The organism is Methylobacterium sp. ARG-1 (assembly GCF_001262595.1).
GTDB lineage: Bacteria > Pseudomonadota > Alphaproteobacteria > Rhizobiales > Beijerinckiaceae > Methylobacterium > Methylobacterium brachiatum.
In genome coordinates, this window is the sequence record NZ_LHCD01000036.1 from 1 (window position 1) to 55,307 (window position 55,307).

Annotated in this window: 55 protein-coding genes and 1 pseudogene; 17 read left to right on the forward strand and 39 right to left on the reverse strand. The window is 69.3% G+C overall.

The window, feature by feature from the left end:
- The 9 genes from AKJ13_RS24605 to AKJ13_RS24645 all read right to left on the reverse strand — a co-directional run.
- The coding region (locus AKJ13_RS24605; protein ID WP_050735737.1) for an MBL fold metallo-hydrolase at positions 1-822 on the reverse strand (822 nt) is incomplete at its 3' end.
- The gene (locus AKJ13_RS24610; RefSeq protein WP_012455891.1) at positions 819-1,496 is read right to left on the reverse strand and encodes a cytochrome c; all 678 of its coding nucleotides are present in this window, start codon (positions 1,494-1,496) and stop codon (positions 819-821) included. The genes AKJ13_RS24605 and AKJ13_RS24610, both read right to left, overlap by 4 nt.
- On the reverse strand, positions 1,480-2,772 hold the full coding sequence (soxC, locus tag AKJ13_RS24615) for a sulfite dehydrogenase (RefSeq protein WP_003597857.1): 1,293 nt from the start codon (positions 2,770-2,772) through the stop codon (positions 1,480-1,482). The genes AKJ13_RS24610 and soxC overlap by 17 nt, the downstream gene beginning before the upstream one ends.
- Positions 2,773-2,825: 53 nt before the next feature.
- Positions 2,826-4,505 (reverse strand): thiosulfohydrolase SoxB, encoded by a 1,680-nt coding sequence (gene soxB, locus AKJ13_RS24620; protein ID WP_003597858.1) that lies wholly within the window; start codon positions 4,503-4,505, stop codon positions 2,826-2,828.
- A gap of 15 nt (positions 4,506-4,520) precedes the next feature.
- Positions 4,521-5,387 (reverse strand): sulfur oxidation c-type cytochrome SoxA, encoded by an 867-nt coding sequence (gene soxA / locus AKJ13_RS24625; protein ID WP_003597860.1) that lies wholly within the window; start codon positions 5,385-5,387, stop codon positions 4,521-4,523.
- A 58-nt stretch (positions 5,388-5,445) separates the two neighbouring features.
- The gene (soxZ, locus tag AKJ13_RS24630) at positions 5,446-5,775 is read right to left on the reverse strand and encodes a thiosulfate oxidation carrier complex protein SoxZ (protein ID WP_003597861.1); all 330 of its coding nucleotides are present in this window, start codon (positions 5,773-5,775) and stop codon (positions 5,446-5,448) included.
- 39 nt (positions 5,776-5,814) lie between these two features.
- Positions 5,815-6,285 (reverse strand): thiosulfate oxidation carrier protein SoxY, encoded by a 471-nt coding sequence (gene soxY / locus AKJ13_RS24635; RefSeq protein WP_003597863.1) that lies wholly within the window; start codon positions 6,283-6,285, stop codon positions 5,815-5,817.
- Between the two features lie 27 nt (positions 6,286-6,312).
- The gene (gene soxX / locus AKJ13_RS24640) at positions 6,313-6,789 is read right to left on the reverse strand and encodes a sulfur oxidation c-type cytochrome SoxX (protein ID WP_003597865.1); all 477 of its coding nucleotides are present in this window, start codon (positions 6,787-6,789) and stop codon (positions 6,313-6,315) included.
- 167 nt (positions 6,790-6,956) lie between these two features.
- The gene (locus tag AKJ13_RS24645) at positions 6,957-7,532 is read right to left on the reverse strand and encodes a thioredoxin family protein (RefSeq protein WP_003597867.1); all 576 of its coding nucleotides are present in this window, start codon (positions 7,530-7,532) and stop codon (positions 6,957-6,959) included.
- A gap of 311 nt (positions 7,533-7,843) precedes the next feature.
- Here AKJ13_RS24645 and AKJ13_RS24650 point away from each other — a divergent pair, with 311 nt between their 5' ends.
- Both AKJ13_RS24650 and AKJ13_RS24655 read left to right on the forward strand, forming a co-directional pair.
- A complete protein-coding gene (locus tag AKJ13_RS24650; RefSeq protein ID WP_012455890.1) occupies positions 7,844-8,131 on the forward strand; it encodes a SoxS protein in 288 nt (95 codons plus the stop codon).
- 33 nt (positions 8,132-8,164) lie between these two features.
- On the forward strand, positions 8,165-8,521 hold the full coding sequence (locus AKJ13_RS24655; protein WP_026105494.1) for a metalloregulator ArsR/SmtB family transcription factor: 357 nt from the start codon (positions 8,165-8,167) through the stop codon (positions 8,519-8,521).
- Positions 8,522-8,534: 13 nt separating this feature from the next.
- On the opposite strand, the gene AKJ13_RS24660 is transcribed toward AKJ13_RS24655, so the two are convergent.
- The 11 genes from AKJ13_RS24660 to dsbD form a co-directional block, all read right to left on the reverse strand.
- Positions 8,535-9,578, reverse strand: coding sequence for a YeeE/YedE family protein (locus AKJ13_RS24660; protein WP_012455889.1), 1,044 nt, complete (start codon positions 9,576-9,578; stop codon positions 8,535-8,537).
- A gap of 33 nt (positions 9,579-9,611) precedes the next feature.
- Positions 9,612-10,334 (reverse strand): sigma-70 family RNA polymerase sigma factor, encoded by a 723-nt coding sequence (locus tag AKJ13_RS24665; RefSeq protein ID WP_003597872.1) that lies wholly within the window; start codon positions 10,332-10,334, stop codon positions 9,612-9,614.
- Between the two features lie 94 nt (positions 10,335-10,428).
- Positions 10,429-10,815 carry a rhodanese-like domain-containing protein gene (locus AKJ13_RS24670; protein WP_003597873.1) on the reverse strand — a complete coding sequence of 129 codons (387 nt, stop codon included), beginning with the start codon at positions 10,813-10,815 and terminating at the stop codon, positions 10,429-10,431.
- Between the two features lie 11 nt (positions 10,816-10,826).
- Positions 10,827-11,738: an MBL fold metallo-hydrolase gene (locus tag AKJ13_RS24675; protein WP_003597874.1), complete on the reverse strand. Its 912-nt coding sequence runs from the start codon at positions 11,736-11,738 to the stop codon at positions 10,827-10,829.
- 21 nt (positions 11,739-11,759) lie between these two features.
- Positions 11,760-12,569 (reverse strand): sulfite exporter TauE/SafE family protein, encoded by an 810-nt coding sequence (locus AKJ13_RS24680; protein WP_003597009.1) that lies wholly within the window; start codon positions 12,567-12,569, stop codon positions 11,760-11,762.
- Positions 12,566-13,012 carry a YeeE/YedE family protein gene (locus tag AKJ13_RS24685; protein WP_003597007.1) on the reverse strand — a complete coding sequence of 149 codons (447 nt, stop codon included), beginning with the start codon at positions 13,010-13,012 and terminating at the stop codon, positions 12,566-12,568. The genes AKJ13_RS24680 and AKJ13_RS24685 overlap by 4 nt, the downstream gene beginning before the upstream one ends.
- A 3-nt stretch (positions 13,013-13,015) precedes the next feature.
- Positions 13,016-13,441 (reverse strand): YeeE/YedE family protein, encoded by a 426-nt coding sequence (locus AKJ13_RS24690; protein ID WP_003597005.1) that lies wholly within the window; start codon positions 13,439-13,441, stop codon positions 13,016-13,018.
- A 253-nt stretch (positions 13,442-13,694) separates the two neighbouring features.
- A complete protein-coding gene (locus AKJ13_RS24695) occupies positions 13,695-14,156 on the reverse strand; it encodes a DsrE family protein (RefSeq protein WP_003597002.1) in 462 nt (153 codons plus the stop codon).
- A complete protein-coding gene (locus tag AKJ13_RS24700; RefSeq protein WP_003597001.1) occupies positions 14,143-14,991 on the reverse strand; it encodes a L,D-transpeptidase in 849 nt (282 codons plus the stop codon). The genes AKJ13_RS24695 and AKJ13_RS24700 overlap by 14 nt, the downstream gene beginning before the upstream one ends.
- The gene (locus AKJ13_RS24705) at positions 14,991-15,626 is read right to left on the reverse strand and encodes a DsbA family protein (RefSeq protein ID WP_003596999.1); all 636 of its coding nucleotides are present in this window, start codon (positions 15,624-15,626) and stop codon (positions 14,991-14,993) included. Before AKJ13_RS24705 ends, AKJ13_RS24700 begins: the two co-directional genes overlap by 1 nt.
- A gap of 39 nt (positions 15,627-15,665) precedes the next feature.
- Complete coding sequence (dsbD, locus tag AKJ13_RS24710) at positions 15,666-17,411, reverse strand: protein-disulfide reductase DsbD (protein ID WP_003596998.1); 1,746 nt, start codon at positions 17,409-17,411, stop codon at positions 15,666-15,668.
- Between the two features lie 102 nt (positions 17,412-17,513).
- Here dsbD and AKJ13_RS24715 point away from each other — a divergent pair, with 102 nt between their 5' ends.
- Together AKJ13_RS24715 and AKJ13_RS24720 are read left to right on the forward strand one after the other, a co-directional pair.
- Positions 17,514-18,176 (forward strand): response regulator, encoded by a 663-nt coding sequence (locus AKJ13_RS24715; protein WP_003596996.1) that lies wholly within the window; start codon positions 17,514-17,516, stop codon positions 18,174-18,176.
- Complete coding sequence (locus tag AKJ13_RS24720) at positions 18,173-19,489, forward strand: ATP-binding protein (RefSeq protein WP_003596994.1); 1,317 nt, start codon at positions 18,173-18,175, stop codon at positions 19,487-19,489. Before AKJ13_RS24715 ends, AKJ13_RS24720 begins: the two co-directional genes overlap by 4 nt.
- A 6-nt stretch (positions 19,490-19,495) precedes the next feature.
- Here the strand turns inward: AKJ13_RS24720 and AKJ13_RS24725 are convergent, their stop codons facing one another.
- Entirely contained in the window at positions 19,496-19,819 is a 324-nt protein-coding gene (locus AKJ13_RS24725) for a metalloregulator ArsR/SmtB family transcription factor (RefSeq protein WP_003596992.1), read from the reverse strand.
- A 1,309-nt stretch (positions 19,820-21,128) separates the two neighbouring features.
- Between AKJ13_RS24725 and AKJ13_RS24730 the strand changes: the two genes are divergently transcribed.
- From AKJ13_RS24730 to AKJ13_RS24760, 7 genes are all read left to right on the forward strand, one after another.
- Complete coding sequence (locus AKJ13_RS24730; protein ID WP_244471721.1) at positions 21,129-21,509, forward strand: hypothetical protein; 381 nt, start codon at positions 21,129-21,131, stop codon at positions 21,507-21,509.
- A gap of 484 nt (positions 21,510-21,993) precedes the next feature.
- Positions 21,994-22,686, forward strand: a complete 693-nt coding sequence (locus AKJ13_RS24735) for a sigma factor-like helix-turn-helix DNA-binding protein (protein WP_238230997.1) — start codon at positions 21,994-21,996, stop codon at positions 22,684-22,686.
- Positions 22,683-23,315 (forward strand): hypothetical protein, encoded by a 633-nt coding sequence (locus tag AKJ13_RS24740; protein WP_003596989.1) that lies wholly within the window; start codon positions 22,683-22,685, stop codon positions 23,313-23,315. The genes AKJ13_RS24735 and AKJ13_RS24740 overlap by 4 nt, the downstream gene beginning before the upstream one ends.
- The gene (locus tag AKJ13_RS24745) at positions 23,302-26,733 is read left to right on the forward strand and encodes an ATP-dependent helicase (RefSeq protein WP_003596988.1); all 3,432 of its coding nucleotides are present in this window, start codon (positions 23,302-23,304) and stop codon (positions 26,731-26,733) included. Before AKJ13_RS24740 ends, AKJ13_RS24745 begins: the two co-directional genes overlap by 14 nt.
- A 145-nt stretch (positions 26,734-26,878) precedes the next feature.
- Entirely contained in the window at positions 26,879-27,592 is a 714-nt protein-coding gene (locus AKJ13_RS24750) for a multiubiquitin domain-containing protein (RefSeq protein ID WP_003596987.1), read from the forward strand.
- Position 27,593: 1 nt separating this feature from the next.
- Positions 27,594-28,988: a ThiF family adenylyltransferase gene (locus tag AKJ13_RS24755; protein ID WP_003596986.1), complete on the forward strand. Its 1,395-nt coding sequence runs from the start codon at positions 27,594-27,596 to the stop codon at positions 28,986-28,988.
- Positions 28,988-29,326: a DUF6527 family protein gene (locus tag AKJ13_RS24760; RefSeq protein ID WP_003596985.1), complete on the forward strand. Its 339-nt coding sequence runs from the start codon at positions 28,988-28,990 to the stop codon at positions 29,324-29,326. Before AKJ13_RS24755 ends, AKJ13_RS24760 begins: the two co-directional genes overlap by 1 nt.
- Positions 29,327-29,701: 375 nt before the next feature.
- Here AKJ13_RS24760 and AKJ13_RS24765 read toward each other — a convergent pair whose 3' ends face one another.
- The 8 genes from AKJ13_RS24765 to AKJ13_RS24800 form a co-directional block, all read right to left on the reverse strand.
- Complete coding sequence (locus tag AKJ13_RS24765) at positions 29,702-30,181, reverse strand: hypothetical protein (protein ID WP_003596984.1); 480 nt, start codon at positions 30,179-30,181, stop codon at positions 29,702-29,704.
- A 227-nt stretch (positions 30,182-30,408) separates the two neighbouring features.
- Positions 30,409-32,808 carry a heavy metal translocating P-type ATPase gene (locus tag AKJ13_RS24770; protein WP_003596983.1) on the reverse strand — a complete coding sequence of 800 codons (2,400 nt, stop codon included), beginning with the start codon at positions 32,806-32,808 and terminating at the stop codon, positions 30,409-30,411.
- Positions 32,809-32,956: 148 nt separating this feature from the next.
- The gene (locus AKJ13_RS24775) at positions 32,957-33,334 is read right to left on the reverse strand and encodes a DUF305 domain-containing protein (RefSeq protein ID WP_003596982.1); all 378 of its coding nucleotides are present in this window, start codon (positions 33,332-33,334) and stop codon (positions 32,957-32,959) included.
- 91 nt (positions 33,335-33,425) lie between these two features.
- On the reverse strand, positions 33,426-33,668 hold the full coding sequence (locus AKJ13_RS24780) for a hypothetical protein (protein ID WP_003596981.1): 243 nt from the start codon (positions 33,666-33,668) through the stop codon (positions 33,426-33,428).
- A 159-nt stretch (positions 33,669-33,827) separates the two neighbouring features.
- The gene (locus tag AKJ13_RS24785) at positions 33,828-34,193 is read right to left on the reverse strand and encodes a hypothetical protein (RefSeq protein ID WP_003596978.1); all 366 of its coding nucleotides are present in this window, start codon (positions 34,191-34,193) and stop codon (positions 33,828-33,830) included.
- Between the two features lie 18 nt (positions 34,194-34,211).
- A complete protein-coding gene (locus AKJ13_RS24790; protein ID WP_003596977.1) occupies positions 34,212-37,361 on the reverse strand; it encodes an efflux RND transporter permease subunit in 3,150 nt (1,049 codons plus the stop codon).
- A 12-nt stretch (positions 37,362-37,373) separates the two neighbouring features.
- On the reverse strand, positions 37,374-39,113 hold the full coding sequence (locus tag AKJ13_RS24795; RefSeq protein WP_012455885.1) for an efflux RND transporter periplasmic adaptor subunit: 1,740 nt from the start codon (positions 39,111-39,113) through the stop codon (positions 37,374-37,376).
- A gap of 85 nt (positions 39,114-39,198) precedes the next feature.
- A complete protein-coding gene (locus AKJ13_RS24800) occupies positions 39,199-39,669 on the reverse strand; it encodes a hypothetical protein (protein ID WP_050735735.1) in 471 nt (156 codons plus the stop codon).
- An 867-nt stretch (positions 39,670-40,536) separates the two neighbouring features.
- Here AKJ13_RS24800 and AKJ13_RS24810 point away from each other — a divergent pair.
- Together AKJ13_RS24810 and AKJ13_RS31615 are read left to right on the forward strand one after the other, a co-directional pair.
- Positions 40,537-41,901, forward strand: a complete 1,365-nt coding sequence (locus AKJ13_RS24810; protein ID WP_003596971.1) for an efflux RND transporter periplasmic adaptor subunit — start codon at positions 40,537-40,539, stop codon at positions 41,899-41,901.
- A gap of 12 nt (positions 41,902-41,913) precedes the next feature.
- Positions 41,914-42,477: pseudogene (locus AKJ13_RS31615) on the forward strand (efflux RND transporter permease subunit); the annotation flags it as partial.
- On the opposite strand, the gene AKJ13_RS24815 reads toward AKJ13_RS31615, so the two are convergent.
- Entirely contained in the window at positions 42,402-42,584 is a 183-nt protein-coding gene (locus AKJ13_RS24815; protein ID WP_017484334.1) for a hypothetical protein, read from the reverse strand. The pseudogene AKJ13_RS31615 and the gene AKJ13_RS24815 sit on opposite strands and share 76 nt — an antisense overlap.
- A 35-nt stretch (positions 42,585-42,619) precedes the next feature.
- Between AKJ13_RS24815 and AKJ13_RS24820 the strand changes: the two genes are divergently transcribed.
- Positions 42,620-42,832, forward strand: coding sequence for an efflux RND transporter permease subunit (locus AKJ13_RS24820; protein WP_158022301.1), 213 nt, complete (start codon positions 42,620-42,622; stop codon positions 42,830-42,832).
- A gap of 90 nt (positions 42,833-42,922) precedes the next feature.
- A complete protein-coding gene (locus tag AKJ13_RS24825; protein WP_003596966.1) occupies positions 42,923-43,246 on the forward strand; it encodes a YnfA family protein in 324 nt (107 codons plus the stop codon).
- A 127-nt stretch (positions 43,247-43,373) separates the two neighbouring features.
- Here the strand turns inward: AKJ13_RS24825 and AKJ13_RS24830 are convergent, their stop codons facing one another.
- The 4 genes from AKJ13_RS24830 to AKJ13_RS24845 all read right to left on the reverse strand — a co-directional run bounded on the left by AKJ13_RS24830 (position 43,374) and on the right by AKJ13_RS24845 (position 47,996).
- Positions 43,374-44,096 carry a cytochrome c biogenesis protein CcdA gene (locus AKJ13_RS24830; protein ID WP_003596964.1) on the reverse strand — a complete coding sequence of 241 codons (723 nt, stop codon included), beginning with the start codon at positions 44,094-44,096 and terminating at the stop codon, positions 43,374-43,376.
- 36 nt (positions 44,097-44,132) lie between these two features.
- Positions 44,133-45,200, reverse strand: a complete 1,068-nt coding sequence (locus AKJ13_RS24835; RefSeq protein ID WP_017484336.1) for a murein L,D-transpeptidase family protein — start codon at positions 45,198-45,200, stop codon at positions 44,133-44,135.
- Between the two features lie 88 nt (positions 45,201-45,288).
- Positions 45,289-45,801 (reverse strand): signal peptidase II, encoded by a 513-nt coding sequence (gene lspA / locus AKJ13_RS24840; protein ID WP_012455883.1) that lies wholly within the window; start codon positions 45,799-45,801, stop codon positions 45,289-45,291.
- Entirely contained in the window at positions 45,801-47,996 is a 2,196-nt protein-coding gene (locus AKJ13_RS24845) for a heavy metal translocating P-type ATPase (protein WP_012455882.1), read from the reverse strand. The genes lspA and AKJ13_RS24845 overlap by 1 nt, the downstream gene beginning before the upstream one ends.
- A 100-nt stretch (positions 47,997-48,096) precedes the next feature.
- On the opposite strand from AKJ13_RS24845, the gene AKJ13_RS24850 reads away from it, so the two are divergent.
- Positions 48,097-48,498: a helix-turn-helix domain-containing protein gene (locus AKJ13_RS24850; protein WP_003602894.1), complete on the forward strand. Its 402-nt coding sequence runs from the start codon at positions 48,097-48,099 to the stop codon at positions 48,496-48,498.
- An 18-nt stretch (positions 48,499-48,516) separates the two neighbouring features.
- On the opposite strand, the gene AKJ13_RS24855 is transcribed toward AKJ13_RS24850, so the two are convergent.
- Positions 48,517-48,705: a hypothetical protein gene (locus AKJ13_RS24855; protein ID WP_231343946.1), complete on the reverse strand. Its 189-nt coding sequence runs from the start codon at positions 48,703-48,705 to the stop codon at positions 48,517-48,519.
- A gap of 272 nt (positions 48,706-48,977) precedes the next feature.
- Here AKJ13_RS24855 and AKJ13_RS24860 point away from each other — a divergent pair, with 272 nt between their 5' ends.
- The gene (locus AKJ13_RS24860; protein ID WP_003602898.1) at positions 48,978-49,718 is read left to right on the forward strand and encodes an NYN domain-containing protein; all 741 of its coding nucleotides are present in this window, start codon (positions 48,978-48,980) and stop codon (positions 49,716-49,718) included.
- A 13-nt stretch (positions 49,719-49,731) separates the two neighbouring features.
- On the opposite strand, the gene AKJ13_RS24865 is transcribed toward AKJ13_RS24860, so the two are convergent.
- From AKJ13_RS24865 to AKJ13_RS24880, 4 genes are read right to left on the reverse strand one after another with little or no spacing between them, the layout of a single operon-like run.
- Positions 49,732-50,208, reverse strand: coding sequence for a DUF411 domain-containing protein (locus tag AKJ13_RS24865; protein ID WP_026105495.1), 477 nt, complete (start codon positions 50,206-50,208; stop codon positions 49,732-49,734).
- Positions 50,209-50,227: 19 nt separating this feature from the next.
- Positions 50,228-53,401, reverse strand: coding sequence for a CusA/CzcA family heavy metal efflux RND transporter (locus AKJ13_RS24870; RefSeq protein WP_003602902.1), 3,174 nt, complete (start codon positions 53,399-53,401; stop codon positions 50,228-50,230).
- A complete protein-coding gene (locus tag AKJ13_RS24875; RefSeq protein WP_003602903.1) occupies positions 53,398-54,882 on the reverse strand; it encodes an efflux RND transporter periplasmic adaptor subunit in 1,485 nt (494 codons plus the stop codon). The genes AKJ13_RS24870 and AKJ13_RS24875 overlap by 4 nt, the downstream gene beginning before the upstream one ends.
- The gene (locus AKJ13_RS24880) at positions 54,879-55,274 is read right to left on the reverse strand and encodes a FixH family protein (RefSeq protein WP_003602904.1); all 396 of its coding nucleotides are present in this window, start codon (positions 55,272-55,274) and stop codon (positions 54,879-54,881) included. The genes AKJ13_RS24875 and AKJ13_RS24880 overlap by 4 nt, the downstream gene beginning before the upstream one ends.
- Positions 55,275-55,307: the final 33 nt, after the last annotated feature.

The following is a 55,307-nucleotide window of genomic DNA, read 5'->3' on the forward strand; positions in this document are numbered from 1 at the left end:
CGCCGCGAGGTCACGGTCGAGATCGCTTCCGAAGGCCCAGGCGGGGCGGCGGAACGACACAACCGCGTGGCTCAAGGCATCCCCGCCGATCAGTACCTGCTCCCGACCGGCTTCGACAAGGACGGAGGCGTGACCGGGCGTATGCCCCGGCGTCGCGACGTAGGTGAGGCCGGGAGCGATGCTTTCGCCGGGCTTACGGCGCTCCACCTTCGCCTCAAGGCGTCGCAGGGTCCGTCGCGAGCCTACGGAGAGGCCCTTAAGCCAATCCGGTACGCGGGTCTCGACATCCTCGCGGGTCCAGAAATCCCATTCCGCGGCCGGCACGACGTAGCGGGCATTGGGAAACCGTTCGCTGTCGTCGAAATCATCGACCGCGCCCCAGAGATGATCGGGATGGGCGTGCGTGAACACCACCTGGGTGATCGCCTCACGTGAGATGTTCCGGCTCTCCAGCGTCTCGCCGAGCTTGCCGGCCGTGGGCTGGAACGAGTTGCCCGAGCCGGCATCGATCAGAATGACTTCCGAGCCGATCCGAACGAGGCTCGGGTTCGTCGGAATCGGGGTGGCCTCCGCGGGCTGACCCTCGGCCTTAAAGACGGCTTCAACTTCCGCGCGCGGCGTGTCGGGCAGCATGAAGGCGAGGGAGGAGGACAGCGTGCCGTCGCTCGCCGTCTCCACGGAGGCGGCGCCGACCCTGAGCGCCGCTGTCTGGTTCGCCGAAGCGCGGCGGACGGGCCACGCGCCCGCGAAGCCCGCTGCGAGGCCACCCAAGAACAACCGCCTGTCGCAGCGCGTTCCCGCGGAGTTGGGACGGCTCGTCATTGGACCGGCGGGGCCTTCTTCGCGGGTTCGGCAGCCTTGTCTGGCGTCACGTCGAGGATGCGAGCGCGGCTCGTGATGGACGCTTCCTTCGGCAGGCAGTTCGTCATGCAGGGCTTGGCCGTCCAGAACTCCTTCTCCGCCGTCTCGCGGTCGTCCATGAAGAAGTTTTTCTCGTTAGGCAGGCGGATGCTGGCGAGGTTCTTCTCGTTCAGCTCGAAGTCCTGATCCTTCAGAATGTCGTTGAGATAGAGGAGATAGGCGGTGACCGAGTATGTCTCGTCCGGCGTGAGGGTCTGTGCCGCGCCGAACGGCATTGCCCGGTGAATGAAATCGAAGACGGTCGAGGCGTAGGGCCAGTAGGACCCGATGGTCTTAACCGGACTGTCGGACTTCAACGTGCCGGACCCACCGGCGAGCTCCGGCCACCGTCCCGCGCCCTCGCCGAACTCGCCATGGCAGCTGGCGCAGCGCTCCTGGAAGACCGTCTCGCCGAGCGCCGCGGTTCCCTTGCCGACAGGAAGCCCCTGGCCGTCCGGCCGCACGTCAATGTCCCAGCCCTTGATCTCCTCCGGCGTCGCGACGCGGCCGATGTTCAGACGCTCCGCCGCCACCGGCGTGGCCGCGAGGAGGACGGTCGCAAGGGCGGCCGAAAGACGGTTACGCGACCTCGACATTCTCGATCTCCCCGCTGGGCAGCACGTGCCAGGTCTGGATGCCGTTGTTGTGGTAGATCGAGTTCAGGCCGCGGTGTTGGCGCAGGGCCGCCTTGGTCGGCTGGACGTAGCCGGTCTCGTCCATGGCGCGGGACTGGATCAGCAGCGGATCGCCGTTCCAGTCGAACTCATAATAGAAACGCGTCAGCGCCTTATCGAGGACCGGCCCGTCGAGCCGCGCGGCCCGCCAGTTGCGGCCGCCATCGAGCGAGACGTCCACGCCCTTGATCGCGCCCCGCCCCGACCACGCCAAGCCCGAAAGCACGGTGAAGCCCTTACCGTGGATGGGCGCCTGCGGACTCGGATTGGTGATGACGGACTTCGCGTCCATGGCCCAGGTGAAGCGCCGCGCCTGACCGTCCGGCATGAGTGCCGTGTACTTCGACGTCTCCTCGCGGGTGTGCCAGGGCTCGTCGCCGACCTTGATCCGGCGCAGCCACTTCACCCACATGTTGCCTTGCCATCCCGGCAGGACGAGGCGGAGCGGATAGCCGTGCTCGGGATAGAGCGCCTCTCCGTTCATGGCGTAGGCGACGATGGCGTCGTCGAACGCTTTCTCGATCGGCACGGAGCGGGTCATCGCCGCGGCGTCGGCGCCCTCCGGCAACAGCCACTTGGCGTTGGTCTTGAGACCGGCTTCTTCGAGCAAGCGCTTGAGCGGGACGCCCGTGTACATGACGCAGTGGATCATGCCGTGGGTGAACTGACAGCCGTTGAGCTGCGCGCCCTTCCACTCCATGCCGGAATTGGCCGCGCATTCGAGGAACGCGATCCGGTTGACGCGGGGGAAGCGCTTGATGTCCTCCAGCGTCAGCATCAGCGGCTTCTCGACGAGGCCGTGGATCATCAACCGATGCTCGGACGGATCGATCTCGGCGATGCCGCCATGGTGGCGCTCGAAGCCCAGGCCGTTCGGGGTGATGATTCCCTCCAGCTGGTGCAGCGGCGTGAAGCTGACCGAACTCTGGCGCGAGGCGGTCAGCCATTCGACGTCGCGGCGGATCACGTCCACCTCGAACTTCGACGGGCGGCCGTAGGGCCGGCTGACGACACCCTCACCGAGCGACTGCGACCATTCCGGTACGCTCGGCGGAAGGTTCTTCGCGTCCGGCGCGGCGGCTGCGCGGCCCGCAAAAGCCCCCGTGCCGACCGCTCCGCCGAGGGCGAGGCCGGTGCGCAGGAAGGATCTTCGAGAGGTTGGCCCGGACGGATCGGGGCGCGGCTTCGGTTCAGACATCGGCCTCTCCGAACTGTTTCAAGTATAGCAATGTGTGAATATATTGGAGACGACTAGGCGCCACGGACGGTGACCTGCGCGGGCGTCGGGTTCACCGTTCCCTTGGCCTTGATGTGCGAGGAGACGACGTCCCAGATCGGCGGGCCGTCGGTGCCCTCGTTGACGCTCGCCCATCCTGCCACGGTGTAGCTGGTGCCAGCCTCGATGGGTTTGCCGGTGCGCAGGAGGGTGAGGTCTGAGATGCGGCTGCCGGCCGGGCGAGCGACGTCGATGGCGTAGGACACGCCGCCCACCCGCACCATGTCGCCACCTTGCTGGTAGTACGGATCGGCGTTGAAGAGGTTGTCGGCCACGTCCTCCAGCACCTCCTTCAGCCGGGCGCCGGTCATCGGCATCCGATAAGCCGCCGGGTAGGTGATGGCGGTGGCGTTGTAGACGTCCTCGCGGGTTATCGACTGGCCGGGCAGGAGGGTCGTGCCCCAGCGGAAGCCGGGCGAGAGGGCAATCTCAGCCTCTCGCTCGGACAGGAGCGCATCGCAGATCATGTCGTCGAGCGTGCCGTTGAAGTTGCCCCGCCGGTAGAGCAGGGCCTCGGTCCGGCCGAGTTCCTCCTTCAGCATCGCCTCGTGGGGCGCACGGATCGACCGGATCTTGGCCGCCATCGTCTTCTCTGGGGCGATGATATCGGAGAAGATCGGGATGAGCTTCGAACGGTAGCCCTTCACGGCCCCGTCCCGCACGTCGAGGTCGACGCGGGTGAGGAACTTGCCGTGGCTGCCCGAGGCGATGAGTAGGGTGTTGCCGACCTTTACCGCCTGAGGCAGCGCGTCGTGCGTGTGTCCGGTGAGTACGACGTCGATTCCCTTCACCCGCGAGGCGAGCTTGCGGTCCACGTCGAAGCCGTTGTGGGAGAGCAGCACGACGAGGTCGGCGCCCTCCTTCCGGGCCTTGTCGACGCTCGCTTGCACGTCCTCCTCGCGGATGCCGAAGGACCAGCCGGGGATCATCCAGCGAGGGTTGGCGATGGGCGTGTAGGGAAAGGCCTGCCCGATCACCGCGACCTTCGCGCCGCCGCGCTCGAACATCTTCGTGGCCTCGAAGGCCGGCTCGTTCCATTCGGCGTCGCGAACGTTCTGGCCCAGGAACGGGCAGCCGAGCCCGTCCACGATCTCCTTAACCCGTTCGGTGCCGAGGGTGAACTCCCAGTGGCCCGTCATGGCGTCGGGCTTCAGCAGCGCCATGCAGTCGACCATGTCCTGGCCCTTGCTCACCATCGAGGTGTAGCTGTTCTGCCAAGTGTCGCCGCCGTCCAGGAACAGCACCTTGTCGCCTCGCTCGGCGCGGATCGCGTCGAGCACCGTGGCGATCCGGTCGAGGCCGCCCATCCGGCCATAGCTGCGGGCCAGCGCGACGTAGTCCTCCGGCGTGAGCGCATAGGCCAGCGGCGAGCCGCCGGGGATGCCGTAGAGGTCGAGGTAGGCGCGTCCGGTGACGTGGGGGACCTGACCGCGCGCCTCGCCCATCCCGAGGTTGGTCGAGGGCTCGCGGAACAGCACGGGCCGCAACTGCGCGTGGATGTCGGTGAGATGGACCAGGGTGACGTTGCCCATCGGCTCGAAGGCCAGGAGGTCGTCCTGGGTCAGGCGCTGCTGGGCGAAGGCGCGGGTCCAGCCCGTCGGCACCAGGGCCGCGGTGGCGGCGGCGATCTGCAGGAAGTCGCGGCGTGAGGTCATGGCAGGATCAGGCCCTCAGTTGCGCACGGCGGGCGTCTCGACCGGAAGGCCGAGGCCGCGCCACGCGACGTAGGTCTCCAGGGCGAGGAACTCGTCGGAGAGCGGCTTGAACGGCGTGGCCCGGACGTCCTGCATGCAACCTTCCATGCGCTCGTGGAGCGGCACCAGCCGCTGGTCGCGCAGGCGGTAGACGGGGAATCCGTTGCTCTGCCCCTGGCTGAGGAAGTCGGCCCGGAGATACTTGCCGTGGTTCTTCTCGTGGCAGCTCGCGCAAGCGAGATCGAGTTGGCCGTTCCGCTGGTAGTAGAGCGATTGTCCTCGCTCGAACCAGGGCGTCATGGGCCCGTCCACCTTCACGGCGACCGGCATCCCGCGGGACTGGTTACGGACGTAGGTGGTCATGGCCGTAAGTTCGGACGAGCCGAAGGCCCAGGGCTCGGCTTTCAGGGCGCCGCTGCGGCAGATGTTGATCCGCTGCTCCAGATTGACCGGCTTGCCGAGCTTCTCGTTCCACTTCGGATAGGCCGCCGCGACGCCCTTCATCGAGGTCGATGCCTCGTTGTGGCAGCTCGCACAGGACTTTCCCGCCGCGCCATCGACCTTCGACCAGAGTTCCTCTCCCTGCTCCACGGCGAGGAAGCCCGGATTGTTGAAGTCGTCGGCCTGCATGTCCTGCGTTTCCTTGGAGCGGAAATACAGGCCGGAGACAACTTCATCAAACGGGGAATTCGGGTTCTGGACCTTGAGGCCGTGCGCCTGCCAGGCCGGACGCTCGGACCCTTCCTTAGCGGCGGGCGCGGAGGGCATGTCCTGCGCATGGGGTGCGACGGCCAGCGCGACGAGCGCGAGCGCGGTGACGGCAAAGGGAATGGGGCGGACCATTGCGAGGGCTCCGGCGCGGCGGGGGAGGCGCTCCGGGGCAATCGGCCCCGGGCGCGCGTCAGGCGACCTTGATCTGCTCGGTGGCCTGGGTCTTCGACCCGTCGTCATCGATCCAAGTGAAGGTCAGCGTGCCGGTTTCCTCGGGTCTGATCTTGAACTGGAAGTAGGGGTTGGCGGAGACCGCGCTCTCTATGTCGGCGCTGAAGATCGTCTTGCCATTCAGGTCGCAGGTGAACTTATTCAGGATCTTGCGCGGGATCGTCTTCCCGTCCTTGTCCTTGCGCTGGCCGGATTCCATCGTGTGTGAGACGAGCGTCTTCACCTCGATGATGTCTCCCTTTGCGACATCCTTCTTGTCCAGTTTGATCCGCGGCTTCACGTCGGCCATGTGGTCCTCCCGTCCTCGTTCGATGCTGTTGCGTGTGGGTTAGCCGCCGCAGCCGCCGATGGTGACCTTCACCTGGCGGACGTCGCTGAAGACCGAGCCGTCGTTCATGCGGGCGACCGCGATGACGTTCTGCGTCTCGGCAAGACGGATGCGCGTGTTCGCCTCGGCGACGCTCGACGGCGTGAAGTGGAAGCTGATGACGCCGGGGTTCGGATTGCCCTCGGCAACGATCATCACCTCCTCGACATAGCTCTCCGGCGTCATCGGCACGTCGACGCTCACCGTCATCGGTACGGTGTTGCCGTTCTCGGCGATCTCGGGGAGTTCGAGCTTGACCTTGCCCCTCACGGGCTCCTTGCCGCGGGTGAAGGCCTTGATGGCCTCATCGGTCGCAGGCTTCGCGGCCAGGGCCGGTCCAGCGCGGAAGGCGAAGGCGGTTGCCACGACGGCTCCGGTGCCGAAGGCCAGGGCTTGGCGGCGGTTCAATGCGGGGATCTTGGCAGAGGTCATGGGAAGCGGCTCCTTCAGCCCGCGAGATCACTTCAGGGTCGTGAGGTAGGCGACGACGTCCTCGACCTGCTGCGCGGTCAGGATCGGCTTGCCCTGGAACTCGGGACGCACGCGATGAAGGCCCTCGATCCGGTAGAAGGCAGGCATCACGGTCGCCTCGGTGAAGACGTGCTTCGGGTTGACGACGATCATGCGCAGATGCGCCGCGTCCCACCGTTCGGCGACGCCGTCGAGGGAGGGTCCGATCTCGCCGTGAAAGGACTCGGTGCTCAGCGAAGAGACCTGATGGCAGCCGAGGCAGTTGCCCTGGCGGCGGTTCACCACGACCTTGGCGCCGGCCGCCGCATTCCCCGGCTTGTCGGTAAGCGGCTCGGGGATCGCGTCGCTGCCGTCGACGGCCACGACCTTGAACGGTGCAAGCCCGGTTGAAGCCGTCTCGGCTCCGGCGGCGGTCGCGAGGACGCAAAGTCCTGCGAGCGCAAAGGCTGTGATCGGCCTACGCATCTGGCGTTTCCTCGGTGCGCCGTCATTGCGGCGGGTGCGGTCGTTTCGAACCGCACGCACTGCCGATGGGCGAACCAATCGACATATGCGAATATTTGCAAGTTTGACGCTTATCGCTTTCGAGTCAAGCGTTAATCAGGAGGCCACCGATCATCGCGGCCGAACTGTTAGCCCCGCCGCGCCGCCTCCGGGGAGCGCAGGTAGTCCTGCAGGTTCGTACGCTCGTAGGCTCGCTCGGCCACGAAGGCGAAGGTTCGCCGGAACTCCTCAGGCGCGACATAACCCCGAAGGCGCAGGACCTCGCGCTGCTGAGGCGGCTTGTCCGCGAGCGTCGATTCTTCCGCCGGGAAAAACTGTATGCTCGGCGTGGAGTAGATCCCGTATTTCTCCGCGAAGCCCTTTTCGGAAAGGGTCTGCCCGTCAAAATCGGTGACTTCGCGCGAACCGATGAAGTTCAACTGCAGGATATCGAAACGCTCGCGGATATACGTGCTCGTCGCCCGATCCGCGAAGTTCACGAGGTGGATCTGCTTGCAGTAGGGACAGCCCTTCAACTCCCAAAGGACGGCAAGACGTTTGCCGTGGTCCCGGGCCGCCCTCAGATCGTCCGACAGGTCGAGGAAGCTTTCGAGGAACCAGGGCTCCCGGTAGAGACCGTCATCGCCCTGGATCGCCTGGGCCATGGCTTTGGAAGGCAGGCCAAGCGCGAGGGCACCCGCAAGGAACCGGCGCCGGGTCGACATGACGTCCCCTCCAAATATTCTTGTTCGTGCATGTGTAGTGCGAATTTCCCGCATCTGGCAATCCGTTGCCCCTGATACCCGCTGCTGCTGTGGCTTTGAGAGGAGGCGAGGTGAAGGGGCGATTGAGTCCGCTGTTCCGGGGCCAATCACAATCCCGGCGGCCACGTCGCTTCCACTCGAACACATTCGATTTTTGCTATATCAAAGTGATGGTCTTGAGCTTGGGAAGGTCGATGCGGGAAACGAGGCGGGCAGTCATGGCGGGGGCTTGGGGGGGCGCCCTATGGCCTTGCTCCGTCGAGGCCGCCGAAATGGTCAAATTCGAGCGGCGCGGCTGCCCGTGGTGCAAGGTGTGGGACAAGGAGATCGGGCCGATCTATCCGAAGACGGATATCGGGAAGCGGGCGCCGTTGCGCCGTGTCGATCTCGACGCAGGCATCCCTCCCGGACTCACGCTCAAGCGCCCGATCCTCTACACACCGACATTCGTCCTCATCGAAGGCGGCGCCGAGGTCGACCGGATCGAGGGCTATCCGGGCGAGGAGTTTTTCTGGGGGCGGGCCGAGCGGTTGCTGAAACAGCTACCGGCTTCCCCGTGACGGGTTTTAGACGGCAAGGAAAAGGGTGAGATGATGCCGTTGCAGCAAGCGCAGCCGGTGACGAGCGCCGAGGCCCCGGGCAGCCTCGACCTGGAACTGTTGCTGGCCAATGCACGTGATGCCAGCGAGCTGCTGAAGGCTCTCGGCCACGAGGCGCGCCTTGTTATCCTTTGCCTGTTGGTCGAGGGCGAGCGCTCAGTCTCGGAACTGGAGCAACTGCTGAACCTGCGCCAGCCCGCCGTGTCCCAGCAGTTGGCGCGGTTGCGGGCCGACGATCTCGTCGAGGCCCGCCGCGACGGCAAGAACATCTACTATGCGCTGGCCCGGCCCGAGGTTCGCGAAATCATCGCTGCCTTGCACCGCGCCTTCTGCAACGGACGTACGCCGTAACCTTTGAAGCCCCTCACGTATGTCGGTCTACGAGAAAGTAGAGACCCGCTCGGGCTCCGACGAGGATCGCGCCGAGGGCGAGCATCGAGCCGACCGACAGCGTCGAGAGACCGCTCAACCCCTGGCCGATGGTGCAGCCGAGGGCAGTGACGCCGCCCGTGCCCATTAGGAACGCGCCGAGAAGGTGGCGCTTCACCTCCCGGGCATCGTCGGGCGCTTCCCAATAGAATTCGCCCGCTTGGCGTGCCGACGCGAAAGATCCGACCAGGACGCCGAAGACCGAGGCCACGCCGAAATCGATCTTCGTGCCGCTCGCGAGCATGGCGTAGAGCAACGTATCGCCGACAGGTCGAGCGAAGCTGAAGGAGCCGACCGCCTGGGTCTCGAACTCGTCGAAGCCCGCGCTTCCGTTGGCCCACCATCCGGCGACGATCACACATCCGATCACGATAGCGCCGACCAGCAGCCGCTTCGTCTCCCGGAAGGCGCCGCTCGTGAGCGCCGCGATACAGAAGCCGACGCCTACCACGACGCTCACGACAATGCGGCCCGCCTGATCGAGCCGCAGGAGAGCGCCGAGGCGCTGGCTTCCGAGATCGACGCTTAACGGCTCAGTAATCGTCACGCGCATGAGCGCCGTCACGCCGCTGATTGCCATATAGGCTGAGAGGCCGAGCACAAGCAGGACGAGGAGGGCTCGTAGGTCTCCCCCGCCGAGCCGAATGAGAGCCCCAAAGCTACAGGTCCCTACGAGCGCCATCCCAAAGCCGAACATCGCCCCGCCGAGGATCATCGCGCCCCATTCCAAGCGCGGCCCCGTGTAGATCGACCGGGAGAGGTCGAGACCGGCAGCGGCTTCCAAAAGTTGGGTGCCGAGGATGGCGATGCCAATCGCCAGCAGCCAAGCACGCGCGCGGCGGGTGTCACGCGCGTAGACGGCATCCTCGATGGCGCCGAGCGTGCAGAAGCGACCCCGCCGTGCGACCGTGCCGAGCAGTGCTCCAAGGGCGAGGCCGAGCGCCGCCCGGAGAAGGTAAGCAGGCAGCGTGTCCAACATCAGCCTAGATTCGTTCACCCTTGAAAGGCCTTGTCAAACGGCCGTGTGAGAATCGTAGCGTCCCGTGACGCACAGCGACGGAACAGTCTGCGTCAGGCTGGCGACAAGTTGGCTCCGTGCGCGGCTCACCCGGCTCTTGACGGTCCCTACCTGGCAGCCGAGGCGGGCTGCCGCCTCTTCGTAGGTGAAGCCTTCGGCCCCCACGAGCAGCAGCGCCTGGCGTTGCGGGAGCGGCAGCGTCCCGATGAGGTTCATCACGGCCCCGAGCGCCACGACGTGGTCCTGGTCCGGTGCCGCCGTAAGCGTCGCGGCGTGCGCGCCCTCGGCGTCCTCGACCTCGCGCCTGGCCTTGCGCATCTCGGTGTAGAACTGGTTGCGCAGGATCGTGAAGCTCCAGGCCGTGAAGTTGGTGCCGGGCACGAACTTCTCCCGGTTGGCCCATGCCCGGACCATCATCTCCTGCACGAGGTCGTCGGCGCGGGCCGCATTCGCGCAGAGGGACATCGCGAACGTCCGAAGCATCGGCAGCGCCCGGAGGAGATCGTCGCGGAACGTGACCCCGAGACGCTCGCCGGATGCGACCAGCGACGCCTCGAACCGCTCGACGAGGAGCGAGAGCCTCTCCGGGATGGCCGCGTGCTCGGCAACCGAGAAGTAATCCCGCAACGGACCCGTAAGATGGGCAGCGATGCCCGCCTTGGAGCAATCGCCGCTGGGCAAAGCCGTTGGATCGGCGGCATGCGGGGTGTCGGTCACGGTCGGATGCCTTTTCGAGTGAGGGTAAGGTGCGACGACCGCACGATGCATTCGTTGTGATGCGGAACCCCGAGCTTGACCGCCCGAACGGTCCTCAGGCGGGGTCGACCGAGGCCCCCGCCTTGACCAGTGCCGGAAAGCCCCCGGCAACGTGGGCGACCGGTCCGAGGCCCATGTCGTTGAGCACCTTGGCGGCCAGGGCCGACCGGTTGCCGGAGGCGCAGTAGAGTACCAGGCGCCTACCGCCGCCGAGCTCGGCCTTGTGGGTCGGGCTCTCCGGGTCGGCCTGGAACTCCAGGAAGCCGCGGGGCACATGGACCGCGCCGGCGATCCTGCCGGTCTTGGCCAATTCCTCGCCTTCGCGCACGTCGACGAGCATCGTGTCGGGCTGGCCGAGGCGTGCGAGCGCCTCCTCGGCCGACAGGGTCTCAACCTCGCGGTTGGCTTCCGCCACCAAATCCTTCGCGCTTCTCATGGTCATGGCTTCCTCCGTCACTCGCCCCAGGCCGCGCCGTCGAGGGCGTCCAGCGGGATCTTCAGGTAACGCTTGCCGTTCGCCTCGGGCTCGGGCAGGCGGCCGCCTCGGATGTTCACCTGCAGGGAATGCAGGATGAGCTTGGGCATCGGCAGTTCGCGGTCGCGTGCCTCGCGCATGCGGACGAACGCCTCCTCGGTCGGGGCCTCGACGAGGTGCGGGTTCTCGGCCCGCTGCCGGGCGACCGTGCTCTCCCAGGCCGCCTCGCGCCCGCCCGGGCGGTAATCGTGCCCAGTGAACAGCCGTGTCTCGTCCGGCAGGGCCATGATGCGCTGGATGCTGCGCCAGAGCGCGTGCGCGCTGCCGCCTGGGAAGTCGGCCCGCGCCGAGCCGCTGTCGGGCATGAACAGCGTGTCGTGGATGAAGGCGGCGTCGCCGATCCGGTAGGCGATGGAGGCCATGGTGTGGCCGGGCGTGAACATCACCTCGACGTCGAGGTCGCCGATCCGGAAGCGCTCGCCGTCGGCGAAGAGCCGCGACCACTGCGAACCGTCCGTCCGGAACGTGTCGGGCAGGTTGTAGAGCCCCTTCCAAAGCCGCTGCACGTCGACGACCTTCTCGCCGATGGCGGTCGGGACGCCGGTCTTGTCGTGCAGGTAGCCGGCCGCCGAAAAGTGGTCGGCGTGCGGATGGGTGTCGAGGATCCACTCCAGCTCGTAGCCCTCGCGCTCGATGTGGGCGAGCAGGGCATCGGCGGAGCGGGTCGCGGTCGCGCCGGACTTCGGATCGAAGTCGAGCACCGGGTCGATGATGGCGCAGCGCTTCGTCCCGGGATCGGCGACGACGTACTGGATGCTGCCGGTCGGCTCGTCATGGAAGCCGGTCACGATGGGACGCCCGCGCAGGGCTGCGATGGTCTGGTCCGACATGAAACGCCTCCTTTTTCGGGTTCAGGTGTTGGCGCCGAGGAGCGGCAGGGCTCCGCGGGCGACGACGTACAGGCCGACCAGGATGACGAGGCCGGCGAAGGTGACGGTCAGGGCTCGCTTGCGCCCGGCGAGCCTCTGGCCGAGGCGCGTGCCGGCGAGGCCGCCGAGCACGCCTCCCAGGATGAACAGGCCGGCCAACGGCCAGTCGATCAGGCCGGAGGCGGCGTAGCTCGCGGCGGTCGCCGCCCCGAAGGCGCTGACCGCGACCAGCGAGGTGCCGATGGCCATCGGCAGCGGCATCGACGTCGCCAGCATCAGGCCCGGCACGATGAGGAATCCCCCGCCGATGCCGAAGAAGCCGGAGAACAGGCCGACCGCGAACCCGATGCCGAGCAGCCAGGGCAGGAGTACCGGGGCGTTGGCCTTCGTCAGGCGCACCTCGGGGTCGCCGTCACCGCGCCGCTTGCGCAGCATCAGGCCCCCGACCACGAGCATCACGACACCGAACAGGGCCAGGAGGCTCTGCCCGTCGACCGCCTTCGCAGCGACCGAGCCGGCCAGCGCGCCGAGGACGCCGGCGACCGAGAATGCCGCCGCGCAGCGCCACTTCACGTTCCCCGCCCGCCATTGCGGGACGAGGTTGCCGGCCGCGCTGACCGACACCGCCAGGGCGCTGGTGCCGATCGCCACGTGTGGCGAGGACACGCCGACGACGTAGGTCAGGAGCGGGACCGCCAGGATCGAGCCGCCCCCGCCGACGAGACCGAGGATCAGGCCGACGACCCCGCCCGAGCCGGCCGCGAGGCCGGATGTCAGCAGGCCGGGCGTCATGCGTCGGCTCCCTGGACCGCCGGCTTCGGGGCTGCCGCCGGAAGAAGGTGAAACGCCAGCATCCCGACGACCATGGCGACGACGAAGGTCACAGCTTGCGCCGGTGCGACCGTCAGCAGGGTGAGGGCGGGCCCCGGGCACAGGCCGGCGAGGCCCCAGCCGAGACCGAACACCGCGGCGCCGGCGATCAGGCGCGGGTCGAGGTCGCGCCGGGTCGGGATCTCAAGCCGGGAGGCGAGCAACGGCCGCCCACGGCGCCGCGCCACGAAATAGCCCGTCGCCGAGACCGCGACGGCGCCAGCCATCACGAAGGCGAGGCTCGGGTCCCAGCGCCCGGTCACGTCGAGGAAGGCGAGAACCTTGGCCGGATCAGCCATGCCGGAGACGAGGAGGCCGAGGCCGAACAGGAGACCGACGGCGAAGGCGGAGGCGGTCTTGGCCATGGCTCAGGCTCCGACGAGATGGCGCACGACGAGGACGGTCAGGATGGCGACGGCCATGAAGGTGCCGGTGGCGACCACGGAGCGGGGCGAGCCACGGCCGATGCCGCAGACACCGTGGCCGCTCGTGCAGCCGGCACCGAGGCGCGATCCGAACCCGACCAGCAGACCGGCGACCACGAGCAGCGGGAACGAGGCATCCACCGTCAGCGGCGGCAGGCTGCCACCCAGGCCGGCGTAGGCGAACGGCGCCAGGACGAGTCCTGCCACGAAGGCGGCGCGCCAGCCCGTCTCGCGAGATGGCGGGGTTAGGAGGCCGCCGAGAATGCCGCTGATGCCGGCGATCCGTCCGTTGAGGAGCAGGAACAGGGCCGCGGAGGTGCCGATCAAGGCACCGCCGGCGAGGGCGCTGACAGGCGTGAAGCCGTCCATGGTGGTCGCTCCCAAACGGTGGTCCGGGGGATGCCCGGCGGGGCGCAAGGGACGTCCTCCCCTGCCAAACCAGAACATTAGATAACTCTTATTTAGCATCATCTAATGGAATGGCAAGCGTGAAACCGACGGCCTGGATTGGGACGCGCAGAGGGGGTGCGGTGGCGCACGGGCGCCTTCGCCTTTGGGCGGACGCCATCGTTGGCGTGGCATCGATGCCGACGGGAGGCTCGCCGTCTCCCGTTCGACCAACTCAGGGATGGATGTAGGCGAACCCCATGCCCTGCAGCCGCGCCAGTTCGGCGACACCGCTCGGCACCACTTCGTCCTCGGTGACGCCGTAGAGCGTGTTGCGGTCGATCTTCCGCTCGCGCAGGGTATGGCCGCAGACGAGGAACCGAACGCCCATCCCCTTGAGGGCATCGATACGGGCGGCGAGCTCCCTGTCGCTCGCGGCCGACTGGAAGAGCCCGACCCCGTCGCCGTGGCTCACCACGCGGATCTCAACGTGGGTCTTGCCCACGGTCTCGACGTGGTTGCGCAGATTGCCGAGCAGGCGCTTGAAGTAGGCGGCTCCGTCGGGGCCGCCGTCGTTGTGGTAGACCACCTTCTGGTCGGCGTAGTACCCGGCCGGCGCTTCCGGGCCGGCATGGGCGGCCCCTACGCCCAGGGTCGCAAGCACGACCGCGATCATCAGGCTCCTAAAGACCGTCATCGTCCGCCTCCCCGTCATAGGCCGGAGGCTCGGGTGCTTCCGACGCGCTGCGCGATAGGTTGTCGAGCCCCGCATGATCGAGGCCGTCGTCCGGCTTCGGTCCGGAGGATGCGCCGTTCCCGAGGCTGCCCGTCGTCTCCGGCGCTTTTGGCCGTGCGGCGTGGACGGTGCCTCGGGACCCGAGCACCACCACCTTCGTGCCGGTGGGGACGCGCCGGTGCAGGTCGATCACGTCCTGGTTCAGCATGCGGATGCATCCCGAGGACACCGCCTCGCCGATGCTCGATGGTTCCGTCGTGCCGTGGATACGGTACAGCGTGTCCTTGCCGTCCTTGAACAGGTAGAGCGCCCTGGCGCCGAGCGGGTTCCTGTCGCCGCCCGGCATGCCGCCGGCCCAGCGCCCGTTCCGCTCCGGATCACGCCGGAGCATGTCGGGCGTCGGCGTCCAGCGCGGCCAGGACGCCTTGCGGGCAACGGTCGCCTCGCCGGTGAACTCGAATCCGGCCTTGCCCACCCCGACCGCGTAGCGCATCGCCTTGCCGCCCTCCATGACGAGGAAGAGGAAGCGTTTGTATGGATCGACGACGAGGGTGCCGGGCAGCTCCTTTGACGGGTAGTCGACCAACTGGCGGACGTTGCGAGCCTTGAGGTCGCGCGGGTCGACCGCCTCGACCGGGAAGGGTTCGTCCGTGACGGCGGCGTACCGGCGCAAGACCTCCGGGGTGATCTGCGGCCGGGCTTCCGCGACGGGGGCCGGAGCCCCCTGCGAGGTCGAGCAGGCGCCGAGCGCCGAGGCGAGCGCGATCAACGTCGTAAGGCGGAGGGGCCGCGGCATCACGAGCGACCCCGCGCTCGGGCCTGGGCGACTGCCTGCCTGAAGCCGTCGTAATCGAGCGCCGCCGCGACCTTGAGTTGGCCAATCAGGAAGACCGGCGTTCCCTGGAGCCCCAGGGCGTCCGCCTGGTCGAGGTTGCGCTGGAGCAGGGCCGCGATCTCGGCCTGGTGCGCCTTCCGGTCCTCTTCCAGGCGGGCGACGTCGACGCCCGAGGCGGCCACCGCCTCCAGCATCCGCTCCTTCGGGATCTTGCGGCCCGGAATCCCCATGAGCGCGCGGTGCACTTCGTCGTAGCGGCCCTGGTACTTCGCCGCGAGGGCGAGTTGGGCGCCGTAGACGGAGGCGTCGCCGAGGATCGGCCAGTCCTTGTGGACGAGGCGGATGCGCCCGTCCGCCTTCACCAGACGGATGAGGTCGGGCTCGGCCTTCTTGCAGAAGGGGCAGTTGTAATCGAGGAAGGCGACGATGGTCAGGTCGCCCTTCGGGTTGCCCGAGACCGGCACCTCCGGGTCGTTGAGGATGGCGTTGGGGTCGACGCCCTGGGCGAAGGCCTCCTCGATGGGGGGCGCCAGCGACAACAGGGCAGGCGCGAGCGCGACGGCGGGCATAAGGGCGAGCAGGGTCCTGCGGTCCATGGTGGTCTCCGTGAAACTTGGTTTGTCGAAAAGGGGGGCTCAGGCGCCGACGAGGGCGAGGCGGCGCTTCAGGTCCTCGACCGTGAGTTCGCCCTCGGTGCGGGCCTCGCGGACCTCGCCGCCGTCGGGGCGCATCAGGATGAGGGTCGGCGGTCCGACCACCTCGAAGCGCCGCATCAGGGCGCGGGTGGCGTCGTCGTCGCGGGTGACGTCGGCGCGGATGACCGAGACGGCCCTCAGCCTCGCCCGGATGCCGGGGTCAGCCAGGACCGTCCGTTCGTTGGTCTTGCAGACGCTGCACCAGTCGGCGGCGAACTCGACGAGCACCGGCTTGCCCGCGGCACGGGCCGCCGCGAGGGCGGCCTCGAAAGCCGGGACGGAGGAGACAGACCGGCTCTCCTCGACGTGAACCGCTCGCGACGGGCCGAAGCCTGCGAGCGGCCGGAGCGGGTCGGTCCCGCCGCCCGCGGCGCCGACGACGAGGGCGCAGCCGTAGGTCACGGCAACGATACCGGCGACCTTGCTTAGCCGGCCCGCGGCACCCGCCCTGAGGACGTCGAACGCCCCGACGAACACGCCGACGCCGATCGCCAGCGCGCCCCAGAGCACGAGGGAGACCTCGGACGGCACGAGGCGCGAAACCATGGTGATGGCCAACGCGAGGAAGACTACGCCGAAGGCCTGCTTGGCCGCGACCAGCCAAGGGCCTGACTTCGGCAGGATACCCGCCCCGAACGTCCCGAATGCGATCAGCGGCAGGCCCATGCCGAGGCCGAGCGCGAACAGGGCGGCGGCGCCGCGCGCCACGTCGCCGGTCTGGGCGACATAGAGGAGGGCCGCGGCGAGTGGCGGCGTCACGCAGGGCCCGACGATCAGGGCGGAGGTGAAGCCCATGACAGCGGCGGCGCCGAGCGCGCCAAGCTTGCCTCCGTTCAGGCGTGACAGCCGGCCGGCGACGCCGGACGGCAGCGCCAGGTCGAACACGCCGAACATCGACAGGGCCAGGGCGGCGAAGGCTGCGGCGAGCAGTCCAAGCGCGGCGGGAGTCTGGAGTGCGTTTTGAAGGTTGCGCCCGGACCATGCCGCCGCCACGCCGAGCGTCCCGTAGGCCAGCGCCATCGCGATCACGTATGTGCCGGAGAGTACGAAACCTCGTCCGGCCGAGAGCCGCTCCCCGGACCGGGCCAGCATGCCGGCCAGCACCGGGACCATCGGGAGCAGGCACGGGGTGAAGGCCAGGAGCAGGCCGAGCCCGAGGAAGGTCGCCAGGACGCCCGCGAGATGGCCCGAGAGCAGGCCGCTCGCGGGCTCGGCCTGCGCGTCCGTGGCCGGCGTCGCGGCGGTCGCGGTCGCCTGCGGACCTAGCGCGGGGACCTCGATGACCTTGTTGATCGGCGGGTAGCAGATGCCCTTCTCGGCACAGCCCTGATAGGTGACGCGCACCTCGCGCACCCCCGCGAGAGCCGCACCCGGCACGATGGCCTCCGTCGCGCCGTGATAGACTTCCGTCGGCCCGAAGTTGGGGTCATCCTTGGTCTCGCCGAGCTGGGTGCTGACAGGAAGCTCCCTGCCGCTCGCGTCGGTGGCGGCGATCTTGTCACGGTAGAGGTAGGTGCCGGGGGCGATGGTCCATCGCAGGCGCAGCGAGAGGTCTGGGTCGCGAGCCGCATCGACGGTGAAGGGCGTCGGCCGCGCACCGGGCTCGCGGCACTGCCCCGGTGACCACAGCGAGGAGCCGGTCCAGAGCAGGGCAGCGAGGATAAGGTGGGTGAAAACGTTCGGCATGGGCAGGGTCCGGGATCGGATCGGCCCGCCGCGGGTCGGAAACGCAGCTTAAGCCAGGCTTAAGCGGGGCCCGGAGGATGGGGGCCGTAAAGGGAGACACGCATGCGCATCCTCGTCGTCGAGGACGACACCATCCTGTCGGACGGTCTCAGGGCTGGTTTGGGCCTGGGCGGGGCGACGGTCGATTGCGTCGCAACCTGCGCCGACGCCGAGGCGGCGCTCGCCACGAGCGCGTTCTCGGCCATCGTGCTCGACCTGATGCTGCCCGACGGCTCCGGCCTCGACGTGTTGCGGGGGCTTCGCCGCCGGAACGACCGGACGCCGGTCGTCCTGCTGACGGCCCGGGACGCCGTGACCGACCGGATCGCCGGGCTCGACGATGGCGCCGACGACTACCTCGGCAAGCCCTTCGACCTCGACGAGCTCTCCGCCCGCATCCGTGCCGTCGTCCGGAGGGCCTCGGGTCGGGCCGCCGCGCTCCTGGAGCACGGCGGAATTCGGCTCGACCCCGGCAGCCTTGCCGTCACCGTCGACGGTGTGCCGGTCGCCGTCTCCCGGCGCGAGGTCATGGTTCTGGCGGCCCTCATGGAACGACCTAACGTGCTTCGCTCCAAGGTCGAACTGGAGGAGCGGCTCTACGGCTGGCAGGAGGAGGTCGAGAGCAACGCGGTCGAGGTCCACGTGCACAACCTGCGTGCCAAGATCGGCAAGCACGCCATCGAGACGGTCCGAGGTCTCGGATACCGGATGAGGGCACTCGCATGAGGTCGCTACGCGTCAGGCTTTTCGCCATCCTCGTCCTCGCCACCGGCCTGATCTGGCTCAGCGCGGTCGCCTGGATCTATCTCGGCTCGAAGCGCGAGGTGGAGCAGGTCCTCGACAACCGCCTGCAGGAAGCCGCCCGCATGGTCAGTTCCCTGGTGGGTGCGGTTGGGAGCGCTGGCCCGGACGGGGCACCCCGAACCTTCCCGGCCCCGACGGCCTACGAGCGGCAGCTTTCTTGCCAGATCTGGTCGCTCGACGGGCGCATGGTAGCGCGGTCGACCGGGGCCCCGGAGCGCCGCCTGACCGACGCGCCGGCCGGCTTCTCGCAGCGCGAGGTCGACGGCGAGACCTGGCGGGTGTTCACCGTGGAGGATGCCGAGAGAGGTGTGCGGGTCATGGTGGGTGATCGTCTTGGCCTCCGCGAGCGCCTCGTCACTGACCTCATCATGGGCCTGGTCACACCCGCCATCCTGATGGTTCCGTTGCTCGGCATGCTGATCTGGGCGAGCCTCGGTCGGGGCTTGCGTCCCTTGCGGCTGATGGCGCGGGACCTCGCGGGTCGCGGCGCCGACGACATGAGTGCGATCGACACAAATCGGACGCCGGCGGAGGTGCGTCCCCTGGCAGACGCCCTGAACGGGCTGTTCCTCAAGGTCGAATCGGCCCGCCGGCACGAACGGGAAGTGACGGCCTTCGCCGCGCATGAACTGCGAACACCGCTCGCCGGCCTCAAGGTCCAGGCCCAGGTCGCCATGGCCGCCACCGACCCGGACGTGGCGAAGGCGGCGCTGAGACAGATCCTTGCGGCCGTCGACCGGACCACGCGCCTCGTCCGCCAGTTGCTCGACGCCGCCCAGCTCGATGCCGCAGGGGAGGCGCCCTCCCTGGCGGAGGTCGACGTCGGCGCACTGGTGACGGAGACCGTGGAGGGGATGCGGACGCCTCCCGGGGTCCGGACCCAAATCGATCCGGGGCTACGGGGCTACACGCTGCTGGCCGACCCGGAAGGCCTGCGCCTCGCAGTCCGAAATCTGCACGAGAACGCCGTGCAGCACATGGTGACCGGCACGGTGGCTTGGGGCGCGCGGCCGCATGGCGAGGGCATCGTCGTTCGCGACGAGGGACCGGGCATTCCGGAGGAGGAACTGCCCCACGTCACGACACGGTTCTTCCGTGGGCGACACAAGAGCGAGACGGGTAGCGGTCTCGGCCTCGCCATCGCCGAGATGGCGTCCCGCCGGAGTGGCCTGAGCCTGCGGCTGCGCAACCGGACGGATCGCCCGGGGCTTGAGGCGGAGATCCTCCCGGGCTGAGACCGGTCAGCCGAGCTCCGGGCAGAAGATGTCCTTGAGGGTCGCCAGCACCCGCGCGGCCCTGGGGTCCTCAAGGCGGTAGTGGATCGTCTGGCTCTCGCGCCGGAACGCGACCAACCCATCCTCGCGCAGCTTGGCGAGGTGCTGCGACAGGGCCGATTGGCTGAGCTCGACCTCCCCGGCGAGGCTGGTCACGTCCATCTCGCCGCGGGCGACCAGCAGGCACAGGATGAGCAACCGCTTCTCGTTGGCGAGGAGGCGGAGCAGGCGGGCCGCGTCGGCGGCCTTGTCCTGCAGGCGCATCAGGTCGGTCGGAGTCGCTACGTCCATCGGTCCGTATCCCAGAATGTCAGCCTTATCTTATTTAGGCGATCCTAATATAAAATCAGGGGCTGTGCTCCTTCTTTGCCCACTCCGCGGCTTCGCCCAGGAGGTCATCAAAGGCTTTTCCTGGTGCCGCCTTGCTGCCATCGTCCCCGAGGTAATCGGGCGCAGGCGCGGAAGGAGTGATCTGCGTCGGTCGCAAAGGCCAAGGGCCGCCATTGTATTGGCGGCCCCCTTTTGCTCTGGATTGCTCCGGTGCGGTACTAAGGGGTGGGAAAGCGGAGATATTGCGTCGGCCATTACCGGGACGGTGTCCGGCAACCACCAGGCGGAAAAAATATCCCCGCTCGGGGAAGGCATGCCCCCGGTCGACGGCCCGCAGGGCTAAGCGCGGGCCCGGCATCCACCCGGACATGACGCTTTCGCGCGGCACCGGCCGCTCCGGAGACGGCTATGTACCACCGTCGCCCAGGCCGCCTCGATACTTGGGCCGGATGGGACCGGCGGCCGACTCAACCCACATCGCGCACCATGGGCCGCCCCGCTTCCGACACGCGGATCGCCCTTGAGGTCGGCGCGGCGGTGCCAAGCCTGCCCGCGGTTTCCTCCACCCGCCAGCGAAGGATTGCCGGAGCAGGGGCAAGGATTGCGTCGTTGCTCCTTCCGTCGCCTCTTTGATCGGGCATTCTGTATAAGTGACTGCCTGGATTGAGCTTTTTCATATTTCAAGATCAAATCCGAAAGAATAGGCTATTCAATCCTTGGAATGCTTCGACGCCACTCTGATATCCTGCTTCAATCGAGCATCATCTCGCGATCATGCCAGATCGCAGGCCGATCCTGCAGTAAAAGGCGGTGGTCAGACTTGACTCCCAGGGCCGTGCTCGCGGTACAAGGCGCTGCCCGGGCCGCGTCGGCCCGAGCCGACCAGGAGTAAGGGAATGAAAGTTCCGGAACCGCCGTCGCGCAGGTAGGCGTGTGCGGGTAGCCGCCCACACACGCCTCCTTGCGATCCATCGACCGGGGTGCGCCCTCACGAGGCCAAAGGCACCCCGGTCAGCAACCCCGAACCGCCGAGGGCGGAAACGGGCGCTTCGGCGCATGGGCAGTGGATTCGCATCTCCCACCGCCCTTGGCAAGAGTCCCCGTTCCGCTCCGGCTCGAACGACGCCAGCCGCCAGGCATCGACCGGCTGTGCGTCGCCAGCGCGGAGCTGTCATTGAACACGAAGCATGATCGAGATCCCGCACGCGAAGCGCGGGAGACGCCCGGTGACGCGGGCGCGTCGGCCGTCGGCCCGGGGGTGCCCGAACCCTTGTATCCGCCGACGAAGATTGCCGGGGCCGACCTGATGGTCGTCGGCCTCGCCTACCGGTCCGACGAGTGGATCGAGTTCCTGGATGGCGAGGATTCCGGCGGCCGTTTCGAGGTCGCCGCAGTGGTCGACCCCGTCGACCTGCGCCAGATCGAAGCGATGGTGGCGGGGCGGACCTTCCGTCTGGCGGCGGTCGACCAGGAGCTCGCCATGGGCACGTCCCTGGCTGTCCAACTCGCCTTCTTCGGGCCCCCGTCGGTCAAGGTCCTGCCGCCGCCGTCGGAGCGCAAAAGGCTGGTTGGCTCCAAGGCGCGGCGCCCACCCGAAAGGCCTTGGGTCCACACCCTCGGCGGTCCGCGGGAGCCAAGTCCGCGACGGTAGGATACCGCGTGTCGGGAGGGCGCCGGTTTGCGCCCTCCCGTGCATGAGGCGGACGCCTCACGGTCGCGCTCGGGGAAGAGAGTTGCCGCCGTGCCCCCGCGCCTCGGATGAGCCTGATGTGGATGGGGGAAGCGACTACTCCGCCGAGCCGGCCCGCGACACCTTGAGCGCCCATCATCGGCTGAGTCTTGTGCCGACGATGCGAGGCCCGCCGTCTCGAACCCGCGGTCCCCGCCGGAGCGGGTATGCCGCTCCTCGACATCCCAAGGCGATTGAGTTCATGGCGGCGCGCAAGATCCCCAAGCCATTGCACAACCGTGTCGGCGCTGCCGAATTTCGGCCACTCTAAGTGGCCACGTGAGCTGGGTGATCCCCGTTTCCATGGCTTGATCCCGACTTCGCGATGGCTCCCCCGCTCAACCGACGAACCAAGAAGGGAGAGTCGTATGTGCGCCCCCCTTCGATAGAAGCCGCCCTCGACCGATTGGCCGCCCTCGACCTGGATGGGATCGTGCGTGAGGCACGGGCGGAGGACCCCAAGGCGCCCGGCTACGTCGAGAGCGAATGCTTGGTCCATCTGCTGCGTTCGACACGCCACGACAACACGGACACCCGTTTCCAGAGACTGTTCGAGGTGTTGATCGAGAGGGTCGAGCGCTCCCTGAAGGGCTCGATCCGGACCAGCCGCCGCTACGACGCGGAGGAGTTGCGGACCGAGGTCGTCAACCGCCTCGTCGATCTCCTCGTCGAGGACAGGCAGTCTCCGGGCATCAAGCTGGATTTCTTCGAGGTGCGGTTCGCCCGCGCCATGACCGCCTTGCGCATCGGCGTGCTGCGGCGTTCCGAAAGCCGGGCGGAGGGGACCGACCACATCGAAGACATGGGCGACGGTGAAGGTGATGCCGTCCCGGCCCTGACGAACCGTATCAGCCAAGCCTTCGCCGCCGACGGGTCCGAACAGGAAAAAGAACATTTCCGGAACGAGCTGCTTCGCGCGATCGACCGTCTGCCACCCCTTCAGCGGGAAGCCGTAGCCCTCTTCCTCGAAGGCCACCGCATCGAGGGAGGGGACACGGAGACCATAGCGAAGCTTTGCGGCGTCTCGGACCGGGCGGTACGTTATCGCCTCAGGAATGCGTACGAGACGCTGCGTCGGGAACTCGGAGAGAGACGATGACGACCAGCCCCTCGCACCGCGCGCAGGAAATCCTCCTGACCTTCGCGGCGGAAGGCGAACCCACCCCGAAGCGGTTGGAGGCCTTTACGAAGGAGTACCCGGACCTCCGCCGCGAGCTCACCGACCTTGCGGTCGAGTTGGTGCTGGAACCCTCGCGGCCGGTCCCCGCGGCTGACGCCGCGACGGCGCGCACCGTGTCGTCGGCATGGGCTCGCTTCCAGGCAGGCATCGCCAGCCCCCCGGCGAAGTCCCGGGCCGGCGCGGTGGTCGAGCCTTCGCCGGACGTCTTCGCGGGCTTCGCCGGCCCGTCATTCCCACGGCTCGCGGCCCGGCTCGGAGTGACACCCGCCTTCCTGATCAAGGTCCGGGATGGCCTTATCGAGGCCGCGTCCTTCCCCAAGGCGCTGGCCAGGGACATCGCGGACGAGGTCGGGCATGGCGTCGACACGGTCATCGCCCTGTTGGAGCGCCCCGCATCCATGCCGGCCGGAACGATGGCCAAGGCCGACGGCAAGCCGGAGGTCGGCGTGAAGCAGACTTTCGAAGAGGCGGTGGCGAACTCGGGCCTGACGGCGGATCAACGGCGGCGTCTGCTCGCGATGGCAGAGGCCGAACGTGGATCCGATTGAGGCGGGGCGGAAGCAGGCCGCCCGCATCCATGCCGAGATGGTCGCCGAGGGAGCCGATCCCTGGCAGCCGTTCGACCTTGCAGTGCGGGCCATCGAGGGCCACGGCCTCTGGCACCAGCCCGTCCACGCGGGCGACGTCTCCCTGAACGGAGGCCGGGCACGGCTCGACCCGAAGTCGAAGGGCATCCTGTACGGCGAGACGGGCACTCCCGGAGGCGATGCGCTCCTGCTCGGACATGAGCTCGGGCACGTGGTGATGCACGGCGGGACCGCTCCCGTCGTCACCACGCATACCGACCCGAGCCGATCCTCCGAGAGCGGCAGCGCCGTCGAGCGGCTGGCCGACTACGGGCGTGGGGAGCGCCGCGAGGTCCAGGCCGACCTGTTCGCGCGCGAACTGGTGCTGCCGCGAGCCGTCGCGCGTCGCCATCACCAAGACGGGATGAGCGTCGCCGACATCGCCGGGCGGCTCGGCATCTGCCCGGACGTGGTGACCCAGCAACTGCTGGACGCGCTACTGCTTCCCGTCGTGCCGGACGCCGCCCCCGCCCCCGCGGCCACGATGCGGCCGGACCCGAGCCAGGATGCGGCGGTCGCCCATCGTGGCGGCCCCTACCTGCTCCAGGCGGGGCCCGGGACGGGCAAGACCCGCACGTTGGTCAGAAGGATCGAGAGCCTCGTCGACGAGGGGATCGACCCGAACGGAATCCTCGTCCTGACCTTCTCGAACAAGGCGGCGGCCGAGCTGATGGATCGGCTCGCCCTGTCGCGGCCCGAGGCGGCCGCCTCGGTCTGGACGGGCACCTTCCACGCGTTCGGGCTGGACGTGATCCGCCGCTTCCACGAACGCCTCGGACGAAGCGCGAGCCCGAAGCTCGTCGACAAGCCCACGGCCATCACGATGCTGGAGGGGGTTCTGGCGAGCCTGCCGCTGGCGCATTACCGGGACCTCTGGGACCCGGTGCAGGATCTCTCGAACATCCTCTCGGCCATTTCCCGCGCCAAGGACGAACTCGTCGACCACGTGCGCTACCGTGAATTGGCCGATGCGATGCAGCGTGCCGCCACGGACGACGCGACGCGCCTGAGGGCGGCGCGGGCGCATGAGGAAGCCATCGTCTACGAGGCTTACGAGAGGCTGCTCTCGGAGGCCGATGCCCTCGATTTCGGTGACCTCGTCATGAGGCCCGTGCGACTTGCGGCCGAGCATCCCGACGTGGCCAAGGCGCTGTCGCTCCGCCATCGCCACCTGCTCGTCGACGAGTACCAGGACGTCAACCTCGCCACCGTGCGCTTGATCCGGGCGCTGGCGGCCGACGAGGGCGAGCGGCTGTGGGTCGTCGGCGACGCCCGCCAATCGATCTACCGGTTCCGGGGCGCCACCTCGGCCAGCATGGCCGCGTTCCGGGCGCACTATCCCGGGGCGACCCTCGGGGCGCTCGACGTCAACTACCGGTCGCGCAAGGAGATCATCGACACCTTCACGAGCTTCGCCGCGAGCGTCGACGCCTTCCGCCCGCTCGGCGCGCTCGGCCTAGCCCCCGACAGGGGGGCGTCCGGCCTCAAACCGGTGCTGCACGACGCCGGCACCCCCGACGACGAGGTCGCGCTGGTGGCCGCCTCCGCGGCGCAGGCGAAGGCTGCGGGGGTGGACTACCGCGAACAGGCGGTCCTGTGCACGACCAACGACCGCCTCGCGGAGTTCGCCGCAGGCCTGATCGCCCGGGACGTACCGGTCCTCTACCTCGGGCCGCTGTTCGAACGGCCGGAGGTGAAGGAGCTGCTCTGCCTGCTCGCACTCTTCCACGATCCCCGCGCCGCAACGCTCGTCCGCGTCGCCACGATGCCGGGGTTCGAGATGGAGCTCGGCGACGTCGCCGCGGTCGCCGCCCATCTGAGGGACGCTTCAGGGCCGCCCCTCGACTGGCTGGCCGCCGCCGACGCCATCCCCGGCCTCGGCCCCTCGGCGACGGCGCCGCTGCGGCGCCTGCGAGAGGTCTGCGGGGGCTTCGCGGATCGGACGCCTCCGTGGCGCATCGCGAGCGCGCTGGTGCTGGACCGGCTCGGCATCGGCCGGAGGATCGCGGCCTCAGGTACCCTGCCCGAACGGATGGCGGGCATTGCGATCTGGCAATTCCTGAACTTCCTGCGGTCATTGCCGGTCGAGGGTCAGTTCCCGACCTTCGAGGCGCTCCGCCGGATCAAGAGGCTGGTCGTCCTCGGCGAGGAGAAATCGCTCAGGCACGTCCCGGACGCCGCCCTCGAACTGGACGCGGTGCGCATCATGACGATCCACGCCTGCAAGGGCTTGGAGTTCCAGCTCGTCCATGCGCCCGGCATGATCAAGACGGGCCTGCCGCGAACGGCCAAGCCGCCGCCTTGCCCGCCGCCGGACGCGCTGATCGAGGGCAGCGACGGCCTCACCGGCCCGCAGGCCTGCCTGACGGGCCACGAAGAGCAGGAGGCCTGCCTCTTCTTCGTCCTGCTCTCCCGCGCGCGAGACGACCTGCGCCTCTACCGGTCCACCATGATGGCCGGCGGGACCAAGAAGCGGAACCCGTCCGACTACAACGCCCGGATCGCCGCCACGCTGGGCCGGCCGCCCGCACTCGTCCGGCTCCCGTCGCCTCCGCCGCCATCCGGCCCGGCCGCCGTTCCCATCACATGGGAGACGCCGTTCGCGCTCGACCACCAGCACCTCGATTCCTACGGGAAATGCGGGCTGCGCTTCCTCTACACCTACCTGCTCGGCCTGGGCGGACGCCGCGACGAGACGCCGTACATGCGGATGCACAACGCCGTGGCGGAGACGGTCCGTTGGCTCGACCGCAACTTCGACGCCGGGCGCGCTGAGCCGGAGGGCTTCGGCGAGGCCTTCGCCGCGGCCTGGACCGAGCACGGCCCGGTCGACCACGGGCACGCCGAGGCTTACAGGACCATCGCGGACGAGATGCTGCGGTTCCTCCTCGGCCTGCGTGACGAGGAAGGCAGGCTGCCTCCCGAGGCCTTGAGCCTGGCCGTTGCGGGAGGAAGCGTCCTTTCCAGGGCGCACGACGTGGTCCGCAACGCGGACGGACGCCTCGTCGTGCGCCGCGTCGCGACGAGGAAGGCACCGTCGGCGCTGCTGAAGGAGATCGAGTACATCGTCCTGGATGCCGCGGCGGAGGTGACGTTCGGCGAACCCGTTGTGGTCGAGGCGGTGCATCTCACCGGCGGCAGCCGGCAACCGGTGGAGATCCCGCCGAAGAAGCGGGACGAGCTTCGTGCCGCCGTCGTCGCTCACATGTCCGGCATCGGGGCGGGACTGTTCGCCCCGAGCGTGGGATCCCGCTGCCCGCGCTGCCCGCATCACTTCGCCTGCCCCGGCCTTCCCGGCGGCTCGGCGGTGGTGCGGCGACCCCTGGCGTGGGGCCGGTAGCGCGGCCCGGAGCCCCTAACAGACTGCTCGGCCCGCGGCCGAAAAAAAACTTGGCCCGGCCGTTTCCGGCTTGGCCGGCCCCTTTCGATCAACCCCTCGACGGGCCGGGAAGGATGGCTTCCCGGGATGATCGAAAGGCAACGGGATGAACACCAACGAGAACCACGGCCACCACGACGACGACGCCCCCCGCACGGACGAGGACGGCGTCCGCGCGGTCAAGGTCTACGGCTTCCGCATCGACAAGAAGAGCTACGAGAACCCGCTGCCGGACCTCACCGGCCGAGACCTGCTCGTTATCGCGGGCAAGGCGCACCCGGATCGCTGGAAGATTTTCCAGAAGGTCGGCGCCCAGTTGAAGCGCATCGGCCTCGACGAGGTCGTGCACGTGAGCGACAGCGGCGAGGAGCGCTTCGTCACCCTGCCGCTCGACCAGACGGAGGGGGAGCAGCCGCTCCCCCGCCGCCGGGATTTCGCGCTTCCCGAAGGCGACGAGGAGACGCTCGACGCGGCCGGCCACCGCTGGGAGGCGATCCAGGAGGCGGGCGCCACCCGCGTCGTCGTCCGCGACTATCCCGTCCGCACCGGGTACGCCCCGGCCAAGGCGGACCTGATGCTGCGCCTGCTGCCGGGGTATCCCTCGACTCAGATCGACATGTTCTACTTCCACCCCCCGCTCGCCCGGGCCGACGGGGTTCCGATCCGCGCCCTGGTCGGGGACACCTTCGAGGGCAAGCACTGGCAGGGTTGGTCGCGTCACCGCACCGGCGAGAACCCCTGGCGCCCGGACGTCGACGACATCGGCACGCACCTCGCGCTGGTTGAGCATTGCCTCGCCAAGGAAGTGGGGGCCGCCTGACATGCGCACCACCCTCGCCCTGACCGGCGCGCAACACGCCGCGCTTTGCGCCCACCTCTTCCCCGGCGACGGCCGCGAGGCGGTCGCCCTGATGCTCTGCGGGCGCGCCGCCTCGCCCGGACGGACGAAATTCGTCGTGAACCGGATCGTCCCGATCCCGCACCATGCCTGCGAGCGCACCGACAGGCGCGTGACTTGGCCGACCGCCTACCTGGAGCCCCTGCTCGCGGAGGCGGCGAAGCGCGGCATGGCCGTGGCCAAGGTCCACAGCCATCCGGGCGGCGACCTGCGCTTCAGCGAGGTGGACGACGCCGCGGATGCCGACCTGTTCGGCGGGGTCCATGCCTGGGTCGACGACGGCCAGCCGCACCTCAGCGCGGTGATGGTCCCGGACGGGACGATGATCGCCCGGGCCCATGGCGAGGACGGCACGCACGCGCCGCTCGACCACGTCGGCGTCGTCGGCGATGACCTCCGCTTCCACCGGCCCCCCGTTCACGCTGCCCAGGCCGTTCCCGAGTTCGCGCGGCGGCACGCCCAAGCCTTCGGACGCGCGACGTTCGAGGCGATGCGGCACCTCCGCGTCGGGGTCGTGGGGTGCTCCGGGACCGGCGGTCCGGTCGTCGACCAGATCGCCCGCCTCGGCGTCGGCGAGATCGTGCTGGTCGACCCCGACCTGGTCGAGGACAAGAACCTCAACCGCATCGTCAACACGACGCTCGCCGACGTGGGTCGGCCGAAGGTGGAGGTTCTGGCGGCCTTCGTCGAACGCCTCGGGCTCGGTGCGAGGGTGGAGGCCTTTCCCTGCGACCTGTCCCGACCGGACGCGCTCAGGGCCGTTTCGACCTGCGACGTCGTGTTCGGGTGCATGGACGGGGTCGAGGGCCGCGACCTGCTGAATCGCCTCGCGACGTTCTACGTCCTGGCCTACCTGGACATCGGGGTGATGCTCGACGCCGATGGCGAGGGTGGCATCGACCAGATCTGCGGGTCGGTCCACTACCTGCAGCCGGGGCGCTCCAGCCTCCGGGGGCGCGGTCTCTACACGGACGGGATGCTTGAGGCCGAAAGTTTGAGGAGGCAGGACCCCGCGGCCTACGAGGACCGCCTCGCGCGCGGCTACATCCGCGGCGTGCCGCAGGAGCGGCCGGCCGTGGGTGCGGTGAACGGCCTGTTCTCCAGCCTCGCGGTGGTCGAGTTGCTGCTGAGGCTGCATCCGTCGCGGCTCGACCCGAACGGCGATTTCGCCGTCCAGACCCTAAGCCTGACGGCCGGGTTCTGGCAGTTCGCGCCGGAAGAGGGCACGGACGACGCGCTCGCGCGATACCTCGGTCGAGGCGACATGAGGCCGTTCCTGAACCGACCGCATCTCGACATGCTCATGAGGGCGGCGTGATGGCGGGACTTCCCGTTACGCTGCTCCGGGCGTCCCTGTCCTGGGTCGCCCGCCGCCTCGGGCGTCACACCGTGGATTTCGTCGACGAGGAGCCCGATACGCCCGCGCCTCGCACGGTCTACGTCGTGGGTGAGGATGGCCATCAGTGGTTCGCGGCCTTCGGGTGCCCGTGCGGCTGCGGCGAGACGATCAAGCTCTCGCTCGTTCCCGGCGACCGGCCGGGCTGGCGCATCCGCCGACACTGGGACGGGACCGCGTCGCTGACGCCGAGCGTCTGGCGTCAAGTGGGATGCCAGAGTCACTTCTGGCTGAGGAAGGGCCGGACCGACTGGTGCTGACCGCCTTCGCCCGCCGCGGCGCCGGTTCCGCCGACGCCGAACCTGTCGCCTCCGGAGCGGGGAGGATTCCGCCGCGGTGAACGGAGGTGAGGTCGACCCGGAGCTAGGTCGCCGCTGGCCGGACTGGGGTGAATTCCGGACATGGGGCCGTTCAGGAGGCCCTCGTTGCGACGAACGGTGCCGCTTGGAGGCCGTTGCCTCGGCCATATCACGCCGGAAAAATTGACCGGCGGAGGGATGTCGCTTCCATCGTTGCGGTCCGGACCAAGCCGAGGGCCGGATAAGCGCCGCCCGCCCGAACGCGTGATCCCCGGCCGTCGGCGGCAGGACGAACTCTGAACGGGGCGGCGCACGTGCGCCGCCCCGTCGAAGCCGTTAGGCCAGGGCAGCGGCCCACTTCGTAGGATCGGGTGACTTGTTCTTGTAGATCGTCCCGCCGAAATCCACGTGAAGCTCGGCCCACGCCCCGCCAGCCTGGCGCGCGAGAACTTCGAAGTGCTTCGGCTTGCGGCGAAGGTCCCCCGACGGGGTCCAGCCCGCGGCCTTCACCGCCTCCAGCACGCGCGATGGGTCGGCCGGCATGTCCGGTCGCTTATCGCCAGGCGGGTGACAAGGCTTCTTATGCTGGATGTGCACGGGTTCCCGGCTCTCGGCTGCGATCCGCGTCACCTTGATCTCGGACGGGCGACGCTCGCCCTCGATGTCCACATGCAGGCCCGCCACGAGCGGGAAGGCCTCCGCTCCCTTAGGGCCGAGATCGGCCAGATGCGTCCCGCCGCCGGCCTCCACCGTGAAGCGATGGGCAAAAACGTGCTGAATGACCCCCGAGAGGGCCGTCGTGTCGTGGTGCGGCATGATCTTCTCCGTAGGGCGCCCATCCGCAGGCGCGGCCCGTCAGGTGGCCTGGCCTCACACGCCGTTCAAGATTGACCCCGGCCGGTGCGAGCGAGGGGACGATCACCTTTCTGTGCTTCGTCCCGAGGCCGCGGGGGCCCGTGCGCGGCTCACATGCCGGGTCTGCGGACCCATGGTGCTGCCGCGATCATGCTCACGCGCAGACCCTGCTCGGCCGACACGTAGCCTCAAGGATCGAGCCGGGCCGTCCGCAGGCGCAGGGCGTTGCCGATGACGCTGACCGAGGACAGCGCCATGGCAGCGGCGGCGATGACGGGCGAGAGCAGGATACCCAGGAACGGGTACAGCACCCCGGCCGCGACCGGCACGCCGGCGGCGTTGTAGACGAAGGCGAAGAACAGGTTCTGGCGGATGTTGCCCATCACCGCCTTCGAAAGGCGCCGCGCCCGCACGATCCCCATCAAGTCGCCCTTGAGCAGCGTCAGGCCGGCGCTCTCGATGGCCACGTCCGTGCCGGTGCCCATCGCGATGCCGACGTCCGCCGCGGCGAGCGCGGGGGCGTCGTTGACGCCGTCGCCCGCCATGGCGACCACCTGCCCGGCCGCCTTGTAGCGCTCGACCACGGCGGCCTTCCGGTCGGGCAGCACCTCCGCCTCGACCTCCTCGATGCCGAGGCGGCGGGCGACGGCCTCGGCGGTGGTGCGGTTGTCGCCGGTCAGCATCACCACCCGGATGCCCTCGGTCCGGAGCGCCGCCAGCGCCTCCGCGGTCGTCGCCTTGACGGGGTCGGCGATGGCGATGACGCCCGCCACCCGTCCGTCGACGGCGGCGAAGATCGCGGTCGCGCCGTCTCGCCTCAGTTCGTCCGCCCCTGCCGCATATGCCGACACGTCCACGCCATGCTCGCGCAGGAAGGCCGCGTTGCCGAGCGCAACCCGGCGCCCCTCCACGGTGCCGAACGCGCCCTTGCCGGTCGGGCTTTCGAAGTCGGCGACGGCGGCGGTCGCGACGCCGCGCTCCTCCGCGGCCCGCACGACCGCCGTGGCCAGCGGGTGCTCGCTCGCCCGCTCGACGCTCGCCGCGAGGCGCAGCACCGTAGCCTCATCGAAGCTAGCTGAAGGCACGATCCGGGTGACCGCCGGCTTGCCCTCGGTCAGCGTGCCTGTCTTGTCGACCAGGAGGGTGCCCACCCGCTCCATGCGCTCCAGGGCCTCGGCGTTCTTGACCAGGACGCCGGCCCCGGCACCCCGTCCGACGCCGACCATGATGGACATCGGCGTGGCGAGCCCGAGCGCGCAGGGGCAGGCAATGATGAGCACCGCGACGGCGGCCAAGAGCGCGAAGGTGAAGCGCGGCTCCGGCCCGAAGACCATCCAGGCGAGGAACGCGAGGACCGCCACGCCGATGACGGCGGGCACGAACCAGCCGGCCACTTGGTCGGCGAGGCGCTGGATGGGTGCGCGCGAGCGCTGGGCCTCGGCCACCATCTGGACGATGCGGGCCAGCATGGTGTCGCGCCCGACCTTCGTGGCCTCGATCACGAGGGCCCCGGACTGGTTCAGGCTGCCGCCGACCACGGGGGCGCCCGCCGCCTTGGTGACCGGCATCGATTCCCCCGTCACCAGGCTCTCGTCCACCGAGCTCCGCCCCTCGGCGACGAAGCCGTCGACCGGCACCTTCTCGCCCGGGCGCACCCGCAACCGGTCGCCGGCCGCGATGGCGTCGAGGGACGTCTCTTCCTCGGAGCCGTCCGGTCGAATGCGGTGGGCCGTCTTCGGCGTCAGGTCGAGCAGGGCACGGATCGCGCCGCCGGTGCTCTCGCGGGCGCGAAGTTCCAGTACCTGCCCGAGGAGCACCAGAACCGTGATGACGGCCGCCGCCTCGAAGTAGGCAGGCACGGCCCCGCCATGCCCGCGCAGGGCCTGCGGGAACAGGCCCGGGGCAGCTGTGGCGACGACGCTGTAGAGGAAGGCGCAGCCCGTCCCCAGCGAAACCAGCGTGAACATGTTGAGGTTGCGCGAGACCACGGAACGATAGCCACGCACGAAGAACGGCCAGCCCGCCCAGAGCACCACAGGCGCGGCGAGCACGAACTGTATCCAGTTCGAGGTTTGCTGCCCGAGGCGTTCCGCCAGCCCGAACAGGTGGCCACCCATCTCCAGGACGAAGACGGGGAGCGTCAGCACGAGCCCGACCCGAAAGCGTCGGGTCATGTCGACCAACTCCTCGCTGGGGCCGGTGTCGGCGCCGACCACGGCCGGCTCAAGCGCCATCCCGCAGATGGGGCAGCCTCCCGGGCCGACCTGCCGCACCTCCGGGTGCATCGGGCAGGTGTAGATCGTACCCTCCGGCACCGGCTCCACCCTCGCCTGCCCCGGATCGAGGTAGCGGACCGGATCGGCCTCGAACTTGGTCCGGCATCCGTTCGAGCAGAAGTAGTACGGGTGCCCGGCGTGCTCGGCCCGATGCTTCGCGGCGTGCGGATCGACCGTCATCCCGCAGACGGGATCCTTGACCGTCCCGGTGCCGGAAGCCTGGGTCTCGTGATCACCGTGCCCAAGTTGCGCATGGTCGTGCCCGGCATGATGGCCGTGGCGCTCGTGCGAGGGGGGGACGCTATGCGGCATGACCTGGCTCCCGTGGGTTCGCATCGCCTTCGGTCACCGGCTTCCGGTGACGGGAAGCAGGCCGAGGCTGTCCAAGGACGTCGAACAGGTGACGGGGACGGCGGGCGTCCCCGTCGGGATGGGTGCCCCGGATCGGGGCGCGGCCGACCTACTTGGCGTGCTGCTTCAGCCACGCCTCCATCTCGCCGATCTCCTTCTCCTGGTCGTCGATGATCTTCTGGGCCATAGCCTTGGTGGACGGGTCCTTGGCGTGCTTCAGGGCAACCCTGGCCATCGCGACCGCGCCCTTGTGGTGCGGAATCATGTGGGTGCGGAAATCGACGTCCGGGTTGCCGGTGTAAGCGACGGCCATGTCCTTCATCATGGCCATGTCGGCGGCCTTGAAGTCCTTGGTCGAGGCGTCGTCCTTCGGGTCCGGCTTCATGGAGGACATCGAACCGTGGTCCTTCATGTCCTGCGCGTGGGCGGTACCGGCCAAACCGAGACCGAGAATGGCGGCGATGGCGAGCGTGTTCGGGATTTTCATGGTCGTTACCTTTTTCGATGGCGTGGGATGCCGTCGCGCCGGAACGGACGTCCGCTCCGGCGCGACGGGGCGTCGTGAGGCGCGGCGGCGTTCAGTGACCGTGGGGAGGCTTGGTGGCCGTTCCGTCGGAACGTCCGTGGTCCATCCGCTCGCCGGACTTCGCGGGGGCCGTGTCCCCGAGACGCATGTCGTGGGCAGGCCCTCCCGCCGTGCCGCCGCGGCTCGGCGTGGGCTGCGTCTGCTGCTCGGCGTTCGCGTTGCCCTGGTCGTCGGCGAAGGCGGGCGATGCCGCACCGAAGGCCATCAGAAGGGTGGCGAGAGCGGCGATTTTCATGTGGTGAACTCCTTGGCTCATTGAGGTTGGCCGGTCGCCGGCGTGCAGCTCGTCGACCGATGGCTCCGGCACGGGCACCCGCCTCGGGCGGCTCCCCCTGCATCCCTGCGTGGGATCTTCAGGCCCCCTTCCGGTCGCGCTCGCGACAGGGGGCGATGTTCAGTCGAACTTGCCGCTGGCCGTGGCACCGTCGGGCGCGGTGAGCTGCACGGCGCCCTTCGGGCTGTCCCCGAGCGCCACCGGGGCCGTCCCTGTCAGTCGGTTGCCGTCGGCCGGCTGCAGGGGGACCCGGGTCGGCTTGCCGCCGACGACGAGGATGGCCGTGCCCTTGAAGCCCGTGGCCGGCACCGGCTTCTGGCCGCCGTCCGACAGGAAGACGTCGACGGTCTCGCCCTTGGTAGCGAGCTCGACGTGGAACTTCCCGGCGTCGGCTACCCGGCCGCCGTGCTGGCCGGCGCTTTCGTGGGCGTACGCCGCGGTCGCCGCCATCAGGCCGGCGACGAGGGTCAGTCTGTGCAGGATCATGCTGGTTCTCCTCGGGGGTCAGTAGGCCTCGGCCGGGCGCGGTCGCGCGCCGTCCGGGGACGGGTCGGCCGGCGCCTCGGCGTGCAGGGCGTGCAGCCGCTCCAGCGGCTTGCGGCCGAAGCGCAGGAACAGGACGGGGGTCAGGAAGGTGTCGAGCAGCGTCGCGCTGACGAGGCCGCCGAAGATCGTCACCGCCACCGGGTGCAGGATCTCCTTGCCCGGGCTCGCGGCGTCGTAGAGCAGCGGCACCAGCGCCACGCCCGCCGAGAGCGCCGTCATCAGCACCGGGGTCAGCCGCTCCAGGCTGCCGCGCACCACGAGGTCGGGCCCGAACGGCATACCCTCGTGCAGTGACAGGTTCAGGTAGTGGCTGATCTTCAGGATGCCGTTGCGGGCGGCGATGCCGGTCAGCGTGATGAAGCCGATCATCGACGCCACCGAGAGCGGCTGCCCCACCAGCCAGAGCGCGGCCACCGAGCCGATCAGGGCGAGCGGCACGTTGCCCATGATGATGAGCGCCAGGGCGGCCGAGCGGTAGCGGCTGAACAGGATGGCGAAGACCAGGGCCAGAGAGAGCGCCGAGAGCGCCGCGATGGTCCGGCTCGCCTCCTCCTGCGCCTGGAAAGTGCCTTCCAGGCTGGTGAAGAAGCCGGGCGGCATCGGCTCCTTCGCCACCGCCTCGCGGATGGCGGCCACGACGGTCGCCATGTCGGTGCCGGCCGTGGTGTTGGCCTGCACCACGATGCGGCGCCGGGCGTTCTCGCGCAGGATCTGGTTCGGCCCGTCGGTCTCGCGGATGTCGGCGACCTGGCGCGCCGGCACCCAGCCCGAGGGCGTCTCCAGGAGGAGGTCGCCCAGCCCCGTCGTCGTCCGGCGGTTCTCGGCGAGGCGCAATACCACGTCGAAGCGGCGCACGCCGTCGACGACCGTCGAGACCACCCGACCGTTGGAGAGGCGGCTGATCTGCTCGACGACGGCCGCGGGCTGGACGCCGTAAAGGGCCGCCCGGGTGTAGTCGACGCGCACCTCAAGCTGCGGGATGCGCACCTGCCGCTCGACTTGCAGGTCCGCGAGACCCGGGATCGAGGCCATGCGGTCGCGCAGGGAGTTCGCGACCCGCCGCAGGGCGTCGAGGTCGTCGCCGAACACCTTGAGCGCGATCTCGGCCCGCACGCCCGAGAGCATGTGGTCGAGCCTGTGCGAGATCGGCTGGCCGACGTTGACCGCCACCGGAAGGGCGGCGAGGCGCCCGCGGATGTCGGCGACCAGCGCCTCCTTCGGACGCTTCGTACCTTCGTCGAGCGCCACGTCGATCTCGGAGGAGTGGACGCCCTCGGCGTGCTCGTCGAGTTCGGCCCGACCGGTCCGGCGGCCCACCGCCTTCACGCCCGGGATGTCCAGGAGCAGCTTCTCGGCGATCAGCCCGACCCGGTTGCTCTCGGCGAGCGAGATGCCCGGGTTGAAGGTCATGCTGACCGTGAACGAGCCCTCGTTGAACGGAGGCAGGAAGGCCCGGGGCAGGTTCCAGGCGGCGACGCCCGCGGCGGCGACCGCCACGGCGACGCTTCCGACGAGCCAGCCCTTGTGCCGGAAGGCGACCCGCAGCAGGGCGGCGTTGCCCCGCTTGAGCAGCTTGAGGAAGCGGCTGTCGTGCTCCTCAAGGTTCCTGAGCCCCGGGAGCAGCAGCGACGCCAGCACCGGCGTCAGGGTGATGGAGGTGAGCAGGCTCGCCAGGATGGAGATGATGTAGGCCTGCCCCAGGGGTGCGAAGAGCCGGCCCTCGATGCCCGAGAGGGCGAAGAGCGGCACGAACACCAGGATGATGATCAGCGTCGCGTAGACGATGCCGGAGCGCACCTCGTTCGAGGCCTCCACCACCACCTGGAACACGCTCTTCGGGTTGCCGGCCTTTCGGTTCTCGCCGAGCCGCCGGTAGATGTTCTCGACATCGACCACCGCGTCGTCGACGAGCTCGCCGATGGCGATGGCCAGGCCCCCGAGCGTCATCGTGTTGATGGACAGCCCGAACAGGTGGAACACCACCGCGGTCGTCAGCACCGAGACCGGGATGGCGAGCAGCGAGATCGCCGTGGTGCGCACGTTCAGCAGGAAGGCGAACAGCACCACCGCCACGACCAGCACGGCCTCGACGAGGACGCGCTCGACGTTGCGGATCGAGGTCTCGATGAAGTCTGCCTGCCGGAACAGCACTTGGTCGGCCTTGATGCCGCCGGGCAGGTTCGGGTTGAGTTCCTTCAGTGCGGTCTCGATGCTGCGGGTCAGCCGCACGGTGTCGACGTCGGGTTGTTTCTCGACCGAGACGATGACCGCTGGCTTGGCCATGTAGCCGGCGTCGCCCCGCTTCACCTTCGCGGCAAAGGACACCTCCCCGACCTGGCGCAGGTATACAGGCGTGTCGGCGACCGTCGCGACCACGAGGTTGCGCAGGTCGTCGAGGCTCATGGTCCGGCCGATGCTCCGGATCAGGTACTCGCGGGCGTTCTGATCGGTGAAGCCGCCGCCGGCGTTGGTGCCGAACTGCGCCAGCGCCGTCTCCAGCTGGGCATTGGTCACCCCGAGCGCGCGCATCGCCGCTGGGTTGGGGCTGACCCGGAACTGGCGCACCTCGCCGCCGATGGGGATGACCTGCGCCACGCCCGGAATGGTCAGCAGGCGCGGCCGGATGGTGAAGTCGGCGACCTCGCGCACCTGCATGGGGGTCGCGGTCTCGCTGGTGACCGCCACCAGCAGGATCTGGCCCATGATCGAGGAGACAGGGCCCATCACAGGGGTGACGCCGCGGGGCAGCTGGTCCTGGACGAGGGACAGGCGCTCCGCGACCTGCTGCCGGTTCCGATAGATGTCGGTCCCCCAGTCGAACTCGACGTAGGTGATGGACAGGCCCACGCCCGAGACCGAGCGCACGCGGGTCACGCCGGGGAGACCGTTCATCCGGGTCTCGATGGGATAAGTGACGAGTTGCTCGACCTCCTGGGGGGCGTACCCTTCCGCCTCCGTCATGACCGTGACGGTGGGTCTGTTGAGGTCGGGAAAGACGTCGACCGGCAGCTTGGTCGCGGTGAAGGCGCCGTACAGTACCAGCACCGCGGCGAGCGCGAGGACGAGCAGGCGGTTGCGGACCGACTGGCTGACGAGGAAGGTGAACATCGGGCGGCCTCCTCAGCGAACCTGGTCGAGGAGTTCGGCGCCCTGGGTCACGACCCGCTTACCGGACCCGATCCCCTCGGCCACGAGCACCCGGCCGCCGTCGAGCGGCTCGACCCGAACGGGCCGCGCCTCGAAGCGCTCGGCGGTGGTGTGCTCGTAGACGACGTCCTGCCCGTTGCCGGTGCGCACCACGGCAGAGCGCGGCAGCGCCAGGCCGGCCTGCTCGGTGTCGGTCCCGGCCAGCACCGTGACGAACTGGCCGACCCGCAGGCCGGAGGCGTCGCCCTGGACCGCGAACTGGACCGGTATGGCCTGGTTGCGGTCGGCGAGCCCCGTGCCCTGGTAGGCGAGCTTCAGGGTCCGTCCGTCGGCGAGACGGGCCGTAGCGTTCTGCGCCGCGGTCAGAGCGTCGAAGCTGAGGGCCTCGACCCAGAGGCGGTTTGGATCGACGATCTGGAAGACCATGGCGCCGGGCGCCGCCATCTGCCCGGCCACTGCGGTCGCCTGCGCCACCACGCCGTCGACGGGCGAGACCAGGGCCTCGGGCTGCTGGCGGATCTTGTCGAGGGCCGCGCGGCGGTCGTGCAGGCCATTGAGCTCCGCGACCGCGTCGTCGAGCTGGGTCGTGGCGACGGCGCCGGTCGTGGCGAGCTTCCGGTAGCGCTCGACCCGGCGCTCGACGATGGCGATCTGCTGGTCGAGTTCGCCCTGGCGCTGGCGCATGTCGGAGACGTCGACGGCCTGGACCGGCGGCGTCACCGTGGCGAGCACGTCGCCCTTGCGAACCTTCGTGCCGAGGCGAGGGAAGACGCCGGACGGCGGTGGCGAGATCCGTCCGCCGACCGAGGACTGGACGACGCCGCTGGCGTTCGGGTCCGGGATGATGCGGCCCGGCAACTCGACCGAGCGGTGGAAGCTGCCCTGCTCGGTCATGATGGTGCGCAGGACCAGCAGCCGTTGCGTCGGCTTCGGCACGAAGACGGAGCCGTCGGGCAGGCGCTGCGCGAGGTCCGACGAGGCCGGCGTCGTCTGGCGCGGCTCGATCAGGGCGGCGCCCTCAACGGTTGAGCCGTGGTCCTCGTCGCCGTGCGCGAAGGCGGCGGTGCCGAGGACGAGGGTGATGCCGATGGCGACCAGCGCCACCGCCGGCGCGCCACGGCGCCCGCGTGCGAGCGCCGTCACGAGCACGCCGAGCAGGAAGGCGACGGCGACCGCGGCCACCAGGGCCGGGTCCTTGGCCATCAGCCGTTCCCTGATGCCGTGGGCGACCTCGGAGACGCGCGCCAGGGCAGCCTGAGCCGGGGCCGGCTTGGCAGGCGCCGCGGCCGCGGCGACCTTCGGGTCGGGCACTGTGACCGCCACGGTCAGCACATCGACCGCGTCCCCGGCCGTGACGGTCGCGAGGAGCTCGTGCCGGCCGGGCTTCGACAGCCACGGGACCGGCAGCGCGTAGCCGCCGTCGGTCGTGGCGGTCGCGACCCTGGGACCGTCCGGCGTCTCGACCTCGATGGTCGCGCCGGGCACCGGCTCGTTCGTCCGGAAGCGGTCGAGGAACAGCGTCAGGGTGCCGTCGCGCGGGACGGCGACGAGTTCGAAGGCGTCCGAAAGCGCCTCGCCGCGCGGCGCGATGGTCTTCGAGAGGGGCGGCGGCACGGCGCCGTGGTCGTGGCCCTCGTGGGCAAGCGCAGGCCCCGTTAGGACGGCAGCAAGCAGCGCCACCACGCCATAGGCGGCGGCAAAACGGGTCGACATGAATAGGAATCCTCGCGTCGGGAAGTCCGGACGGCGCCGATAGCGGGCGCATTCCGGGCGTCGCGCGCCTCAGGCGCGCCCTACTTCACGCGAGGGTTCGTAGGGGCTCGGGCAGGGCCTCGGGGTCGACGCCTGAACGGGCATCGACGTCGTGCGGGATCAGCACGACGTTCCCAGACAGGGGCCTGGAAAGCGACGCGGCGCCGGCGACGACGCCGGACGGGCAGCATACCATCGTCCCGCAGCATGAGCCCCTGCAGCCGACAGGGCAGCATCTCCCACCGGCATCGTCAGCCTGCAGCGAAGACAGCGGCTCGGCTGCCGGGGATTGTCCGTCGAGCGCAAGCCGGGTTTCGGCAGGGCCACCGACGATGCGGGACGGGAGGGTAATCGGCCTCGTCGCGACGGGAGGCGCTGCGTTCGCCTGAGTCGTTGATTGATGACGACCGTGGTGGGCATGGCCGTCGTGGGCTTGGACGGCAGACGGCGCGACGTAGGCGATGATCGCGAGGATCACCACCGCCGTCAGGCGCATGATTTGCCGGTCGAGGCTCATGAGGTCTGGCTTACACCGATTTCGGTGGCGGGACCATGTCCGCATGTGAAACGAAAATGGGGGGATGAAGGTTTGGTTGCCGCTGCGGCATTTCAAGCTGCCGCGAGCAGCGGCTCAGCCGGATCCGCGGCCACGGACACGAGATCGGCCCGCAAATTGATCCCGACTTGAGCGCACGGCTCGATGGCTTGGATGGTGCAGGTGATGGGCTTGGTGCAGCCGCCGCATCCGATCTTGTAACGGAACAGGACGCGCTTTCTTTGATGACGTGCCGCGGGTAGTGGGGCTTCCCGATTTGGGAGGGTCGGGGCGTGATGGTTGTTCTTGTGCGAACAAACCAAAATCGCGCATAAGAACCTCGATGGGTGTCGGCGGTTGGCATAGGCGTTGTGCCGTGTTGCAGGAGTGGTGCGCATTCGGTGCCCGCGCGCTCTTGCTTGCCCTGGCCATGTTCATCGTTTCGACCGTTGCGGGCTCCGGCGACGATCTTGCTGATCATGGCGGCCGCTACCAAAACGCAATCGGTGTGGGGACGCTAGTCACGCCCATGCCCACCGAGGCCGGCAATCCGGGTTTGGCCTGCCGCCTCCTTTGTGGCTGCCATCAGGTGGCCCCTCTCCAAGTCTCCTCCCACGTCACGCCGTCGACGGAGTTCGCCGGCCTGGGCTTTTCCTGGGTGGCCGAGGTTCCGACCTCCGTCACTCCCGACCGACTGGCGAGACCGCCCCGCGCGTAAGGTGACGCCGCGCTCCCAAGAGCGCGTTCGCCCGGCCCACATCTCGGCGCCGGTTCGTCCATCACCTGATCCAACGGGAACGACCGTGACCGCCCAAGCAGGCCGTCCGGCGTCCTTGTCGAGCGGCCCCCATGCGCCTCCTCCTGTTCGCGGTCCTCCTGGCCACCGGCATCGCCATAGGCGCAGCCGTCCCCGCCGTCGCCCGCTTCGTCAGGGACAATCTGGCCGCCGCCGGGCTGCCGAAAGACCTGTTCACCATCACCGTGCCACCCATCACCGCCAACCACGAACCCTCGAAGGCTGGGACGCCGCCCGACGGAGATGACGACGTCAAGAAGCCGGGAACCCCCAAGGCCACGAACGGCCACGAGATCGGGAAGCACGGGTACGAGCCGGGCGAGGAGCACCCCGAGAAGGGCGCAATCCGGATGGGACCCGAGGAGGTGGCGGCGCTCAACATCTCGGTCGTGAAAGTCGAGGGCGGCACGCTCGCCCGGCACCTCCTGGTACCCGGCGCCATCACCCCCGACACCGACCGGATCGCGCGCGTCCCGGCCCGGGTCGTGGGTACCGTCACGGAGATGCGCAAGCGCCTCGGCGACCGGGTTGCCAAGGACGAGATCGTCGCCGTCCTCGAAAGCCGTGACGTCGCCGACGCCAAGAGCGAGTACCTCATCGCCTCGGTACGCGCCGAGCTGGAGAAGACCAACTTCGACCGGCAGCAGGCGCTCTGGGACAAGCGCATCTCGTCGGAGCAGGTCTACCTGCGGACCAGGGCAACCTACACGGAAGCCACCTTGCGCGTCGACCTCGCCAGCCAGAAGCTGTCCGCCCTCGGGCTGAGCGCGACCGATGTCGCAGCCGCACAGAAACGAGAAGGTGCCACCCTGAACCAATCCACCCTGCGCCGGTACGAGCTCCGCTCGTCGCTCGCCGGCCGGGTCGTCGAGCGCAAGGTCGAGGTCGGGACGACGGTCGGCGGCAAGGGCGACCCCGCCGACATCTACACCGTCGCCGACCTCTCGACCGTATGGATCGAGCTGTCGGTGCCGACACACGAGCTCGCCATGGTTCGGGAGGGCGCACCCGTAGCTGTCACCCATGCCCATGAGGCCGGCGGCCGCCATGCCGACGGCAAGGTCGTCTTCGTCAGCCCGTTCTTGAACCCGGACACCCGCTCGGCGCGGGTCATCGTCGCCCTGCCGAACCCTGACCTTGCATGGCGCCCCGGCGCCTTCGTCACTGCCGGGGTGGAGATCGCGAACGACGCGGTCGAGGTGCACGTCCCGAAGGCCGCCCTGCAGACGGTCGGGGGCGAGCGCGTCGTTTTCGTGCGCACTGAGGAGGGCTTCGAGAAGCGGGAGGTCGAGCTCGGACGCTCGGACGACGATTCCTACGAGGTCGTCTCCGGACTGAAGTCGGGCGCCACCATCGCGGTTGCCAACTCCTTCATCCTCAAGGCCGAGCTCCGCAAATCCGAAGCGGGCGACGACTGAGGGCGACCGGACCTGATCTCCCGTATCCTCGCCTTCCCCGTTCGACAGGGCTGGCTCGACTTCGTGCCCGATATCAACAGCAACCAGGTGCTGTTCAACACCGTCGCGCCCACGCTCTCGCCCTTCGATATCGAGAAGCAGGTGACCTGACCGGTCGAGACCACGCTCGCCGGCATCAAGGGTTCGGAATACATCCGTTTGCGTTCGCGTAACGACTTCTCCCAGGTCACGGCGGTCTTCGCCGACGAGGTCAAGGTCTACTTCGCCCGCCGCCAGTTGGTGGAGCGCCTAGGCGAGGCGCGCGAGGGGCGGCCGTCCGAATTCCAGCCTCATATGGGGCCGATCATGACCGGCCTCGACGAGATATTCATGTGGACCGTGCGCTACACGGCGCCCGACGCGTGGAAGGCGTCGTGTTTAGGCGAACCGGGCTGGCAATCGGACGACAGATACCTGACACCTGAGGGACTGGGGCTGAGGACGGAGCTGGAGAAGGCCGCCTACCTGCGGACCTTCCAGGAATGGATCGTCCGGCCGCAGATCAAGACCGTGCCGGGCGTGGCCAGGGTCGAGGGCAAGATGTTCGAGCCGATGGCGCCGACCGTCATCATCGCGCTCGTTGCCGCCTTCGTCCTGTCGCTGACCTTCGTGCCGGCGCTGATCGCCATCCTGAAGGACGCCATGACCGCGCTTGTTGCCCTCGCTCGGGTTCGTCCCGGTGACGCTGGCGGCGGGGACCGGCACGGAGGTCCAGAAGCCGCTCGCGACCGTGTTCATCCGCGGCTTGATCAGCGCCACCATGCTGACCCTGGTCGTACTTCCGGCCCTCTATGCGCGCTTCGGCGGCGCCCGCGCCACGGCGCCGGTCAGCCATGACGAGGACGACGGTGGCGCCGCTCTGTTCCGGCAGGTCGCCGAACAGTATCCGTGAGCACCACGCGAACCAGCGGCAGTCCTATCAGGATCGCGGACCTCGCATTGCAAGCTTGACAGACTTCAAGAGCAACGAGACCACTCAGAAATGACGACCTTCCTCGCCTATGCGGGCGCGGCCCTCGCCGAAATCGTTGGATGCTTCGCGTTCTGGGCCTGGCTGCGCCTGGACAGATCACCCCTCTGGTTGCTCCCCGGCATGGCATCGCTTGCGCTCTTCGCCTACCTGCTTACCTTAGTCGAGAGCGAGGCGGCAGGCAGGGCTTATGCGGCCTACGGAGGCATCTACATCGTGGCGGCCATCCTCTGGCTATGGGGTGCGGAAGGCTACCGTCCGGACCGATGGGACGTTACGGGCGGTGCGATCTGCCTCGTCGGCATGACGGTGATCCTGTTCGGCCCACGCCCCTGAGGCCCTCGCGGCGATGCGCGCGGCTTACCCAGGATAGTGCCGAATCTTGTTCTTCAACAAGGGTCGGCTCACGCTCGTGGCAGCCTGCAGTCGCATGCTCAACAGCACGCCTGCGGAGGACCATGCCTCAACCGATCCGCCCAAGCACGGGGAAGGCCTCCACGAGGAGGGAAGCCACGGCGCTCATGCGGTCGGTCACCATCAGCAGCCCCATCGCCACCATCACGCCCCCGCCGACGAGCTGAAGCGCACGACCGAACCAGCGTAGGGTCCGAAGGCGCGCGACGAAGCCTGACAGGAAAAGGGCCGCCGCCACGAACGGCACGCCAAGCCCGAGCGAGTAGACGGTGAGCAGGGCGACGCCCTTGCCCGCGGCCGAGGAGGCCGTGACTGCCAGGATGGCACCGAGGACGGGACCGATGCATGGGGTCCATCCGAAGGCGAAGGCCGTTCCGAGGAGATAGGCGGCGACGGGCCCCTGACCCGGCGGATCGCCGTGCCAGCGCAGCTCACGCTGCAGCCAGGCGGGCCGCAGCAGACCGGCCGTGAACAGGCCGAACAGGATCACCAGCAAGCCCGAGGCGAGGTTCAGCGCCTCGCGATGGGCGAGCAGGGCGAAGCCGAGCGCGCTCGCCCCCGCGCCGAACGCGACGAAGACGGTCGTGAACCCGAGCACGAAGCAAAGGCTCAGGCCGAGCGTGCGCAGGCTGTCGCGCTCGCCGGCGGCCGACTGCCCCGCGACGTACGACACGTAGCCCGGAACGAGGGGCAGCACGCAGGGCGATAGGAACGACACGGCGCCGGCCGCGAAGGCCGCCAGGAAGCCCACGCTTGAGGCGTCGATGGCCATCGGTTCAGCCCCGGCGGAATGATGGACGCAGGATCGTCACTCCTGACCGGCCCCGGCCGCGGCGAAGATCTTGAGAAGGCGTTGGCGCTCCGCCTCGGTCCCGCCGGGCCCCGCCGGCTTGAGCGCCGCCGCACCCCGGACCGGCTCCCGCTTGCCGGCGAGAGCAACCGGGCCCGCGGCCGGCACGGCGACCTCACGCGGCCCTGCGGCCAGAGCCTCGGGGCGGCTCACCTCGCCGAGACCGCCTCCGGCCGCGACCATGGTCTCTCGGAACGACCGGTGCTGGCCGCCGTCCTCGTACACCAGCCGGACGGCGGGCGTCCCGCTCGCCACGAGGGCGGCGACCTGCCGCTCGTCATCCGCCTGCCTCCGCGCGACCGCGCCAGCGGTGGCCTCGTCGCCGGCATCGAACACGTATCGGCCATCGGCGACGCCGACGCCCTGCTCGGCCCCCGTGACCTCGAACCGGTCGGACCCCTCCTTGAGGTTCCTCCAGAACGCGATGTTCGGGTCCTGGCGATGCCGGGCCAAGTTCTCCGGCGTCATGCGGAACGGGTAGGACTGGAACTGGACGGCGCGCTGGCCGCCCGCGAAGGCCTCCCGCACCACGGCATAGAGTTCCGAGATCACCTCGTCCGTCATCGCGAAGCAGCCCCGCGACGAGCACGAGCCGTGCACCATCAGGTGCGCACCGGTGCGTCCCAGGGAGCGGTCGTACTCGTTCGGGTACCCGAGATTGAACGAGAGATAGAGGCTCGAATTCGGGTTCATGGACGCGGGCGTCACCGCGTAGAAGCCCTCCGGCGCCTGCCGGTCCCCCTCCCGGGTCTTGGGCCCCAGCTGACCCGACCAGCGGCACATCGCGTAGGTCTTCAGGAGGGCGTACTTGCCGTCCGTGCCGCGCTTCCAGAGCTCGATCTCGGACTCCTTCTTGTAGGCCCGCATCAGGATCGGATCCGCCGGCGAGACACCCTTGGCCGACATCAGGGCCAGGGTCGCCGGCGGGATCGGCGCGAGGTGGCGCGTCGAGGCCGCGTACTGGCCGTCCTGGCAGGCGGACAGCGCCAGGAGGAGGGCCAGACCGAGCGTTGTCGTCTTCAGCATGTCGGCCTCGCCGAGGTCGGCCTCCGAGCCTGGGCTCGAAGGGTTGATGACAGGTTGCCGTGGCTGCGGTTCGGCGGAAGCGGGCCGCTTACGGGATCGGATCCCCGGCGCTGCGATGCCTCCGCCGCAGGGGAAGTCCGTCGAGGAGCAGCAGCACCACGCCTGTCGAGATCCAGACGTCCGCCAAATTGAAGGTGAACCAGCGGATGCCGCCGGTGTGCAGGTCGAGGTAGTCCGTGACGACGCCGTCCATGAGCCGGTCGACGAAGTTGCCGGCGGCCCCGCCCGCTATCGCGGCGAGCCCGAGGCGTTCGAGCCCGCCGCCCGCGGCCAGGGCCCAGCCGGCCACGAGGCAGGTGAGCGTGCCCTGGATGGCGAGGAGCAGTGCCAGGGAGGACGGGTCGTGCGCCGGGAACAGGCTGAAGCTGATGCCGTAGTTGAATGACAGGCTCAGGTCGACGAAGGGCAGTGCGCCCCTGACGGCGCCTTCCTCCAGCCACGCCTCGGCCACCGCCTTGGCGACGAGGTCTATGGCCGCGGCGGCCCCCGCCACCCCGGCCACGGTCGCCGCCCGGCCGGCCCACCCTGACAGGGAGATCATCAGGCCCTCAGGAGACGGAGCGCGTTGGCCGTCACCAGGACGGTCGCGCCGGTGTCGGCCAGGATGGCCGGCCAGAGGCCGGTGATGCCTGCGACGGTCGTCATTAGGAACACGGCCTTCAGGCCGAGGGCGATCGCGACGTTCTGGCGGATATTGCCCAGGGTCGCCCGAGAGAGGGAGACCAGCGCCGCCACGTCGCCCACCCGGTCGTTCAGCACCGCCGCGTCCGCCGTTTCCAGGGCCGCGTCGGTGCCGCCGCCCATCGCGATGCCGACGCTGGCGGCGGCGAGCGCCGGCGCGTCGTTAATGCCGTCGCCGACCATCGCCACCGGAGCCGCCGCCTTCAGGGCCGCGATCTCGGCGAGCTTGTCCTGGGGCAGGAGCTCGGCCTTCACGTCGAGCCCGAGTTCGGACGCGACCGCCTCGCCCGTGCGCCGGTTGTCGCCGGTCAGCATCACGCTGCGGACGCCGAGCTTCCGCAGGGCCGAGATGCCGGCCGCCGCGTCGGCGCGGGGCTCGTCCCGGACCGAGATGGCGCCCAAGGCCTCGGCGCCGCGGACGACGATGACCACCGTCTTGCCGCCGGCTTCCAGGTCCGCGACCGCGCGCTCGGCCTCGGGGCCGAGCCGCGCGCTCTCGGCGGCGTGGCGTGGGGAGGCGACGAGCACCGTCTGACCCATCACCGTGGCCGACACCGCCTTGCCGGGGATGGCGCGGGCGTCCCGCGTCGGGCGCAGCGGCACCCCGTCCGCGCTCGCCCGGTCGAGGATGGCCCGGGCGATGGGGTGGCCGCTTCCGCTCTCGACCGCGGCAGCCAACCCGAGAAGCGAGCGCTCCGACGCGTCCGGGGCGAAGACCAGGATGTCCGAGACCCGCGGCCGTCCGGCGGTCAGCGTCCCGGTCTTGTCGAACGCGACCGTGTGCACCCGCCCGATGACCTCCAGTGCGGCGCCGCCCTTGACGAGCAGCCCGCGTCGCGCACCGGCGGCCAGTCCGGAGGCGATGGCCGCGGGGGTCGAGAGCACCAGCGCGCAGGGGCAGGCGATGAGGAGGAGCGCCAGGCCCCGGTAGATCCAGGTGCCCCAATCGGCGCCGAGCAGCGGCGGCACGACCGCAACGGCGGCCGCGAACGCGAACGCGATGGGCGTGTAGACCGCGCTGAACCGGTCGATGAAGCGCGCCGTGGGCGACTTCGACGCCTGCGCCTCCTCGACGAGGTGCAGGATGCGGGCGACTGTGTTGTCGGCCGCCGTCTTTGTGACCCGGACCTGGAGCGCGCCATCGGCGTTGACGCTGCCGGCGTAGACCGGGTCGCCGACCTCCTTGGGCTTCGGGACCGATTCGCCAGTGATGGGGGACTCGTCCAGGCTCGACGCGCCGTCGGTGATCACCCCGTCGGCAGGCACACGGTCGCCCGGCCTCACGACCACGACTTGCCCGATGGCCAGCGACGCAGCGGCCACCTCGCGGATGGTGCCATTGGCCTCGTCGACGAGGCGGGCGGTCTTCGGCACCAGGGCGGCGAGCGCCTTGATGCCGGCACGCGCCCGGCCCGCCGCCACGACCTCCAGCATCTCGCCGACCGTGAAGAGCAGCACGACGATGGCGGCCTCCTCGGCGGCGTGGATGGCGAGCGCCCCCGCGGTGGCGACCGACATCAGCATCTCGATGGAGAAGGGCGTGCCGGCCAACGCCGCCACGGCCGCGCGGCGGCCGTAATAGGCGAGCCCGACGAGCGCCCCTGGCCAGTAGGCGTACTCGCCCGCCAGGCCCGGCGCGATCCGCTCGACCAGGAAGCCGGCGGCGAACAGGGCGCCGATCAGGATGCCCAGCCGCGCCTTCCGGCTCCGCCAGAGCGGCGGCTCAGGCTCCTCCGCGGTCCCGGCGGGCGGGGCGCCGCCCGAGGCTTGGGCCATGGCTAAGTCCGCGGCCGTGGGGAGCAGCGCGACGCCGTAGCCCAGGCGCTCGATACGCCCCTCCAATTCGGTCCTCGGCGTCGCAGCCTCATCGAGCGCGAGGTCGAGGACTTGGCTGCCGTAGTTCACGCGCACGTCCGCGACGCCCGGCAGCCGGGAGACGGCGGTCTCGATCTTCCCGGCGCAGGTCGGGCAGTCCATGCCCTTGACCCTGTAGCGCAGGGCCTGCGGACCGTTCGTGGGGAAGGATGTGCGGTCCGCGCCGGCGGCCTGGCTCATGGTGCGCTCCGTTCGCCGGGCTCCTGGTCCGGACTGGGAAGGCCCCCTACATGCACCCTGTAGTCACTACAGGGTCAAGGCCGTGCGGAGCGCTTCTTCCATGACCATCGGCAGCCTCGCGGAGGCCACGCAGACCCGTGTCGAAACGGTCCGGTGGTACGAGAAGGTCGGGTTGCTGCCCCCGCCGGCGCGGTCGAGCGGCAACTACCGGCTCTACGGGCCCGAACACCTGCGCCGGCTGAGCTTCATCCGCCGCGGTCGCGCCCTCGGCTTCACCGTGGAGCAGATCCGGGACCTGCTCGCCTTGGCGGACGACCGGGATCGCTCCTGCGGCGAGGTCGACACCATCGCCCGCGCCCATCTCGCCCACGTGGAGCGCAAGCTGGCCGACCTGACCCGGCTCGCCTCGGAACTCCGCGAGGTCATCGGCCAGTGCGGCTGCGGGTCGGTCTCCGACTGCCGCATCATCGAGGCGCTATCGCCGTTGGGTGAACCCGCGTGAGCGATCTGGGCGCGGGGGTCAGCGAGCGACGTAGGGCATCATCAGCACTCGGCTCTCGAACAGCCCCTTGGCCGCGAACCCGCAGCACGCGACGGCGAGGACAGCGACCGTGATCGCGACGAAGGCTCGGCGCGCGGCGGTCCGGACGTGCGGCCTGATGCGACGGCGGCGGCCCGCGTTCCTCTGGCCCCAGGAATGGCGTTCCACGCGAACCGCCCCGTTCCGCCCGACGAGCATCGCAGGCTTGCCACCGCGACCTTAAGAGGCCCGGGGATAACATGCCGGCGGCCAAAGCCCGAAGGGCCGGCGCGGTCAACTCGCGAGAGACAAAAAGACAGTACTACGCGAGGCGAACTCAGGATAGAACAGCCTCGGAAACCAAGAAGCCCACAGGTTGGAACCTGTGGGCTTCACACGGGCCGGAACCCATGGGTTGCTGACGGCGCACCGTTCAGCGTTGACGGATCGGATATGAGTGCATGGAGCTGGATAGTCAAGCGGGAAAATCCAGGATCCGGGCTGCACTCTACATCGATGGCTTCAATTTGTATCATTCCGTCAATGATTTAGGAGAGCCCTTTCTGAAGTGGTGCAACTTCTGGAAGCTGGGGGAGTCGATCATCTCGCGCCAGTCGGAGGAGCTCGTTCGCGTCGTGTTCTGCACGGCCTATTACCCGGGCGATCACAGCAAGAAAATCCGCCACGAGCGCCTGGTCCGCGCCCTCAAACTGGTCGGCGTTGAGACCGTCCTCGGCCACTTCAGCCATGAAGACGCCAAGTGCCGGGACTGTGGCTCCACTTGGCAGAAGCCGACCGAGAAGGCGACGGACATCAATCTCGCGCTTAGCGTCTATGACGACGCAGTACAGGACGTCATGGATACTGCATATCTCCTGACCGCCGATACGGACCAGGCGGCGACAGCCAAGCTGTTCGCCAAGCGCTTTCCCGGCAAGAAGCTCGTCAGCGTCAGCCCCCCGGGCCGGACCCACTCGCAGCACATCCTGTCGCACACCCCGCACAAGATCGCGCTTAACCGGGAGCATATCGAGAGGGCGCTGTTCCCGGGGCTCGTCACCGCGGAGGGGCAGGCCTCCGTCATGCGCCCGCACGAGTACGACCCGCCGGCCGGCTACGTGATGTGGGACCAGCGTCCGAAGCCCGCGCCCAAGTCGGGGGCGAAGGCGGCCGCGCCGGCGGCGGCGATGCCCGAGCGCTGAATCCGCCGTGGCCTCAGGTTAGTTCCCCGCCGCGGTACCGCGCGAACGTCGACCGACCGTCCTTCCCAAACAGGACGACGTCGTAGGTATCAGGCTGCATGTCCTCGACCTCCATGCCGGGCGAACCGACCGGCATGCCTGGCACGGCCAGACCCATTCCCTCGGGTCGCTCCGCGAGGAGCCGCTTGATCGCCCCGGCCGGGACGTGCCCCTCGATCACGTAGCCGCCGACCTGGGCGGTGTGGCAGGAGGCAAGCTCGCGAGGCACCCCCAGGCGGATCTTGAGCGGGTTCACCGGGCCCTCGGTCACGGTGACGGTGAAGCCGGCCTCGCGCAGGTGGGTGACCCATCTCTCGCAGCAGCCGCAGCTCGGGTCCTTGGTCACCGCGACCATCGGCGGCCCCTCCGCCAAGGCGCCCCGTCCAAGCATCAGCCCCACCGCCAAACCCACGAGCACGGTACGTCTGGATGGCATCGCATCGCTCCTCATCGTCATCTACCGTTCGCTCTCACTCGGCCGCCTGCGGCAGCCGCATCGCCTCACCATCCGTCCCCTCGCGGACCGCGCCGGCCGGGGGCAGGCCCCGCCCCTTCACCAGGGCGTAGACCGCCGGGATGACCACCAGGGTCAGCACGGTCGAGGAGACCATCCCGCCGATCATCGGCACCGCGATGCGCTGCATGACCTCGGAGCCTGAACCGGTACTCCAGAGGATGGGCAGCAGGCCCGCCATGATGGCGACGACCGTCATCATCTTGGGCCGGACCCGCTCGACCGCGCCGACCATGATGGCCCGGCGCAGGTCCGGGCGCGCGAGCGGGCGTCCCTCGCGCTCGCACTGGGCGCGGACCTCGTCGAGGGCGTGGTCGAGGTAGACCAGCATGATCACCCCGGTCTCGGCAGCGACGCCAGCCAGGGCGATGAAGCCGACCGCCACAGCGACCGACAGGTTGAAGCCCATCCACCAGAGCAGCCACACCCCGCCGACCAGGGCAAAAGGCAGCGACAGCATCACGATGAGTGTCTCGGTCAGGCGCCGGAAGTTCAGGTAGAGCAGCAGGAACACGATCAGCAGCGTCAGCGGCACCACGACCGCGAGGCGCGCCTCCGCACGCTCCAGGTACTCGTACTGTCCGCTCCACTGCAGGGTCGTGCCCTGGGGAAGCCGCACCGCGTCTGCCACCGCCTTGCGCGCCTCGGCGACGTAGCCGCCGAGGTCTCGCCCGGCGATGTCGACGAAGAGGTAGACCGCGAGATGCCCGTTCTCGGTGCGGATCGAGGTCGGCCCTCGGGTGAGCTCGACCTTCGCCACCTCACCGAGCGGCACCGTGCCGCCGGTCGGCAGCGGCACCTGGACCTCTGTCGCGATGGCCCTTGGGTCCGAGCGGAAGGCGCGCGGGTAGCGCACATTGACGGTGTAGCGCTCGCGGCCCTCGACCGTGTTCGTCACGGACTGCCCACCCAGGGCCGTCGCGACGACGTCCTGCACGTCCCCGACCATCAGGCCGTAGCGCCCGAGCGCTTCGCGGTCCGGCGTGATGTCGAGGAAGTAGCCCCCGATGACCCGCTCGGCATAGGCGCTCGACGTGCCCGGCACGGCCCGCACCACCGTCTCCACCTGGCGGGCGACCCCCTCCATCGCCCTGAGGTTGGTGCCCAGCACCTTCACGCCCACCGGGGTGCGGATGCCCGTCGAGAGCATGTCGATGCGCGCGCGGATCGGCTGCGTCCAGGCATTCGACACACCCGGGAACTGCAGGGCCGCGTCCATCTCCGCCTTGAGGCTCGCGAGCGTCACGCCCGGGCGCCACTCCGCCTTCGGCTTCAAGGCGATGACCGTCTCGAACATCTCCATCGGCGCGGGGTCGGTGGCCGTGTTGGCGCGCCCAGCCTTGCCGTAGACCGAGGCCACCTCGGGGAAGCTCTTGATGATGCGGTCCTGGGTGGCGAGGAGCTCGCCGGCCTTGGTCACCGAGATGCCCGGCAGGGTCGTCGGCATGTAGAGCAGCGTGCCTTCGTCGAGCTCCGGCATGAACTCGGATCCGAGTTGCCGGGCCGGCCAAGCGGTCGCGGCCAGTACGCCGACGGCGAGCAGGATGGTGAGGAGTCGGGCTCGCAGAACGCCGGCGATGAGAGGCAGGTACAGCCAGATGAGGAGCCGGTTCAGCGGGTTGCGGTGCTCCGGGACGATGCGCCCGCGCACGAACAGCACCATCAGGGCCGGCACCAGCGTGACCGAGAGGAGCGCCGCCGCCGCCATGGCGAAGGTCTTGGTGAAGGCGAGCGGCCCGAACAGCCGTCCCTCCTGGCTCTCCAGGGTGAAGATCGGCAGGAAGCTCATCGTGATGACGAGGAGCGAGAAGAACAGGGACGGCCCGACCTCCGCAGCGGCCTCGACGAGGACCTCGACCCGCGGCTTGCCCGGGGGCGCCCGCTCCAGGTGCTTGTGGGCGTTCTCGATCATCACGATGGCGGCGTCGACCATGGTGCCGACCGCGATGGCGATGCCGCCCAGGCTCATGATGTTGGCGCCGATTCCGAGCGCCCTCATGCCGGCGAAGGCCATCAGGATGCCGACCGGCAGCATCAGGATGGCCACGAGCGCGCTGCGCACGTGCAGCAGGAACACGATGCAGACGAGAGAGACGACGATGCTCTCCTCGACCAGCGTGTGGCGCAGGGTGTCGATGGCCGCGTCGATGAGCTGCGAGCGGTCGTAGACCGGCAGGATCTCGGTGCCGGCCGGCAGGCTTTTCGCGACCTCTGCGAGCTTCGCCTTGACGCCCTCGATGACGTTGAGTGCGTTGGCGCCGAAGCGCTGCAGGACGATGCCGCCGGCGACCTCGCCCTCGCCGTTCATCTCGGTGATGCCGCGGCGCTCGTCCGGCCCGAGCTCGACCCGGGCGACGTCCCGGAGCCGCAGCGGCGTGCCGCCCACGGTCTTGAGCACGATGTTCTCGATATCGGCGACGCTCTTCAGGTAACCGCGCCCGCGCACCATGAACTCGAACTCGGACAGCTCGACCGTGCGCCCGCCGACGTCGGCGTTGCTCGACCGGATGGCGTCCCGGAGCTTGTTGAGGCTGATGCCCTGCGCGCGCAGCCGGTTCGGGTCCACGACGACGTTGTACTGCTTCACGAACCCGCCGACGCCCGCGACCTCGGCCACGCCCTCCGCGCGCGAGGCCCCGAACCGGATGACCCAATCCTGCAGCGACCGAAGCTCGGCGAGCGTCCGTTCCTTCGCGACGACGACGTACTGGTAGACCCAGCCCACACCGGTCGCGTCGGGTCCGAGGGTCGGCGTCACGCCGACCGGCAGGCGGCTCGCCGCACCGTTGAGGAACTCCAGCACGCGCGAGCGCGCCCAGTACGGGTCGGTGCCGTCCTCGAAGATGACGTAGACGAAGGACACCCCGAAGAACGAGAAGCCGCGCACCACCTTCGCCTTCGGAACCGTCAGCATGGCGGTCGTGAGGGGGAAGGTGACGACGTCCTCGACGGTCGTCGGACTTTGCCCGGGGTATTCGGTGTAGACGATGGCCTGCACGTCCGAGAGGTCGGGGATGGCGTCGAGCGGCAGGGTCTTGAGCGCCAGGACGCCGGTCGCCACCGCGAACACGGTCCCGATCAGCACCAGGACGAGGTTGCGGGCCGACCAGCCGATCAGGCGGGCGATCACGGCGTGCCTCCCGCGCTCGCCGCCTGCTGGTCATCCTTGGGCGCGGTCATGCCCTGCAGCGCCGCCTTCAGGTTGCTCTCGGCGTCAATCAGGAAGTTCGCCGCGGTAACCACGCGGTCACCGGCCGTGACCCCCTCGCGGATCTCGACGTAGCCCCGGCCGCGGAGGCCGACCGTCACCGGCTTCGGCTCGAAGCGCCCCTCGCCGTGGTCGAGCAGCACGACCTGGCGCTCGCCGGTGTCGATGACCGCGTCGTCGGGCACCGCCACCACTGGCTTGGCGTCGCCTGTCGCGATCTCGACGTCCGCGTACATCGACGGGCGCAGGGCGCCGTCGGGGTTCGGCAGCTCGACGCGCAGGCGGGCGGTCCGGGTCTCCATGTTGAGGTGGGGGTAGATCCGGGTCACCGTCCCGGTGAAGGTCCGGTCCGGGAAGGCCCGCACCCGCACCGTCGCCCTCTGTCCCTCCGCCACCCCGGCGAGGTCGCGCTCGGTCACGTCGGCCAGCACCCAGACGCGCGTGTGGTCGACGATGCGGAACAGGACGTCACCGGACTTGGCCTTCATCCCGTCCGAGACGTTGCGCTCGACCACGACGCCGTCCCGGGGCGAGGACCAGGTGATGGAGGGTGGTACCTTATGGGTGCGCTCGATCTCGTCGATGACCTCCGGCGGGATGGCAAGGTTCTCCAGCCGCCGGCGGCCCCCCTCGTAGCCGATGGAGGTCAGGTACTGGGCCGCGACCGCATTGATCTCGGGCGCGAACAGGCGCAGCAGCGGCTGCCCCTTGTGGACGTGGTCGCCGGTGGTGACCGGCTCGACCTTCTCGATGAAGGCGTCCGTGCGCATGGCGATGACGGAGATGCGGCGCTCGTCCTCCTCGACGCTGCCCGGCGCCCGCACCGGCAGAGACAGGACGCGGCGCTCCGCGAGCTCGGTCCGCACGCCCGTGCGCTGGACCTTGCCCGGCGCCACCTTCACGACGCCGCCCTCGTCCTCGCCCGCGTAGACGGGGATGTAGTCCATCCCCATCGAATCCTTCTTCGGCACAGGCGAGGTGTCGGCCAAGCCCATCGGGTTGCGGTAGTACAGCACTTGCCGGGCGTCGGACGTCGCCGCACCCTGCCCCGAAATGCCGTTCGCGGCCCTGTCGGCGGGCATGGCCTCGCCGTCCTCCGGGTCATCGAATCGCACGTCCTCGCTGGCACGCACGGCCCGGAAGACGCGCCCGTCGGCGGTCAGCATCGGCGCGAGCGAGTAGGCCGGCTTCCCGTCCGGGTCCCGATAGTAGACGACCGGCCCGGTCGCCTTCGCGGGGGACGGGGTGACCGGAGCCGGCTCGCCGGGGGGGCGGTGGGCGAGCCGGCTCCGCGCGCGCTCGACGAGCGCCGGCACGGGATTGCCACCGTGCCCGGCGACGTAGCCGGCGCTCCCTGCCACCAGCGCGGCGAGGGCACCGGCCGTCCAGCCCGCCCGGCTCATTTGACGGCCTGGAAGACGAGCTTGTTCTCGACTGTGCCCGTCTCGCCCTGGACCTTGGCCCCGAGCGACAGGCGCCAGCCTCCCGCCATCGAGAGCTTCGCCCTGAAGCGGTAGACGCCCGGCTCGGTCGAGGGGACCTGCTCGATCTTCGAGACCATCTCCTCCATGCTGTCGGGGGCCATGTCGATGCGCTTGGCGAAGATCACGGCGTCGGTCACCGGCTTGCCGGTGCGCCTGTCGACGAGGCGGACGGACAGGACGGCCTCGCCGACCTTCGCCTCACGCTGCACGAGCTCGAACGCGTAGTCCTTGATGTCGGCGACGGCTGGCCCCGTCAGGGCGGCAGCGAACAGCGCAGCCCAGAGGGCGCGCGAGAAGGATTTCCGGGTCACGTTTGTCGTCTCCTGAATGCGATGGATGGCCAC

Excerpts from the sequence above, each read along its gene's own strand:
- AKJ13_RS24610 (WP_012455891.1), bottom strand. The coding sequence starts at position 1,496 with ATGTCGAGGTCGCGTAACCGTCTTTCGGCCGCCCTTGCGACCGTCCTC.
- soxC (WP_003597857.1), bottom strand. The coding sequence starts at position 2,772 with ATGTCTGAACCGAAGCCGCGCCCCGATCCGTCCGGGCCAACCTCTCGA.
- soxB (WP_003597858.1), bottom strand. The coding sequence starts at position 4,505 with ATGACCTCACGCCGCGACTTCCTGCAGATCGCCGCCGCCACCGCGGCC.
- soxA (WP_003597860.1), bottom strand. The coding sequence starts at position 5,387 with ATGGTCCGCCCCATTCCCTTTGCCGTCACCGCGCTCGCGCTCGTCGCG.
- soxZ (WP_003597861.1), bottom strand. The coding sequence starts at position 5,775 with ATGGCCGACGTGAAGCCGCGGATCAAACTGGACAAGAAGGATGTCGCA.
- soxY (WP_003597863.1), bottom strand. The coding sequence starts at position 6,285 with ATGACCTCTGCCAAGATCCCCGCATTGAACCGCCGCCAAGCCCTGGCC.
- soxX (WP_003597865.1), bottom strand. The coding sequence starts at position 6,789 with ATGCGTAGGCCGATCACAGCCTTTGCGCTCGCAGGACTTTGCGTCCTC.
- AKJ13_RS24645 (WP_003597867.1), bottom strand. The coding sequence starts at position 7,532 with ATGTCGACCCGGCGCCGGTTCCTTGCGGGTGCCCTCGCGCTTGGCCTG.
- AKJ13_RS24650 (WP_012455890.1), top strand. The coding sequence starts at position 7,844 with ATGGTCAAATTCGAGCGGCGCGGCTGCCCGTGGTGCAAGGTGTGGGAC.
- AKJ13_RS24655 (WP_026105494.1), top strand. The coding sequence starts at position 8,165 with ATGCCGTTGCAGCAAGCGCAGCCGGTGACGAGCGCCGAGGCCCCGGGC.
- AKJ13_RS24660 (WP_012455889.1), bottom strand. The coding sequence starts at position 9,578 with ATGTTGGACACGCTGCCTGCTTACCTTCTCCGGGCGGCGCTCGGCCTC.
- AKJ13_RS24670 (WP_003597873.1), bottom strand. The coding sequence starts at position 10,815 with ATGACCATGAGAAGCGCGAAGGATTTGGTGGCGGAAGCCAACCGCGAG.
- AKJ13_RS24675 (WP_003597874.1), bottom strand. The coding sequence starts at position 11,738 with ATGTCGGACCAGACCATCGCAGCCCTGCGCGGGCGTCCCATCGTGACC.
- AKJ13_RS24680 (WP_003597009.1), bottom strand. The coding sequence starts at position 12,569 with ATGACGCCCGGCCTGCTGACATCCGGCCTCGCGGCCGGCTCGGGCGGG.
- AKJ13_RS24685 (WP_003597007.1), bottom strand. The coding sequence starts at position 13,012 with ATGGCCAAGACCGCCTCCGCCTTCGCCGTCGGTCTCCTGTTCGGCCTC.
- AKJ13_RS24690 (WP_003597005.1), bottom strand. The coding sequence starts at position 13,441 with ATGGACGGCTTCACGCCTGTCAGCGCCCTCGCCGGCGGTGCCTTGATC.
- AKJ13_RS24695 (WP_003597002.1), bottom strand. The coding sequence starts at position 14,156 with ATGACGGTCTTTAGGAGCCTGATGATCGCGGTCGTGCTTGCGACCCTG.
- AKJ13_RS24700 (WP_003597001.1), bottom strand. The coding sequence starts at position 14,991 with ATGCCGCGGCCCCTCCGCCTTACGACGTTGATCGCGCTCGCCTCGGCG.
- AKJ13_RS24705 (WP_003596999.1), bottom strand. The coding sequence starts at position 15,626 with ATGGACCGCAGGACCCTGCTCGCCCTTATGCCCGCCGTCGCGCTCGCG.
- dsbD (WP_003596998.1), bottom strand. The coding sequence starts at position 17,411 with ATGCCGAACGTTTTCACCCACCTTATCCTCGCTGCCCTGCTCTGGACC.
- AKJ13_RS24715 (WP_003596996.1), top strand. The coding sequence starts at position 17,514 with ATGCGCATCCTCGTCGTCGAGGACGACACCATCCTGTCGGACGGTCTC.
- AKJ13_RS24720 (WP_003596994.1), top strand. The coding sequence starts at position 18,173 with ATGAGGTCGCTACGCGTCAGGCTTTTCGCCATCCTCGTCCTCGCCACC.
- AKJ13_RS24725 (WP_003596992.1), bottom strand. The coding sequence starts at position 19,819 with ATGGACGTAGCGACTCCGACCGACCTGATGCGCCTGCAGGACAAGGCC.
- AKJ13_RS24740 (WP_003596989.1), top strand. The coding sequence starts at position 22,683 with ATGACGACCAGCCCCTCGCACCGCGCGCAGGAAATCCTCCTGACCTTC.
- AKJ13_RS24750 (WP_003596987.1), top strand. The coding sequence starts at position 26,879 with ATGAACACCAACGAGAACCACGGCCACCACGACGACGACGCCCCCCGC.
- AKJ13_RS24755 (WP_003596986.1), top strand. The coding sequence starts at position 27,594 with ATGCGCACCACCCTCGCCCTGACCGGCGCGCAACACGCCGCGCTTTGC.
- AKJ13_RS24760 (WP_003596985.1), top strand. The coding sequence starts at position 28,988 with ATGGCGGGACTTCCCGTTACGCTGCTCCGGGCGTCCCTGTCCTGGGTC.
- AKJ13_RS24765 (WP_003596984.1), bottom strand. The coding sequence starts at position 30,181 with ATGCCGCACCACGACACGACGGCCCTCTCGGGGGTCATTCAGCACGTT.
- AKJ13_RS24770 (WP_003596983.1), bottom strand. The coding sequence starts at position 32,808 with ATGCCGCATAGCGTCCCCCCCTCGCACGAGCGCCACGGCCATCATGCC.
- AKJ13_RS24775 (WP_003596982.1), bottom strand. The coding sequence starts at position 33,334 with ATGAAAATCCCGAACACGCTCGCCATCGCCGCCATTCTCGGTCTCGGT.
- AKJ13_RS24780 (WP_003596981.1), bottom strand. The coding sequence starts at position 33,668 with ATGAAAATCGCCGCTCTCGCCACCCTTCTGATGGCCTTCGGTGCGGCA.
- AKJ13_RS24785 (WP_003596978.1), bottom strand. The coding sequence starts at position 34,193 with ATGATCCTGCACAGACTGACCCTCGTCGCCGGCCTGATGGCGGCGACC.
- AKJ13_RS24790 (WP_003596977.1), bottom strand. The coding sequence starts at position 37,361 with ATGTTCACCTTCCTCGTCAGCCAGTCGGTCCGCAACCGCCTGCTCGTC.
- AKJ13_RS24795 (WP_012455885.1), bottom strand. The coding sequence starts at position 39,113 with ATGTCGACCCGTTTTGCCGCCGCCTATGGCGTGGTGGCGCTGCTTGCT.
- AKJ13_RS24800 (WP_050735735.1), bottom strand. The coding sequence starts at position 39,669 with ATGAGCCTCGACCGGCAAATCATGCGCCTGACGGCGGTGGTGATCCTC.
- AKJ13_RS24810 (WP_003596971.1), top strand. The coding sequence starts at position 40,537 with ATGCGCCTCCTCCTGTTCGCGGTCCTCCTGGCCACCGGCATCGCCATA.
- AKJ13_RS24815 (WP_017484334.1), bottom strand. The coding sequence starts at position 42,584 with ATGGCGTCCTTCAGGATGGCGATCAGCGCCGGCACGAAGGTCAGCGAC.
- AKJ13_RS24825 (WP_003596966.1), top strand. The coding sequence starts at position 42,923 with ATGACGACCTTCCTCGCCTATGCGGGCGCGGCCCTCGCCGAAATCGTT.
- AKJ13_RS24830 (WP_003596964.1), bottom strand. The coding sequence starts at position 44,096 with ATGGCCATCGACGCCTCAAGCGTGGGCTTCCTGGCGGCCTTCGCGGCC.
- AKJ13_RS24835 (WP_017484336.1), bottom strand. The coding sequence starts at position 45,200 with ATGCTGAAGACGACAACGCTCGGTCTGGCCCTCCTCCTGGCGCTGTCC.
- lspA (WP_012455883.1), bottom strand. The coding sequence starts at position 45,801 with ATGATCTCCCTGTCAGGGTGGGCCGGCCGGGCGGCGACCGTGGCCGGG.
- AKJ13_RS24845 (WP_012455882.1), bottom strand. The coding sequence starts at position 47,996 with ATGAGCCAGGCCGCCGGCGCGGACCGCACATCCTTCCCCACGAACGGT.
- AKJ13_RS24850 (WP_003602894.1), top strand. The coding sequence starts at position 48,097 with ATGACCATCGGCAGCCTCGCGGAGGCCACGCAGACCCGTGTCGAAACG.
- AKJ13_RS24860 (WP_003602898.1), top strand. The coding sequence starts at position 48,978 with ATGGAGCTGGATAGTCAAGCGGGAAAATCCAGGATCCGGGCTGCACTC.
- AKJ13_RS24865 (WP_026105495.1), bottom strand. The coding sequence starts at position 50,208 with ATGAGGAGCGATGCGATGCCATCCAGACGTACCGTGCTCGTGGGTTTG.
- AKJ13_RS24875 (WP_003602903.1), bottom strand. The coding sequence starts at position 54,882 with ATGAGCCGGGCGGGCTGGACGGCCGGTGCCCTCGCCGCGCTGGTGGCA.